Raw genomic sequence first — 45,115 nt, 5'->3', positions numbered from 1 at the left:
TATTCCACTGTTTGGCGTTTATATTCTGCATCGTATTGTTTTGTCTTTCTCATGATGGAGACACCTCGATTGTAAGATCATTTTTTATTATACAGGATAGGTGAAATGCAACAAACCCGGCGGCCGCCTACGGCTTCCCCTCGTTCGCCTTCCCTTCGGTCAGGCTCTCTTCGGAGTTACGGTCCTTTTCCACCATTAACGGGAACTACAAGAGGAGCTGTCCTATCCATTTACTGATCTCAAAAATCTGTGTCCACTATTTAGTCTACCATCATATTTCCCACCTACTAAGCTCGTTTTGTATTTGAGATAATCTCCTCAAGATACTAGATGAGGAGGATTTTTTCTATCTTGAAAATATCTCAAAAACATTGTTAAAAAAGACAATACTAAACTAACCCGGTAATTCCTTGTTTTTAAAAAATGGCGGCATTCCATGATGTTTAGCAATTATTACACTGCGGACTCAACGGTAACCTTGTAACCAAGGGATTACAGCTTTTTAATGGATTGTTTAATGACGGTATCTCGTTTCCGTTCCTCGTAATAGGATGCACCAAGTTCGATATATGGTTGTTTACGCATTAAAATATGGAAGACAATCTTTAGTATACTATGGGCAACGGCAACCGCTGCGCGATTCGTACCACGCCTTGCTGCAATTCGACGATATTGACTTGAGAGGTACGTATCCTTCGTTCTTGCTGCCGCTCGGGCAGCTTCGACAAGGGCACTTCGCAGTTCCAGTTTCGGATAGAATTTACTCTGCCGTGCGCCGGCCGACTCCGGGAATGGTATCCAACAGCTCCAGGTCTTCCTCAATAAGGAGCATGCGTGCCTTCACTTCCGCATCCAGTTTTTCGATCTCCTCATCCTGAAAGTCAATGTGGCGTAATTGTGTTTTCAACATGGCTTCTGATGAACACAACCGAAGGTTTTTGCAAGAAGTTGTTCTTGCTCTTGAGTTGGGTACAGACGAAACGTATAGGCTTTGTTTGCCATATCGAATCCCCTCATTTCATCCCTTGATTTTCTATATAGTTTCTTATCTCTTCAATAGGCGAACCGCCTGTTGTAAGTAAGCAGAAACTTCTTGACCAAAAATATTCTTTCCAAAGTTTCCCTTTCACTTGTGGGAAATTCTTTTTGATAAGTCGAGAACTTGCGCTTTTATAAGCATTGATGAACTTTGATAGTTCACTATTCGGTTGCGCTTTGAACAAAATATGTACATGATCAATGTCGTGATTCCATTCGACTAAGGAAATGTTGTAATTTTCACCTAATCGAACAAACATATCTTTTGCATAATCAGATATAGGGTCATCCATCACTTTTTTGCGATATTTCACGACGAGCACAAGATGGTAATACAGTAAGAATACTGAATGATTATTACTATCTAATTTCATTTATATAACACCCTCTCATTTATCTAATACTGATTATATCACGACATAAGAGAAGGAACAATGTTAGGCTGCGTCTAACCGAAATTCATCTCCCACTTTCACTGGTGCTATCGCACCTTCACGTTTAGAAATGGGAGACTTCTTTTGGAAAAATGTTAAAGGGTAAAATACCAGGTGTCAGAAGTATTTTTTTCATGCCCATAAAGTGAAGATGCTTGAAGGGACTGAGAGTCTTTGGTATGAGTACTTGGATTATTATTATCTCATGTGCAAGAAGCAAGAGATGGGGGAAAATTGTTCTATAAGGAATTGCAAAATGATCCCCGTTCCACTGACGAATACATATTTTGAACGATTCAATATTGGGATCGATTGCGTGAATTTGAAGAGATGGAGGTAGTGATGTACATTGACCGTGCTATTAAAGCTGGAAGGCGAAATGATTACTCAGCAATAACAATACTTGGGCAGCATCGGAAGACAAAGCAATGCTAGGTAATTGACGGAAATGTGTATAAGTTGCTTCCTGATGATTTTTTTCAACAGGTTATCAAAAAGTTACTATATATAGTTGTGTCCGCGTTTGGCGGATGTTTCATCCGTATTGATTTTCGTCACGTATGATAAATCCTGCATTGCGATTGCATTGTCCACGTAGTAGTGAAGAATTCGCCATAATCGGGTGTCGTGCTCTCCGACAAACCGGCTAACCGCATTCATCGGCATATCTTTAGACAAAAGCATGATCAGCGCGTCAAAGTGAAGCGTAAAATAATGCTTCGGTTTATTCAATGCCCATGGCACATGCACCCGCATGATTCGGTTGCATGAGTCGCAGTTCGTACGCGGAAGCTCGGCATGGATGTAGCAGGGGTATTCAAAAAAGTTAAGATGCCGCCACTTCCGATCTTTATCTGCGATATCTTTCATTTCGCTGCAAACATATGAAAACACCGTCCTCTACTGGTTCTCTTTATTTCCAGTATTGACGGTTATTTGCTTCCTTAATCATTCATAACAGCGAAGAAACACTAATCCAAACACAACTCCAGCAATGGATTGCAAGTTTACTCAGCTATATCAAGGATTACCTGCCTAATTTGTGCTGCGAAAGTTGAGTTGAGTAATTTATAAAATAATTATTTTTTGTCAGTTTTTCTAACAACATCGGGGACATTGTCTACCAGTTGGCTTATTATTCTTATAAGTCAAACATTGAATACATACGAGGTGAAGAAGGATGGCGGTTGGAAATCACCTATCCATTGTCAATGCTACTAAATTCTATAAGAAGTTCAAAGCCGTTGATGATGTCAATTTAACAGTCGACAAGGGGGAATTTCTGACGATCTTGGGTCCAAGTGGTTCGGGTAAAACGTCCTTGCTGAAATTGATTGCTGGTTTTGAGGAGCTAAGCAGTGGATCAATTCTATTAAACCAGCAGGATATCACGAAAAAGAAAGCTTATGAGCGCGAGATCGGGATGCTGTTTCAAAACTATGCACTGTTTCCACACATGACGGTATTCGAAAATGTCGCCTATCCGCTCCATCTTCGGAAGGTGCCTAAATCCGAAATCGCACACAAGGTGAAGGAGATTTTGAAGTTGGTGCATCTTGAGGATTATGGCTCGAGATACCCGAAACAGTTGAGCGGCGGTCAGCAGCAACGAGTGGCATTAGCTCGAGCGATTGTGTTTAATCCTCCTCTCTTACTGCTTGATGAACCGTTAGGGGCATTGGACAAAAATTTACGTCAGCAGATGCAATTAGAGATTAAACATATTCAAGAAACAGTTGGAATTACAACCATTAGCGTCACGCATGATCAGGAAGAAGCTTTGACGATGTCAGATCGGATTTGTGTTATGAATCACGGTCGAATCGAACAGGTGGATTCGCCAACCAATCTCTATCAACATCCCAAAAATCGATTTGTAGCCGAATTTATCGGGGAAATCAACCTCATTCCTATTCAATATGTGACCGTAGAAAATCAGAAAGCCATCGTCAAGATCCTTCAGGATCAGATGGCCACGGTCGTGGTGCAAGGATGGGAAAAAGAGAAGAAGGTAACATCGTTGCTCCTTGCTCTGCGTCCTGAAAATCTCCAAGTGGCGGGTGAACAAGCTGAATTTGAAAACACCATTCATGCCCAAGTCTATGAAACTATCTATGTCGGTGAGGCCATCAAGGCGAAAGCAAAAACGATGACGGGGCAAGTTATCACCGTCAAAATTCCCGCAACCCAAGCCGACACGGTGTACTGTGGCAAGGAACTACTCCTAGGCTGGAACAGCAAAGACGCCACCTTGATTCCGGAGGAAGTCAGCGCATAACCGTATTTTCCATACCAAAGTATGGTTTGAAATCAATACATAAAACGGGGAGATTAACATGTTAAAAAAACTAGGTATCGCATCTACCAACTTGCTTCTCGCTTTAAGTCTGACGGCTTGTGGAGGAAGTGTCAACAGCGGTGGTGGTGACAAAGCTGCACCAGCATCGAGTTCCAATGCAAAAACTAGCGCTCAAGCAAAAGAACTGGTCATTGTGGATTGGGGCGGAGCCATCACAGATGCTCATAAAAAGGCCATTTTCGAGCCCTTTGAAAAACAAAATAATGTCAAGATTACGGTCGTTTCTCCAACGGACTATGGGAAGTTTAAAGCGATGGTACAGAGTGGAAATGTGGACTGGGATATTGTGGACGTGGACAGCGATTTCGTCATACGTGGTGGAAAAGATGGATTATTAGAAAAACTGGACTACAATGTAATCAACAAAGATGGCGTCCGTCCTGAGCTTGTCCATGAGTATGGAATTGGTGCAGAGCTGTTCTCCACGGCTATTTCTTATAATACAGACACGTTCTCCGGGGATAATCATCCTAAGAATTGGAAAGATTTTTGGGATACGCAGAAGTTCCCTGGGGCCCGATCCCTTTGGAAATATCCAACTGGTACGCTTGAAGCCGCTTTGCTGGCTGATGGGGTAGATCCTCAGAAGCTATATCCGCTAGATGTGGATCGTGCCTTTAAGAGTCTGGATAAGATCAAAAAAGATGTGAAGGTGTGGTGGAATGCGGGCGCCCAACCTCCGCAGCTGCTGGCAAATGGGGAAGTCAAGCTGGCCGAAGCATGGAATGGACGGGTGTCCGCAGCAAAAGCGAAAGGCGCTCCGGAGGATGTGGAATTTAACCAAGGGCTGATTATGGGGGATTCTTGGGTTGTTCCAAAAGGGGCACCGCATAAAGATTTAGCAATGAAGTTTATCGCCTTTGCCGTCGAAGCGAAACAGCAAGCGGCTTTCTCTTCTTACATCGACTACGCACCTACCAACACGAAAGCCCTAGCGTTGATGTCGGATGACGTGAAGAAACGTTTAGGTCAATCGGAAGACAGGGCCAAGGGACAAGTGTTTGTGAATATCAATTGGTGGGTGGATAATTTTGATAAAGTCAATGAGCGTTTTGAGAAGTGGCTACTGCAGTAAACAAGGAGGAAGGGTATGACCGAAGTTAAAAAGGAATCCTGGGTGCCTGTGAAAAGGGTACCCAGTGTTTACCAATTGGTTGGTTTACCAGGACTCAAATGGATGTTGCTTGTTGTTCCATTAGCGTATGTGTTGATCCTCATGGTCTTTTCGATGCTCGATCTATTCAAACTGAGTATTTGGGATAAGCACGGCTTTACCTTGGAATATCTGACGCGCATCTTTTCTACGCCGGTTTATCTGCAGGTCTTGTGGCTGACGCTAAAGATCGCCTTTCTAGTGACGGTCGCCTCGATGGTTCTGGCCTACCCGATCTCGTATTTACTCGTGAAAATCGAATCGAAAACATGGAAAAGCATCATTTTGGGTGCGGTGCTCATCCCCTTTTGGATCAGCCTGCTCGTTCGTACCTTCGCCTGGACCATCCTGCTGCAGGATGAAGGGGTCATTAATAAATTCCTGTTAGCCATCGGGCTAACTCATAAACCGCTGCCTCTTTTATATAACACCACGGGTGTTGTGATCGGGATGACCCATGTTCTTCTCCCTTATATGGTGCTTAGTCTGTACTCCGTGATGGAAGGAATCGATCAGCGACTTGTGCAAGCGGCTCAGGGGATGGGGGCACGTCCATGGAAAGCGTTTTGCCAGGTCTTTCTTCCGCTCTCGGTTCCAGGCGTGCTATCTGGATCCTTACTCGTGTTTGTGCTTGGTCTTGGTTATTTTATCACCCCAGCTTTACTTGGAGGATCAAATAATATGATGGTTTCTATGCTGATTCAAGACAATGTCACTACCACACTGAATTGGAATCTCGCATCGGCCATCGCCTTGGTGCTGTTTATTGTAACGCTATTGTTGCTGTTTCTCGCGTTTTTGCTGACCCGAAATAATCCGATGCTGAAGGGGGACATGTAGGATGTGGCTGAAGATGGTTGTTGCAATCATTCTCGTTGTATTAGTGGCCCCGATACTTGTCGTCATCCCACTGTCCTTCACTTCTGCTAGCTTTTTTGACTTTCCACCTCCCGGTTATTCCATAACGTGGTATGTTAGCTTTTTGGAAAACCAGGATTGGATCGATGGATTGTTTCGCAGTCTGAACGTGGCGATGTGGACGGCCGTGGTTTCCACCCTGCTTGGTACGATGGCATCTGTGACCGCTACACGATTACATTTCTGGGGGAAAAGGGTATTCATGTCCTTAATGGTGGCCCCGATGATTATTCCGGTGATCATTGTTGGTATCGCGCTTTATCACTCCTTTTCTAAGATGCACTTAAACAATAGCTTACTAGGTTTAGTGCTGGCTCATTCGATTCTAGCTATACCTATTGTTTTTGTTACCGTAACGGCTAGCTTAAAAGGGGTTGACCGAAACCTCGAGATGGCAGCGATGAGTCTAGGTTCCACACCGCTTGGAGCCTTTTTTAAAGTGACCTTGCCCTTGATCAAGGCCGCAGTCCTATCTGGATGTCTGTTTGCGTTTATTACCTCACTCGATGAAGTCGTTGTGACCCTCTTTTTAGCCGGAGCGACCAGCAAGACCCTACCCATTGTGATGTGGGAGAATCTGCGCACGCAAGTTGATCCGACCATCGCAGCTGTAGCTACTATCATCATCGTTGGTACCATCGCCTTGTTTTTACTGCAGGCGTGGGCTACCTCCCGTGCTTCCCGTCTAAAGGAGAATCTTTGAGTTTTCAAATTCAACTTCTTGGCTTCGGACAAGGACAGGCTTTTGCCTGTTCAATTGTCCGACGATATGCTAATCTACAAGTAAGAATCTTGTGCGTGTTCTTTGACAATCAAACATATGGGGTGGTGGCAAATCATGTGTTGCCATGTAAAATGTTTGCACCGTCACTTTGGTCATAGGCGAAATCCAAGCTTACTATGACCATTCCAACGTACAAACGATTTCTACTAACCGTTGGAACAACGGGGTTAGCTCAATCAATTTATCTGCGTTGGCAGATATTACTTGAGAAGCCCTCACTTCAAGCGTTAGCTAAGTGGGGGGGAGTTCACTTAGAACACTCATACGGTTCCCCCCTTAATACAAAATACTTTATCCATTCCTAAAACCTCCTTTTCGTTATACAACACTTATTGTAAAGATTAACGCAACGTAAAGGTCAACAATGAATATTAGATTGGAACCGCGTAAACAATATGAAACAGTTTATTTACTTGGCGGTGTTTGGTGATGTACTGGTTTTGTTCAAACCAATCAAGTATATTAGTTAAAATAGCAGGGTGTCCGTTCTCGATAAGTTCAATGGTAGTTGATTGCCCATTACTTTTTAAATTTTCTGCGTACTCTGCTTGCTTTTGTTTATTTTCAAACATGATATCCGTAATACATATCCTCCCGTGAGGCTTTAACACCCTGCGCATTTCTCCTAACGCCAATAACTTCTGCTCATCGGTTAAATAGTGAAAAGCAAAGCTTGTAACTACAAAATCAAATGAACTATCAGCATAAGGAATCGACAAAAAGTTTGAGTGGTTTTGTTTTAGAAGCTGAATCATCCGGTCAGTTGTTTCAATAACTTGTTTCAGTATAAAAACGAATAGCCCGTGGTGATATTTTTAACTTGTTTGCGACTTCCCTGATTTTTATTAGATCCTCTCTTCCTTCCTCTATATTCTAAACATTAATGTAACGCAAAAGTACGGTCTGGTCTTCCTTAACCATTAATGGCATGTTTCTAAAATAACCAAGTAATTATTTTAAGTTATCGACAATAAAAAAAATGTTGTAAAAAAACTATATCTCGTTTATTATATACCTACCGGGGTATAAACCTGATATTTTTTTAACCGTTTAAATACGTATGGGGGTATATGTTGCTCGACACAATACCTTGCCTATATGAAGATTGTAAAACGGTTAGGGAAAGGGGTCTTAAACATGACGAATCAAAAGCAACATGGAGAGGGGTTTTGCAACGTATGAAAACAATTACCGTCGATAAAGTTGTTGATGCAAAAGGTCTTTCCTGCCCTATGCCCATTGTAAGAACCAAAAAAGCCATGGGAGAACTACAGCCGGGGCAAGTAATGGAATTACAGGCAACGGATAAAGGTTCTGTAGCGGATATTCAAGGATGGGCGAAGACTACTGGACATCAATATCTAGGAACAAGAGAAGAAGGAGATGTTTTTAAACATTATTTGCGAAAGGCCAGTACTGAAGAAACAAAAGAAGAAATCAAGTATCCGTATACAATTACAACGGAAGAGCTACAAAAACGAATCGAACATAGAGAAAAAATAACGGTGGTAGATGTCCGTGAGCCAGCGGAATATGCTTTTGGTCGAATCCCCGGTGCAAAGTCTATTCCGTTAGGGGAATTGGAGTCACGTTTTAATGAATTGAATCCGGAAGATGAAATATATGTAGTGTGTAGGACAGGAAATCGTAGTGATTATGCCGCTCGTACGTTGAATGAGAAGGGATTTAAGAACGTAAATAATGTAATAGCTGGAATGGCTGAATGGAAAGGCGAAATTGAAAAAGATTAATTTTTATTTAAGGAGGAATCGCCCATGGCAAACAAAGTAGCCATTATTGCAAGTAACGGAGGCTTGTTCGACGCATATAAAGTGTTTAATATCGCAACTGCTGCGGTAGCGATCGATGCCGAAGTTGCCATTTTCTTCACTTTTGAAGGTTTGCATCTTATTCATAAGCAAGCATATCAACAACTTCCAATGCCTGCCGGAAAAGAATATTTCGCTGAAGGTTTCAAAGCCGCAAATGTACCGTCTATTCCTGATTTGGTGAAAATGGCACAAGAAATGGGTGTAAAAATCATTGCGTGCCAGATGACAATGGATGTCATGAACCTTAAAAAAGAGGATTTTATTGATGGAATAGATGTCGGTGGAGCTGTTACTTTTTTAGACTTTGCAAAAGATGCAAATATTACTTTAACCTTCTAAAGAAAGGAGTGGAGGGAGATGGAAGCTAACGTTCAAACTCATCTGAAACCTATGACATCCGAAGAGGTTACGCAAATTGTAAAAAATAAAGAACCTTTGTTTATCCTTGACGTTCGGAATCAACGTGAATTTGAGGATTGGAAAATAGAAGGAAAAAGTATTGAAATCACCAATATCCCTTACTTTGACTTGTTAGATGGTGTTGACCTTGCTTTAGAAAGAATCTCTCAGGATAAACAACTTTTGGTGGTTTGTGCGAAAGAGGGATCATCCAAATTTGTGGCACAGCAAATTGTAGAAGCTGGTAAAAGCAATGTTTATTACCTGCAAGGTGGAATGAAAGCGTGGAGCGATCATTTACACCAAGTTAAAGTATATGAAGATTCAAAAATGAAAGTGTACCAATTCATCCGTGTAGGTAAAGGATGTTTATCTTATATGATTATTTCCGGAAAAGAAGCATTGGTCGTTGATCCGGCTCGTATGATTGATGCCTACCAACAAGTTGCCCAACAAGAAGGAGTCACCATTACTCATGTGGTGGATTCTCATCTTCATGCGGATCATATTTCTGGCGGAAAAAAACTTGCTGATCAAACTGGTGCGAAGTACTATCTGATGAAAAGTGAAGGTGCCGTGTTTGAACACGAGCCTTTTGAAGAACATGAGCAAATTGTTTTTGAACAGGTTCACCTACAGGTAGTAGCCTTAAAAACACCGGGGCACACACCCGGCAGTGTATCATTTTTCGTTAATGAAAAATTACTTTTCTCTGGTGATACCATCTTTGTTGGTGGGTTAGGCCGTCCGGATTTAGGGGGGAAAGTTCGTGAATGGGCAAAAGACCTGTACGAAACGGTATATGGTAAAGTGGCAAATATAGCTGATGAGGTGATCGTGTTCCCGGCCCATTATGCTGATTTTAATAAAGAAATGAGTCAAGGAGGATATATCGGGGCGACATTAGGTGAAATCCGTAAAAATAATGAAATGATGCACAACAAGCAAGAGCAGGATTTCATTGAAGCCATGGTTCAATCCGCAAATGCTGAAACGCCACCAAACTTTGAAGAAATCGTGGCCATTAACAAAGGCATCCAGGAAGCCGTCGATGAACGCCAACAAGAACTGGAAATCGGGCCGAATCGTTGCGCTATTCATCATACAGCATAAAATAAGGCTGATGACGTAACACCCCATTATTGGGGTGTTCGTTTTATCACTTGTAAACAACACGAACTTCAAGATGGTAATTCGTTTCTTCCGTATAGTGACCGTTTGGGCAAGTCTTAATCAAGCATAGACTATCATTAATACATTTTAATGTATGTTGACTTCAGGTCATTTTTGATCTGCAAATAACTTTTTCAAAAGTGGAATCATACACAACACCTCTTATATCCGATGCGTGACTTAGAATTATTATATCCCATTGTATTTGTTTAGAATATGTGAATTATCATTTTTTATACTCATAAAAAGTACCGTAGAAGGAGGGGAACTAATGGGTTTTTCACTTCTGGTAGTGATGTTTCTAATTGGCTTCATTGGATCATTTTTTTCAGGGTTATTAGGTATAGGTGGGGCAATCATCAATTTTCCTCTTTTATTATATGTTCCTGAGTGGGTTGGTGTTGGTCAATTTACTCCTAAAGAAGTTTCATCTATAAGCATGTTTCAAGTCTTTTTTGCGTCTTTAGCGGGTGTTCTTTCATTCCGTAAACAAAGTAAGATTGGCAAAACAGTTGTCCATAAAGGACTAGTCACCATAATGGGTGTCAGCATCTTAAGCGGAAGTTTAATTGGGGGATTGGGTTCTAAATTTTTACCGAGTGATACGATCAACATTGTTTATGGTGTTTTAGCAGTCCTTGCGGTCATTATGATGCTTATTCCAAGCGGTGGAACTAAAGAAGACATCGATGTTAAACAAGTGGCTTTTAGCAAATCGATAGCCGGAATTTCGGCATTTTTGGTAGGAATTATTTCAGGTATCGTAGGAGCTGGGGGAGCTTTTATTTTGATTCCAATCATGTTAACGGTTCTTAAAATTCCTACACGAATTACGATAGCTTCTTCGTTGGCCATCGTGTTTGCTTCTGCAATGGGAGGAATTATTGGAAAACTGGCTGCCGGACATATTCCGTTTTGGCCAACGGTTTTTACCGTGGTCGGGAGTTTAATTGGTGCAGCGTTAGGTTCTCGTGTAAGCGGTTTGTTAAATGTAAAATTTTTGCGTTTCAGTCTGGCAATTTTAATATCGTTGACTGCGATCAAAATATGGATCAGTATTCTTGGATAAATAATAAATGAAGAGACAACTGATAACATCCGTTATAGTAAACAGCAGAAGCATAAAAAACGCCGTTTTGATTTGAATTTAGCCCAAATCGGCGTTTTTTCTTTTTGGGAAATAACGTGAAAATCACTGTTTACCCCGCCAACATATCCTACGGAACGGCTTGATTAGAAAATAAGGATATGGAAAAAAATAGTGGAAAGGCAGCAGAACGAAAACAGACAACTTGAATTAATGAAAAACGCAGGTATAGACGAACAGGGTATCTTTATCAACAGGCAGATGAGACCTAGATATATACTAGGTTTCATCTTTTTATCCATAATCTTCTGATTAGATATAAAAAAGGAAAATAAAGAGTGATTCAACATAGAACTGTTATTGGTTAGCAAAGATTTCCTACTGGCTGGATTCCTTAATGGTTACCTTGTCTTTCATTGCAGTTTCCATATAATTTTTACCCCATTCATACATAGAATCCAGGACAGGCATCAGGCTTCTTCCGTGCTCTGTCAATGAATATTCCACTTTTGGCGGGACAACAGGGTATACTTCACGGTGGACAATCTGATCTTCTTCCAGTTCCCGCAGGTGATTAACCAGCATTTTGTGTGTAATGTCTGGGATAAGGGCTTTCAATTCGCTGAAACGCTTGGTTCCACTTTTTCCTAAATGCCACAAAATAATCATCTTCCACTTTCCACCGATGATGGAAAGTGTTAATTCTTTTTCACAGTTAAACGTCTTATTAGGAACACGTGCCATTTGTTTCACCTCCATATCCATTGCAACACTTGGTATCATTTATGATGCTATGTGTTTTTTTTATCACTATATGATAATTAAGTGTATACTTACAAAATGATATTATACACGGTATAGTAGTATCTGTACATGCAAAGGGCAACATTAAGAGACATTGCTAGCTGTACAAGTAAAAAAAGGAATCGAACATTTTTCTTCTAGGAGAATGTTTTAAAAAAGGGAGGAATCAAAAGTGGATCCAATGACCTTTGTCTTGTTTGGGGCGACAGGGGATTTAGCAAAAAAGGAAAATTTTCCCTGCTATATATAATTTGTTTCTTGATCAAAAAATGCCTCATTCATTTTCAATTATTGGGATAGGCAGAAGAGAAATGTCTGATGCTGAATTTCAAACCTATGTGGAACAATCATTAAGAACGTTTTCCAGGCGTTCAACAAATGACAGCTATAAAATGGGACAGTTTTTGCACGCGTTTCGGTACCGCTCTTTAGATGTAACGGATACCGAAGGATACAAAAATGCCCTTCAACTGGTCCAACAAAGGGAAAAGGAGCTGAATCTTCCTGAAAATCGGATGTTTTATTTATCCGTTGGGCCAGAGTTTTTTGATGTGATTACGTCGAATATCAAGGAGAGTGGATTAGGCTTTACAAAAGGGTGGAAACGTCTGATTATTGAAAAGCCGTTCGGGCATGATTTGAGGTCAAAAGACCAAAATAAATGAGATGATATTAGCAGTAATAATTTTAATTGAAAAGGGAGATGTTGTATGACGGTTTCTTTTGATTATTCGAATGCATTATCTTTTGTGGAACAGAGTGAAGTCGATTATTTGAGTGAGTTTGTGAAAGTCGCTCACAGTATGCTTCATGAAAAACAGGGACCAGGCTCTGATTTTCTTGGCTGGGTTGATTTACCGCTTTGCTATGATAAAGACGAATTTATGCGAATTAAACAAGCTGCTGAGAGAATCAGGAACAGTTCAGATGCGTTGATTGTTATTGGAATTGGCGGCTCCTATTTAGGTGCACGGGCGGCGATCGAAGCCTTATCCCATACCTTCCATAACCAAATGAACAATACAACACAAATCTATTTTGCTGGCCAGAATATCAGTTCCACCTATATATCCCATTTGTTAGAAGTGATAAAAGACAAAGATATTTCTCTTAATGTCATTTCTAAATCTGGAACAACGACGGAGCCTGCGGTTGCTTTCCGTATTTTCCGTGACTATATGGATAAGAAATATGGAAAAGAGGAAGCGAAAAAGCGTATTTATGTTACCACTGACCAGGCAAAGGGAGCGTTAAAAAAGTTGGCCGATGAAGAAGGATATGAATCCTTTGTGATTCCGGATGACGTGGGCGGAAGATATTCTGTATTGACGGCCGTTGGCCTTTTGCCAATTGCGGCTGCCGGACTTGATATTGACCGGATGATGGAAGGAGCGGCAGAGGCTTGTCGCAAATACAACAACCCGGATCTGTTGAATAATGAATGCTATCAGTATGCTGCGGTACGAAATGCGCTTTACCGTAAAGGGAAGGCCATTGAATTACTTGTTAACTACGAACCGTCGCTTCATTATGTATCCGAATGGTGGAAGCAACTGTTTGGAGAAAGTGAGGGGAAGAACCAGAAGGGTCTTTTCCCTGCATCCGTTGATTTTACAACGGATCTGCATTCCATGGGACAATACGTACAGGAAGGCCGCCGAAATCTTATTGAAACGGTGCTGCAGGTAAAGAAACCTAAAGTTAAGTTGACGATTCAAGAAGATCCGGAAAATATCGATGGATTGAACTTCTTGGCTGGTAAGACGATGGATGAGGTGAACAAGAAAGCCTTTCAAGGTACTCTTTTGGCCCATGTGGATGGGGGAGTCCCTAACTTGCTTGTTGAATTGGATGAAATGAATGAATACACGTTTGGTGAAATGGTGTACTTCTTCGAAAAGGCGTGCGGTATCAGCGGCCATCTGCTTGGCGTCAATCCGTTCGATCAGCCAGGAGTAGAAGCGTATAAGAAGAATATGTTTGCCTTACTTGGCAAGCCAGGCTTTGAAAAAGAAAAAGATGAACTTGAGAAACGTTTATCCAAATAAGCTAGTTAAATTAAATAAGAGGTGATTACAAATGGCACAACAACAAATTGGTGTAATTGGTTTGGCGGTGATGGGGAAAAATCTTGCTCTGAATATTGAAAGCCGGGGCTATTCTGTTTCTGTTTACAACCGTTCATTCGAAAAAACCGAAGAGTTTTTAAAGACGGAAGCGGAAGGGAAAAATTTTGTCGGCACCTCTACGATTGAAGAATTTGTAAATTCACTGGAAAAGCCGCGTAAAATTTTGTTAATGGTAAAAGCGGGCGCGCCAACGGATGCAACGATTGATTCGTTAAAACCTTACCTTGAAAAAGGAGACATTCTTATCGATGGTGGAAATACATTTTTCCAGGACACAATAAGACGCAACAAAGAATTAGAAGCCGCGGGTATTCATTTTATTGGTACAGGTGTTTCAGGCGGCGAAGAAGGTGCATTAAAAGGTCCTTCTATTATGCCGGGCGGTCAAAAAGAAGCGTATGAGCTTGTAGAACCGATTTTAAAGGCGATTTCAGCGAAAGTAAATGGAGACCCTTGCTGTACATATATTGGGCCGAACGGTGCGGGGCATTATGTAAAAATGGTTCATAACGGCATTGAATATGGGGACATGCAGCTCATTTCGGAAGCTTATTTTATTATGAAGCATGTTCTTGGCTTAGGCGCCGGAGAACTTCATGAAGTGTTCGAAGAATGGAATAAAGGTGAATTAGATAGCTATTTGATTGAAATTACAGCAGACATTTTTACAAAGGTAGACGAAGAAACAGGGAAACCGCTCGTTGACGTGATTTTAGACACAGCAGGTCAAAAAGGGACAGGGAAGTGGACCAGCCAAAGTGCGTTGGATTTAGGCGTTCCCCTTCCGATTATTACGGAATCTGTGTTTGCCCGATTTATCTCTGCTATGAAAGAAGAACGTGTAAAAGCAAGCAAGCTTTTAAAGGGACCAGAAAACAAAGCGTTTGAAGGCAATAGAGAAGAGGTAATAGAAGCTGTCCGTAAGGCTTTATATATGAGTAAAATTTGCTCGTATGCCCAGGGTTTCGCACAAATGCGTGCCGCTTCTGAAGAATATAATTGGAATCTGCGTTACGGGGATATCGCCATGATTTTCCGCGGCGGTTGTATCATCCGCGCGCAATTCCTGCAAAAAATTAAGGAGGCTTATGATCGTGATCCTGATTTAGCTAACTTATTGCTAGACCCTTATTTTAAAGAAATCGTGGAGAGTTATCAATCCGCACTACGTGAGGTTGTAGGTCTCGCTATTCAGCGTGGTATTCCAGTGCCATCCTTCTCTAGCGCTCTAGCTTACTATGACAGCTACCGTACAGAAACGTTACCGGCCAATTTGCTGCAGGCGCAGCGAGATTATTTTGGTGCGCACACATACCAACGTGTAGATAAGGAAGGCGTTTTTCATACAGACTGGCTCCGAAAATAAGGTTTTGTTACATGTGAAAATTATTTATAAGGCCCTGTACTTACGGTGCAGGGTTTTCAGTTTATATGCCCGGCATGGAGGAATATATCCTCTACCCACATTACATCTAATGGTATATTTTTTGATACTATATAACTTTTTCATCACTATATGATAATAAAGTGCATACTTACAAAGTGAAATGATACATATTATACTAACAACTGTGTTGGAAATAACAAACACGGGGAATGGTCATACTAATGGCGCTTGAGAAAAAACCAACTTGTCATTAGTGCCAATCCGTTACAGATGGTATTTACATTTTTGGTAGGAGTGGATGAATGTATGGAACTTCAATTAGCGTTAGACCTTGTAAACATCCCAGAAGCGAAGAAGGTGGTAAAAGAGGTTGAAGAATATATTGACATTGTAGAAATTGGTACGCCGGTTGTTATTAATGAAGGTCTTAGGGCAGTAAAAGAGATTAAAGAAGAATTCCCTAATTTAAAAGTGCTGGCAGACCTGAAAATTATGGACGCAGCCGGATATGAAGTGATGAAGGCATCCGAAGCTGGCGCTGATATTATCACGATATTAGGGGCCGCGGAAGACGAGTCAATCAAAGGTGCAGTGGAAGAAGCGAGAAAACAAGGTAAAAAAATCCTGGTTGACATGATTGCTATAAAGGATCTTGAAGGACGGGCGAAAGAGTTGGACGCGCTCGGTGTAGATTATATTTGTGTACACACCGGGTACGACCTTCAGGCGGTCGGGCAAAACTCATTCGAAGATCTTCGGACGATTAAGCGTGCCGTGAAAAATGCAAAAACAGCGATTGCAGGTGGTATTAAATTAGAGACACTGCCAGAAGTGATTAAAGCCAATCCTGACCTTGTCATTGTAGGGGGCGGGATTACCGGACAAGAAGATAAACAAGCGGTAGCTGCCCAAATGCAAAAAATGATTAAACAAGGGTAATGAAAACATGCAGACAACGGGATACTTTACTGAAATTATAAATGAATTACATCGGACCGCCGGTTTGCTAATAAATGAAGAAGCTGAAAAATTGGTCGATGCGATACTCCAGGCAAAGAAAATCTTTGTTGCTGGTGCAGGTCGATCTGAATTAATGTCCAAGGCTTTTGCCATGTGAATGATGCAGATGAGCTTCGATGCGTATAGGGAAAAAAGCAACCATCGTTATTGGGGGTCAATCCATTAGAAAATCGGGTTACCTTGATAAAATCCAGTCCTATTTGCACAAGGCTGGCATAGAAACTCAACTTATTGAAGGTGTTGAAAACGATCCGTCTATCCAAACCGCTCAAAAGGGCGGCAAATCGATTCATTAACCGATTTGCTTCGCCGCTTAAATAAAACGTTGAACCTGCCATTAACGCTCCAGGAATTTGGTGTCAATGAAGCCCAGTTCGAAAAACATTTGGATCAGATGGCAGCAGGAGCGGTCGAGGACCCTTGTACTCCATCCAATCCACGAGAAGTGTCCGTGGAGGAAATGAAACAAATTTACATTGCTGCATTTAAAGGCGAGAAAGCAAACTTTTAGCACATTATTATTACATTATTGAATGAGGGGTTATATTTATGAGTAAAAAAGTACTAATTGTAACAGGAGACGCAGTTGAGGCCCTTGAAGTTTTCTATCCTTATTACCGTTGTTTAGAAGAGGGGTTTGATGTATCTATCGCATCCCCTTCTGTTAAAAAGCTACACACAGTTAGTCATGACTTTATCGAGGGAATGGAGACGTTTGTGGAAAAACCAGCATACGATCTTGAATCTCATGTAGCTTTCGCTGATGTTAATCCTGAACAATATGATGGATTGATTATTCCGGGAGGCCGGGCACCCGAATACATCCGTATGTATGAAGCAGTACCGAAGATTGTCAGCCACTTCTTTGAGAAGAATAAGCCAGTTGGAGCGATTTGTCATGCTGCACAGCTGCTTACGGTGATTCCAGATTTGATGAAGGGCCGAGAGTACACAGCTTATCCTTCTTGTGAGCCAGATGTAAGAGCCTGTGGAGCTACGTATATCAACAAAAACATTCACACCCATCAAAATCTTGTTTCAGGTCAAGCATGGCCGGATTTGCCAGGATTCATGCGTGAATTTATTAACTTACTCAAATAATGGTGAGGTGTCATTACATCCTCTCGTAAATGAAAGCAGCATCCAGATTTCTATTCTGGGCAGCCCGATCCTCTTCAATTGGAGAATCGTAGAGTACAAAAGATTTTACATTTTGATGATTTGATTTTAATTGAACCAAGTGTTCTTTAAAAGCGTGTGTTTTGCTATTGGTTGTTGCATGAATAAAAGTAACCTGACGTTGTGGCTGCTTGTCTACGATGGTATTTAACATGCTGAGTAAAGGGGTAATTCCAATTCCCCCGCTAATGAGTACGACAGGTAAAAGTTATGTAAAAAAGGACACGATTGAAACCATCTGAATCGTGTCCTTTTTGGTTTTCTCCTGGTTTTTATTCGGATTATCTGAAAGGAGTTTCCCTTGTTTCCATAATCTAGCTTTTAATAGAGCCATTTTTGAGAATGAATTTTTATTAATGAAATCATGGCATTCATTGAGGAAGAAAGCCATTTATCTTTGTGATAAGTAATGAAGGTGGAGATTGCAGGCTGATTTGAATCAATGACTTCTCCTTTTAATTTTTTACTCTCGATCTCTTCTTTCACTGAAAAGTAAGGCATCATGGAAATGCCTAATCCACTTACCACGCATTGTTTGATGGCTTCGATGCTCCCAAAATCCAGGCTTTCTTTAACCTCCATTTGTTTGTCTTTTATATACTCAACAAATACATTTTTATAACTACAGTTCCCCTCGGTGTAGAGAACTGTTTTTTTATTTCCGTCGCCTTCTATCGGACTTATTAGAACCATTTTTTCCTTTTTTACTTTTTCACAGTGAAGTTCCGGTAAGGACCAGTCATCTTTTTCTAATACCAATGCTAAATCGATGTCTCCATTTTGGAGACTTGATGCAAGATTAACGTGGTCAAGGGATTTAAGCGACAGATTAACCTTAGGGTAATTCTTTTTATAATCGAGAAGAATGGAAGGAATCCGGCATACAGTTAAAGATTCTGATGCCCCGATAATTAAATCACCTGTAGGTTCATCCTCTGTATTCAGCGTATATTTTGCTTCGGAGTAAAGTTCAATAATCTTGATAGCGTAAGGGAAAAATTGTTGTCCGGAATCAGTAAGAATTACTTTCTTACCTAGTCGATCAAACAAAGGTTTTCCTAATTCCTCTTCTAATTCTTTGATATGAGTCGTCACGGAAGATTGGGCATAACCAAGATGTTCAGCGGCTTTTCTAAAACCACCTCGCTCCACAATGGTCTTGAAAGTGATAAGATGTCGAAGCTCCATACTCTATGTGTGTCTCCTTGCGTTCGATTTTAATGAACGAATCATTCATATCTATCTATTTTACTAATAATAATTAGCGAATTACAATGATTAAAGAGAAGAATAATAATTCTAAAGAAAGTTCGGTGTAATGGAAGGGTAAGTGCAGGTGTAGGCACATGAATGTGGGTTGAAAAATAATTTCGATACATTACAAGTATCGGTATGAAAACAATACAGGAGGGCATGTAAATATGTCAGTAAAGATAAAGGTTTATTCAGACTACGTTTGTCCTTTTTGTTTCTTAGCAGAAAAACCGCTTGAAGAAGCCATAAAAGGAAAAGATATAGAAGTTGAATGGATGCCTTACGAGTTACGCCCCTATCCTAATGAAACTTTGCGTCCTGAAGGCGATTACTTACAAAGTACGTGGAAACAATCGGTAGGGAATGACCTGCGGAATTGACGGCTGCTAAGTAAAATTTATGTACTGACAAATTAAACATAACATGAAATGTTTTTAGAAAGGATGTAATTTTTAATATGACGGGCACAAAACTTTTGTTTGAAAAAATAAAGTTAGGTAACATTACGTTAGACAATCGGGTAGGTGTTGCTCCAATGACACGCACAAGTGCAACACCTGAGGGTTTAGCAACGGATCAAATGGTAGCATACTACACAAAATTTGCTCGTGGTGGATTTGGACTCATTATTACGGAAGGTGTTTATCCGGATGATAAATATAGTCAAGGGTATTTGAACCAACCAGGGATTATTAATAATGAACAAGTGGCAGCATGGAGAAAAGTGACGGATTCAGTTCACAAAGAAGGCGGTAAAATCTTTGTTCAGTTAATGCATGCAGGTGCCCTTTCACAAGGAAATCGTTTTACTGAGCAGACACTCGGGCCTTCTGCTGTTCAACCAAAAGGGGAACAATTGGAGATTTACGGTGGAAAAGGTTTCTTTCCCGTTCCAAAGGAAGCGACAAAAGAGGATATTACAGGAATAATCCAAGGTTTTGTTGATGCAGCAAAACGAGCAAAAGAGGCAGGATTTGACGGAGTTGAAATTCATGGTGCCAATGGATACATACTGGATCAATTCCTAACCGATTATATGAATCGACGAACAGATGAATATGGTGGTTCCACCGAAAATCGTGTCCGTTTGTTAGTAGAAGTATGTATAGCTGTTCGTGAGGCTGTTGGTAATAAATTTACAGTCGGCATACGTATTTCGCAAGGAAAGGTAAATGATCACCATCATAAATGGGCAGGCAAAGAAAAAGATGCAGAGATTATCTTCGGACAATTAGGAAAGGCCGGGGTTGATTTTATTCATGTAACAGAATACCAGGTCTGGCAGCCTGCTTTCTCAGAAAATGAGGGGACAAGGGCCTTAGACCCTGCTTTTGGTGACCATGGTGCTACTCTTGCCGCACTAGCTAAAAAGTATGGAAATGTACCGGTTATTGCAAATGGATATCTCCATGATCCAGAAAGAGCGAGAGAAATCATCGAAAAGGGCGATGCCGATGTAATTACGATCGGCCGTGGAGCCCTTGCAAACGAGGATTGGGTCAATAAAGTAAAAAATGATGAACCACTGGAAGAGTTTGATCCGGAAAAAGTATTAAGTCCTACTGCAGCTATCAAAGATTTTGAAGTGTGAAGCAAGACGGCAAGGAGGACAAGATTACTGAAGGATCAATGAAAGAGTAGGTATAGGTAGAGGTCATTACCGGTGTAACCTTGGAATATTCAAGGAGAAACTAAACATAGACAAGCAATCAGTAGGATGGAAAGGAAGAGGCCAAATGAACGCAAAATGGAACAAGCAATTTATTGGTGGTCAATGGAGAGAGGGAAACAGCGAAAGAGTCTACGCAGATAAAAATCCATATAATGATGACATTCTTGCTGAAATTCGGTTAGCGAATGAAAAGGACATCGATGAAGCGTACCGGTCGGCGAAATCGGAATTTATGTGATTGGGTTTAAAATTGTTCTCGATCACCTGAATGAGCCAATCGACTTAATTGTTTATTGTTTAAGTTATAGTCTTGGTATTTTGATTGGAGTTCAAATTGAAGAGCGTCTTTCTTTAGGACATGTGACGGTGCAAGCCGTAACGAAAGAACATGGTCCGTTTCTAGTTCAGCGATTGCGCGGAAAGGGATACATGTATCCCTGAAAAAACAAACGGTCGGGGCCCTTCCTACTACCAATCATTCTCAGTCCGGGAAAGGGAAAGATGGAAAAAGAAATCCAAAATTCAATCGAAAGAAAAAAGTTGATTCCTGTCCCGGCGCAAAAAAGCAACCCCATCTATTTGCAGAGTGGGGTTGTTATCTAAAAGGTATTGTTTTTTTAATGGTTTGAATAAACAGTGTTTTCATGTTAGAGATTTGCCAACTCCTTGATTGCCAATACGAGAACGCCACCGATCGCAAAAATTCCATAGACCATACCGAAAGCAAAATTTTTAACATATTTCATTCCAATCACTCCTGTATTTTTTATAATTGATACTATTATAACAGTAAAAAATTAATTTTCAATTAAAAAATTAAACAATTCTAAATAGTTATTTAGGTTCGAAAAAACGTATTTTCATTTCGACAGCACGTTTTTTCAAAGAGAAAGTGTACATATAATATTATGGTTATATTCCGAAAAATGGAATAAAGCCAAAAATCGTTTGCCAATCGCTTTTTAACATGGGATCCGCCCATAAGACGGGCTTTTCTACATTTTGTATTATTCTTACTATTTTGTTTGTTACTACTTTTAAAAGTATTGTATAATTAGACTTAAACTGCATACTGAAGAGTATGCGGAGCGGACGGAAAGTGTAACTATCCGAAAAGCGCGGTTTCTGGACTGGGGAAAAAAGCCGTCCTTGTTATTGCGTGGAATCAGTTAAAACAGGCAATAGAATAGAGCGAGAGGAGATGCGTGTTCCCGTTATGAGCAAGTATGTGAAAGCGCTGCTTATTAAACTTCTCAGGTTTACAGTTAACTTTTCACTGTTTATTGGTCTTGTTTATAATGAACCGTTCAGCCACGTACTAATTCTGATTGTTATTCTGGCACCAGCAACTTATCTGATTGGGGATTTGTTTATTTTACCTAGATTTGGCGGTACAGTAGCCTTGCTTATCGACGCACCTCTTATCTTTTCAGGAGTCTGGGCGGTGCATGTATGGCTCGGCGTTTCTTTGGGTTACGGCCATTATTTTCTCTTCAGCCTGATTACGATTGCTCTTTGCGTAGAAGAATTCATCTACCATATTTATATGGAAAGAAACGTATTTGGCATGGATCGCCCCACTCTGACAGAGATGATTAACAGGCTGTAATACAAGTCGATAGGGGGCTATACCAGGAAACGCATGTTTCCTGGTATAGCCCTCTTTACTTTTTTACGGTTGTTCATAATGTAATGACACGTATCTTTCGAAAAGGGAATACTGGGCGATTTCCGCCCATCCGCATGGGCAAAGCATCATAAAAAACGGTGCGTATCAAGGGAAAATGTTAGGGGAACTCTGGGAGAAGCATCGGAAGGTATTTAGAAATGAATCAGGAGACAAGTTTAGAAATTGCACGTACGACTTTTATAATGATTACGGGCTGTTTTTTTATTGTGTGCCCGGCAAGCCGTATAAAATAGATATTTAACTAGGACAAGAAGCTTTGCTGTGTCATACAGTATAGAAAAAAGTTTTAATAAGGAGGAAACCAACAATGTCCAATCTTCGGCAGACGTTGACTGAAAGTGTTGGGAAATGGACGATGATTAACACAAAGTACGGCGCGTATTATGGAAAGATTGAAAAGGTTGATAACCAGGGAGTAACGGTTTTGTTTCCTGACTTTTACAGTGTCAATTCCGCCCTTAAAGTAATTGGCCAAAACATCAAAACTCAAAGCGAAGATGTACAAATAGCCCAATTCTTTTTTAGACGTCCTTTTTTCTTTAGACGCCCTTTCTTTTTCAATCGATTTTTTATTCCGTTCCCCTTTTTCTCTCCATTCTTCTCTCCCTTTTTTATTTAATAAAAGGTGTCGTTCTTTCCACGGATTTATTCAAAATCCGTGGAAAGAAACTTTTATTTTCCCTCTTCAGCAAAACGTTGAATTCTTTCTTCAATTTCATCCCGTACACGTTGAAAGAAAGCCCATTTTTCTTCTTCAGTACCAGTAGCTTTAGCCGGGTCATCAAATCCCCAATGATCGCGCTTTACATGTGGAGGTGTCACTGGGCATTTATCGTTGGCATCTCCGCACAGAGTAACAACGTAGTCAGCTTTATTCAATAATTCTGGATCGATCATATCGGAAGTTTGGTTTGAAATATCGATTTCCTTTTCCGCCATTGCTTTTACCGCATTCGGGTTGAGTCCGTGTGCTTCAATGCCTGCACTGTATACATCATATTCGTCGCCCAAATATCTTTTACCGAATCCTTCTGCCATTTGACTCCGGCAGGAATTCCCTGTGCAAAGAAAATAGATAATTTTTCTGTTATCTGCCATGATAATACCTCCCAGGCGTTCCACTAATGAGATTTATATGAGATTTATGAAACTGTGTTGAGCCAGAGATACAGCCCAACGAGTGTGACAAACAGCGTTGGAATGGTTAATAAAATTCCTATTTTAAAATAGTAGCCCCAGGTGATTTTTACACCTTTTCGCGAGAGAACATGAAGCCACAGCAGTGTCGCGAGTGATCCGATGGGTGTGATTTTTGGTCCTAAATCACAGCCAATCACATTTGCATATACCAAAGCTTCCCGAATGATTCCCTGTGTTTGTGTCACTTTAACTGCTAAAGCATCAATCATGACAGTTGGCATGTTGTTCATAATGGATGAGAGAATCGCAGCAATAAAGCCCATTCCTATGGTTGTTGCAAGCAATCCTTTGTCAGCCGTTGTTTGAATGAGTTGTCCAAGCATGTTAGTTAAGCCAGCGTTTTTTAATCCATATACAACAACGTACATACCAATCGAGAAAATAACGACGGCCCATGGTGCATCTTTTACTACTTTCGCCGTTTGAATAACATGACTTCTACGTGCTGCCAGAATAAAAATGATGGCAACAACTCCAGCAATCACGGATACAGGAATACCGAAGGACTCACTGAACAAGTAACCAGCCAGAAGAATACTTAATACGATCCAAGATAAACGGAACATTCCTTGATCTTTGATCGCTTCTTGCGGCTTCTTTAGCTGTGATACATTATAGTCTGCCGGAATACTCTTACGGAAGAACAGATACAGTACCAACAGGCTTGCTGCTAACGAGAAGAAGTCGACGACGATCATCCGGCTTGCATACTTGATAAATCCAATATCAAAGTAATCGGCTGATACAATGTTAACCAGATTGCTTACTACCAGAGGGAGGGATGTAGTATCAGCAATAAATCCACTTGCCATAATGAATGGGAGTACCATCCGCTCATCAAATTTTAGGGCACGAACTTGTGCGAGCACGATCGGCGTAATGATAAGGGCTGCTCCATCATTGGCAAAGAACGCAGCTACAGCAGCTCCTAATAGGACAACGTAAACAAACATCCGTCTGCCGTTTCCTTTCGCCAGCCGTGCCATATGCAGAGCAGACCATTCAAAGAATCCAATTTCGTCAAGAATTAATGAGATAAGAATAATGGCTACAAATGCCAGAGTAGCATTCCAAACGATATGTGCAACCGTCACAACATCGCCAAATGTTACTACTCCGAACAATAAAGCTAAAATCGCACCGGCAGTCGCTGACCACGCGATATTTAACCCCCTGGGCTGCCAAATCACAAACACTAAGGTGATGGCAAAAATAATAAAAGCACTCCAAGCATGCATGTGTTCTTCTCCACTTCTATTTGTTTTCTACTTCAACATCACAGCAGTTGTTTTGCACGGATGCCTCGTAATCTTTCAAACGATCCGTTTGTGAAGGGATAGCTTCAATAATTTGGGCAAGATAAGGTTCAAGTTCTGTATTTATTCGAAAATATGCCCATGTCCCTTCTCTTCGCTCATGGATGATACCAGCTGCCCGCAGCTTTTTTAAATGTTGGCTAATACCAGGTTGTGACATACTTAATAAGTTAACCAGGTCGCATACACACAGTTCTTTCTCCTTCAAATAACCAAGAATCGTAAGACGTGTCTTATTTCCCACTACCTTAAGCAGAGAAGACAGCTTTTCGATTGTATCTTCCATATATCTGCCTCCATTTATATAACTCAATGATTATATTATTATCTGATTATATAAAAACACAATATCTTTTTTTATTTTGATGGCTATAAATCAATGAAGAGATAAAAAAGAGTTGCATTGGGTGAGAAATTTCACTTGAAAAACTAATCATATTAGTTATAATACTAATATGATTAGTTTTATCTTTGCTCCGGGGCATACCCCTGGTTCGATGGCGTTTTTAGATGAGAGAAACCGGGCATTAATTGCCGGAGATGCATTTCAGACATACGGTGGTATAGCCGTTGCCGGAAAAGTGAAACCATTATTTCCATTCCCGGCTTTTGGAACATGGAATAAGGAAGTGGCATTGGCAAGTGCGCGAAGATTGAAAGATCTTAATCCGTCCATACTGGCTGTAGGCCATGGAGCTATGATAACCGACCCATCTGAGGTGATGAGCAGGGCAATAAAAGACGCGGAGAAATCATGGGGAAGAGGGGAAAATCATGCGGCGAGGTCTTGATAAAATGACGGTTCTTAAGGCGGCAGCCGAACTTGCCGATCGTGAAGGGTTTGACAAAATCACACTCGCCTCGGTGGCCAAAAAATTACAGATACGGCTTCCTTCGTTGTACAATCATGTGGAAGGGCTGGCTGGCCTAAAAAAAGAACTTGCTTTGTATTCGATTCGAAAATTAAAGAATCAACTGGCGGAAGCGGCGATTGGTAAATCCGGCGCAGAAGCTCTGTATTCCATCGGGATTGCTTATGTTTCATTTGTTCGCCGGCATCCGGGACTTTATGAAGCGATGATGGGAGCGCCGGATTTTTTAAATCCGGATATTCAAGCGGCCGGAAATGAAATTGTTGCTCTTTTATTACATGTTTTAGAAGCATTTGAACTCGATCCGATAAACGCGATCCATACGGTACGTGGTCTTCGAAGTATCGTCCATGGATTTGCTTCCCTCGAATTAAGAAAAGGATTCAATATGGATGTAAATACGGATGAAAGTTTGATTCATATTTTACACACGTATGTAGCCGGATTGACGTGTAAGGAATAAATAAATGAGATACAGAAATGTAAAGTTTTCCACGGATTTATTCAAATCCAAGGATATAACCTACGCTCGAGTTGTACATTAAAATATTTTTTTCGAGAAGTACTTGCATTTTTTCATAGGTGAGAGGTCGGGGGTTCATCGCCCCCTCCTACTCGATTATCAGGCTTTTATTCTCTGAGCAGAGCATCCGCCAACAGTTCATAAGAGCGAAGTCGGGTCTCGTAATCGTGGGTAATCGTGACAAACATCCATTCATCTGCCTGATACGCCTCCTGTAGTTCTTTTATTTGCTTCTTGATCTGCCCTGGCGTGCCGATTAACATGCGTCGATGTCTCTTTCGGATTAACTCTTGCTCCGCTTCACTGTAGGGATAGGCGAGTGCTTCAGCTACGGACGGAATGCCGCCGGAAGCTGTCCCGCTGTCCGTCTGTACAGCCCACAGATCAAGGCTTGCAGCCAGCCGGTTTGCTTCCTCTTCTGTTTCAGCACAAATAGCGGATGCGGTCACAATCGTTTTTGGCTGCTGCTGCATGCGGGAAGGCTGAAAGTTTTGCCGGTAGTCTTGCAGGATAGCCGTTCCATCGATCTCGCTCATAAAATGGCCAAAGGCAAACGATGTACCCAGTTCAGCGGCATAGGCCGCACTTTTTCCGCTCGTGCCAAGCAGCCATAATTCCGGCGCAACAGGTGGCTGAGGGCGGGCGTGAATGCCGACAAACGGGTGATCAGGCGGTAGTTCGTCCTGAAGGTACCCGATTAAATCCGAGAGCAGGGAAGGTAGGCGAAAGACGTTTTGCAGGTAATTTTCCCGTAGGGCTAATGTCTCATGGGCGGACCCGCCTGGCGCCCGTCCGATGCCGAGGTCAATTCTTCCTGGATACAGGGTAGCCAACAGGTTGAAGTTTTCAGCTACTTTATAAGGGCTGTAGTGCGGCAGCAGCACCGCACCCGAACCAATGCGGATGGTAGAGGTAAGGGCCCCAAGCTGACCGAGCAGCACTTCAGGCGAGGGATTAGCCAGGGAGTCCATTCCGTGGTGCTCGGCTACCCAGTAGCGCGTATAGCCCAGCTGCTCAGCCCGCTGGATCAGCCGGGCGGTCTCAGCCAGTGCTTCTGCGGCACTCTTTCCGTGCGAAATGGGTGATTGGTCGAGTATACTTATCTTCATTTCGATTCGTTTTCCTCCCATTCATTGTATTTCCCTTTTGATGGTAACAAGAAGACTACCGAAACGCAATCAAGGGAGAGTGGCAGCAGGAAGATCGGATGCGAAAGGAGAAGTAGTTTAACATGAATCAACATGATTGGAAAGGAGTAAGTGTAGTGGAACTTAACAATTTTGTGAAGCAGTTTGAACATGCGCGGGGAGGGACATTGCGGGTGCTTGATTCTATTCCGGCGGGCATGGCGGATGTTATGCCTCCCGGTTTTCGTAACACAATCCGCTGGAATGCGGGCCATATTCTCGTGGTAGCAGAACAGTTTTTATTTGGTCTGTTGGCGGAACAGATGCAGATGCCAAAAGAATATAAAGACCTGTTTGGCAACGGCACGAAGCCTGCTGACTGGACGGGCGATATTCCATCGCTTGAAGTGCTGGTTGGCCAGCTAAAAGAGCAGGGAGAGAGGGCTAAAGATATTTTAGCCGGACGATCCGGCAGGAAGCTTGCCAAACCCTATCCCTTAGGATCCGGCAGAACGCTTGAGACAAGCGATGACGTGTTTAATCTGGCGCTTTATCATGAGGCCAATCATACCGGATATATACAAGCGCTAAAGCGGACGATTGAAGGGCAATAATATAGAGGAAAGGGTGAGAGAGACCCGATGTTTACACATGATTTGTTTGTGCGTTTCAGTGAATGTGATTCACTGGGCCATGTCAATAATGCCATGTATTTAACCTATTTTGAGGAAGCGAGAAAGGAATTATTCCGCATCTTTAATCCTGATTTGAATATTTCCTCTTGGAATCTAATACTCGCTTCTACTAGCTGCGATTTTCTCCAGGAAGTCGTTTACGCGCAGAAACTCACCGTCTATGGCTGGATCAGCCAACTGGGCACGTCCAGTTTTCAAGTCGAGCATGCGATTGAGGATGAGCAGGGAAATTGGATTGCGCGGGGAAAGGCTACGCTTTTGCAGTATGATTTTACGCTGAAAAAGGCTGTCCCGTTGTCGGCTGAAGTACGACGTGCACTTTTAGAGCATAGTGAAGGTCCGGCCGGCGTGCCAGCCTTACGATCGTAGTCGTATTCGGCCTAGTAGAGTTGAGAAATAAATCGGGCAGTTTGCACGGTTGGTAAACGAATGCATGCATCTTTTCATTAAAAAAAGAGCCAAAAATCCCTGCTTCACGCCCATGTTCAGCAGGGGTTTTTTGTGCATAGAAGCAATGCGAATTACACTTTTAGGCGAACGATTCGTTCGGTTGTATTTGACAACAATTCATAGGCGTTCGTCATCGCCTCATCCATTGTCATCGGTTTGTCTACCATCGAAAAGACGCTTTGGACTCCGTGTTGATAAAGGACATCTGCACCACGGCCAATCGACCCGGCAATCAGCACAACCGGAACCCCTTCACGTTGTGCGGTTCTGGCTACCCCAAACGGTGTTTTTCCTCTTTCCGTCTGAAAATCGCATTGCCCTTCGCCGGATATTACGAGGTCGGCCCCTTCCAAGTGGCGTTCTAATCCTGTCGCTTCGATGACAATGTCAATCCCTCTTTTAAGAGCGGCACCGAGAAAAGCGAGCATTCCCGCTCCCAATCCACCGGCGGCACCGGAACCCGGAATATTTTTCACGTCGACCCCAAGGTCTTTTGCAATGACTGCCGCGTGATGTTTCAGGTTTTTATCCAATTGAATAACCATCTCCGGGGTAGCTCCTTTTTGCGGACCGAATACATGACTGGCACCATTCGGTCCACAGAGGGGATTATCTACATCACAGGCGACCGTAAACGTGCAGGTTTTTAGTCTGGAATCCATTCCTGACATATCAATCCGGTCTAATAACGCCAGGCTGCCTCCCCCAAAACCAAGTTCCGTGCCTTGCTTGTCCAGAAACTTTACTCCGAGTGCCTGAAGCATTCCCATGCCGCCATCATTCGTGGCACTTCCCCCGATTCCTAAAATAAAGGTACGGCATCCTTGATCGAGAGCTGCCAGAATTAATTCACCGGTTCCATAAGTCGTTGTCATCAGCGGATTCCGCCGTTCCACAGGTACCAGATATAATCCCGATGCTTCCGCCATCTCAATCACGGCGGTCATTCCATCCCCAAGAATTCCATATTTCACCATAATCTTCTCGCCAATTGGATCGGTCACATTATGTTGAAGGATTTGTCCGCCGGTCGCATCCACCAGGCTCTGGACCGTTCCTTCTCCTCCATCTGCCATCGGAATTTTCACAACCTCCGCTTCCGGGAGAACTTTGCGGATCCCTTTCTCCATCGCGTCGCAAGCTTGTTTCGCTGTGAGGCTGCCTTTATACGAGTCAGGCGCCAGTACAATTTTCATCTATAACATCCTCCTTAAGGTAAGTTTCTAATAGAAAGAATAGTCTTATTTATTCTAACAATTTTTTGATGGGATGAGTAGAAACTTCTTCTACCCCAGCTTATTATGTTACTGTCCACGACGTCGGACGAGTTTAATACAATTGGTAATGTAAAGCCCCATCAGGATAGTGTGAGACCAAAAAGAATTCCCCTCATTACTTGCCATCGAGGGGAGTTCTTTTATGTATAGATGAGAAAATCTCGTAAAACCAATGGCCGTGGTTTTTAAAAATAGGCACGATTGATTTTTTAAATGCTGCGAACTCATTGGATCTTCTTTTTCACCGGGTTAGAACTTATTTAGTATCATTCAAACGTGCATGCTGTAGGCTCAACCTGAATAAAACTTTGAATGATTGGCTGTCTCAATGTGTGGTTACTCGTCCACTCCATGAATTGAATTTTCACGGTTATTTCTGGGATAAGCCAAACAGCATCTTTAAACCTGGCATGGTTCTCTAGAAAGGGCCGGTTTCCAGTAACTAACGGCTTGATTAAATGAGTAAACTCCCGACATTCATCTTTAGTCAGTCTGCCTGTTCCCGAGTGTCCGATATATCTCAGTTGACCGGCGTCATCATAGAGGCCAAGCAGTACAGCATTAACTATACCCCCGCTAAGCGTTACACCTGCAACTACAGCATTTATATCCTTGTAAAATTTTTTCTTTTTCCAATGCACATTTTTTGTGTTGATAAAGTATTTGCTGTTTAAATCCTTTATTACGATTCCTTCCATTTGCTGTTGTTTTATAACGTCAAACAACGTCTCCGCATCGTGATGAACGGTAACCAACTGAATCGAATCATTAGGAAGTATGGTATTAGATAATATTTCTATTCTTTCCTTTAAAGGTCGATTATCTATCCACTGTCCATTGTAGAAAACTACATCAAAAATCATATAAGTAATCGGTACACGCATCAAAACATCTTTAACTTTTTCCATTCTGCGGATCCCATCCCTGCGCATCACTTCATGAAAGGATGGTTTGCCATCTACACCTAATGCAATAACCTCACCATCAAGTATGACGGAATCAGCGTTACAGTATGAACGAATATCGCATAACTCCGGGTAATGTAAAGTCCGTTCATTTCGTTTGCGATTAAAAAGCTTAACATCCTTGCCGTCAAAGTAGGTCAAAACTCTTACACCATCCCACTTTATCTGGGAAATCCAATTTTCCCCCTCAGGGATTGAATTTGTTAAAACAGGTTCAAACGGAACAATTGGCATAAGCTGCATAAAACCCCCTCCATTTCTTGCTGTAAACCCAGCCAAAGGCGGACACGTAAAACATCTTTGTTCCATTAGATTTTTATAGTCTGAGCTAAATGAGTTGTTTTATAAGCTTTGTTTTGAGTATCTGAAACATGAGTGCCGTCCACTTCGCAGCCTGCATTATTGGGAACGTAATGAATCTCGGAAACTTTTTTCCCTGTTCTTCTAGAATAGGAATGGGCCGGTGATATGCAGCCGATTGAGACTGGTCACATGAGTTCATAAAATGCTTTAGAGAATTTAGCGATTCCCTCCTGAATCTTATCCTCATAAGCTCGGCCAAAAGTAAATCTAACAAATCCTTATTTTTGTACATAAAGAACTTCCAGGTGTAAAAACAACTCCATTCTCCGAGCATGGTTAAATCAAATGCAGTTAAAGCTTTTTTTAACGAAGAATGCTGGCTTTCCGTTTCAATCATGTAAGAAATATACTTTTCAGGTAAAAAATCGAATTAAACAAACTGTGATTATGTATTTTCACAATTAGCAAGGTAATTTTTTACTTCTAAGAGGAATATGTGGTAACGTGTAGTTAAGAGATTTTTAAAAAGGAGTTCGTTATGTTAATCTCGAATATGTTAAGATACTTACCTTCACTATTGTTTTTTCATTCAATGCTGATTAAAGGTATTTTAATTGTGATCAAAGGAGTGTAATCTTTCATGGATCAACTGGTAAAAGCTCTCGTTCTCGACAACACGGACGGCAAACAGCAAGCATCTATTAAGGAACTAAGAAAGTCAGATTTTCCTGAAGGGGAAGTGGATGTTCAGATCCTTTATTCCAGCCTTAATTACAAAGACGGACTGGCGATTACGGGAAAGGGGAAAATTGTACGCAGCTTCCCGTTCGTACCGGGAATTGATTTCGTAGGGGTGGTCGAAGATTCCCGCTCTCCCCGCTATAAGAAGGGGGATAAGGTCATTCTAACCGGCTGGGGCGTTGGAGAGCGGTACTGGGGCGGCTATTCGCAATTTGCGCGCGTAAAAGCAGAGTGGCTGGTTCCACTGCCCGAGTCGCTTTCGCCAGAGTGGGCCATGAGTATTGGTACGGCGGGTTTAACCGCTATCCTCAGTGTTCTGGCACTGGAGAAGCACGGCGTACAACCTAACGGACGGGAAGTCGTCGTTACGGGTGCCTCAGGCGGGGTAGGCAGTATGGCTGTAGCTATTCTTGCCAAGCGCGGATACAAAGTGGTCGCTTCGACTGGCCGCACGGAAACACATGATTACCTTCGATCTCTCGGAGCAAGTGATATCATCGACCGCCAGGTGCTGGCTTCCCCAGGCAAACCGTTAGAGTCTGAGCGCTGGGGCGGGGCCATTGATACCGTGGGAGGCACAACGTTGGCCGGTGTGCTCCGCAGTACGGCTTACGGTGGAAGTGTGGCCGCATGCGGCCTGGCTGGCGGAAATGAGCTTCCCACCACCGTCTTTCCATTCATTCTGCGCGGTGTAAATTTACTGGGCATTGATTCTGTTAACAGTCCTTTTGAAATGAGACAAGAGGTGTGGAAACTGGCAGCAGAGCTCCCCGCTGAGATTTATGAACAGGTAACCCGTATTGTACCCCTGCAGGCACTTTTCTCGCTCAGTGAAGAAATTCTAAAAGGACAGGTGCGCGGGCGAATCGTGGTGGATGTTAACGCTTAATTATGATTTATCATGTAACATACCTGTCAGATGGATTGAAGGTGAAAGGGTACCTCAGTCTGCCGAATCGTTTTGAACTCGATATTTCGGAATTGAGAGGGATGGTCAACCGATTTTACGGTGCTTCCCAACTCCCGATAACGGAAATAACGAATGCGATGAATCGGGAAAAAAAGGATATTCGAATGTTCAAGTTACCTGCTCTCATTTACTGTCGGGGCGGCATAGGAAAAGTCGGCAGGGTGAAAACTGATTGGCTTGAACAATTTTCCAATTGTGGACATGTTATTTTTGCCCCCAGCTATCGGGGAAATGAAGGAGGAGAAGGACGCGATGAATTTGGCGGGAAGGATAGGGAAGATGTTCTTTCCGCTTATCGTCTCCTGCGAAGCTTTCCGTTTGTGAGTCCAGAACGAATTTCCGTTATGGGCTTTTCGCGCGGCGCTATTAATGCCACGCTGACGGCTGTGGAAACAACGGAGGTACATAAATTAATCCTGTGGAGCGGAGTATCGGACCTGGCCCACACTTATGAAGAGCGGATAGATTTGCGAAGAATGCTCAAACGTGTAATCGGGGGGTCACCTGCTAAAATTCCTGGCTCTTACGAAATGCGTTCCCCCCTACTCATGGCAGATCGCTTGAAATGTCCGGTCCTCATCATTCATGGGACGCAGGACACTCAAGTCGATTTCACTCATGGAATAAACATGTATACAAAGTTGAAAGAACTTGGGGCTAACGTCGACATCCACCGCTATCAAGGGTACGGGCATCATTTTCCACCCGCGATTCATCAAGTGGCGGTTGAACGAATGTTTCATTGGATAGAATGATTTCTGAAAATCAGGCCCTTTTTGCCAGTTGAATAGAAAGCTTTTTATAACTGACCGCTTCTTCTTTCATTCCTTTTTCATGATATAGTTTACTTAACCAGCGTATCGGATCAAGTGAAGTTGGATTTAACTCCATCTCCCAGGTGAAACATTCAATGGCTTGTTCCAGCAGTCCAAATTGATAATACAATTCCCCCAATTTCATAAGCTGGTCCAGATCATCAGATAGAGACTCCAGTTGATCCACTTCTTGCAATACGCAAAGATCTGGACTGCTTTCTCTTATCGGTTCAACCCATACCTTCACCTGGGAAGGAGTATATTGTTTAAGCAACGAGATGACTAAACGGCGTACGAGGGCTTCTTTTTTTTCGGCTTCGGCAGGATACAGGGGACTAATAACTCGATTGATATGTTTCACATTTAAAAGGGAAGGAGTATCTACATTTTCTAAGATCATTTCGATGATCCCGGAATAAGTCGAAGACGGCTGGGGAATCTGATTGACGATGAAAGACAAAGCTTCGGAATATCGTTTTAAACGGATTTGTTCTTGAAGCAGATGTTCAATTAATGGGGGATAGGCGAGTGAACATTCACATAAAAATGTCAAAACCGCATATTGGTCTTCAGGCTTTAGTTCATGCTGCAACAAATGGATAAACTCATTATAATCATAAAAGTCATGTTTCATTTCAAAGAGGTTCATAAATAAGATCAGCCGTTCAAGGGGACGTGATTGCTGCTTTAGCAGCTGGTGGAGATGAATTTCATATTTCCGTTCTTTACGGTTTTGATAATAGAATTGTTCCATAAGCAGGGGGGGGTGTTCGAGAAGGGTTTCTGGACTCGTGTCCTCTAATTTCCGGTACTTTTCAAATGCTGAGGTTCGAATGATTTCCTGTATGGCTTTAATGTCCGGTGAGAAAAGAAGAAGTATTTTTGCTGTTTGATACGCTTTAGAAAACTGGCCATTTCGTTTAAAATGATCAAAAATCTGACGGATAATGCCAACAAGTTGTTGGTGCTCAATAAAATTATCCATAAAAGTGGCTGCCAATGCAATCTCTGAAAGTGAAAGGTGATTCTGTAATCGAGTAAACACATCGTTCATATGAGGAATATGGGCATTTCGATTCTTAGGGAGCAACACGGAAAAAAGAGGGTGGGAAGGGAGTAAAGTGATTCCTTGTTCAAACACTTTATACAGAAAGGTCTCCTGTTTTATTTCATCTAATTTCCCCCCGCCAAGTAAGATGTTTTTGAAGTAGACCAAATAAAAAACCGAGTGATTCGAATCGATAATCTCCAATGCTTTACTTTGCAGATATATCGCTATTCGATGAACTCGGCCTTGAAAGGTTTCATGTGACGGTGTATAGCTGCATTTCATTGTATGGGAATCATTCATGTCGATACCTCCCTTTTTTACAATTATACCATACTCTATTTTTTTAAAGCAAACATGTACAGATAATGGGTTGTTTTATGTAGAGTATCCCGGTCGTACCTCAATCACTACATTTATTGTAACTTTATGTCATGATATAACCAAAAAAAGGATAACGATGTATAGTTACCATTGTAGCAATATATACATTTACAAGAGTACCCATAACAAAGAAACATTTTTATAGCTATCATAGGAAAGATAAAATAGATCGGTTACTACTAGCTCATATTTTTGGTGATAATTTTGTTATATGCTATGGATAAAGTACCGTGTAAAATAGGGAAAGGCCATTTCTGTTGCTGCTTCTGTAAAAGAATGCAAATCTGCATAAATAAAAGATGAAGCAAAACCTTGAAATTTTAAGATTTTAAATAGTAAAAGCCCTTTCTTGCTAGTTACCTTTCGAAAAACGAATTGCTTCTCTGCCGGCATCGCAGTATACTGAATGAATTCAATGGAAGAATGGTAGGGAAGTTACATATGGTATCTGCTTATTTGTTTCTCCTGATCCCCGTCACCATATGGGGAAGCAATTTCGTTGTCGGTAGTTGGTTAGTCGGGCAATTCCATCCCCTTGTATTGGCGACGATCCGAATTTTATTTACTTCTTCATTTTTGCTCGGCTTTGCATTTTTCACACATCGGTTGGTTCGTATCAAAAAACGTGAATGGACCTACCTGCTCCTAATTGGCTTTGTAGGAACATTGCTGAATCAGACATTTTTCTTTCAGGCTTTAAGCTATACAAGCGCAACCGAGGCCGCTTTGATCATGTCCCTAGCTCCTATTGTAACAAGTATTCTGGCATATTTCTTTCTCCGCGAGCCATTAAGCATTCGCATGATTATCGGTTCCATGATTGCCGTGTCTGGCGTATATATGCTGGTTGCCTTTGGTAAGCAACAAGCCGCAATCGGATTGGGCGACTTGTTGGCAGGAGGAGCGATGCTCACGTTTGCGATCAGCTTGATATTGATTCGTAAACTTACACAGACACTAGAATCGATTCCAACCACCGTGTATTCAACCGTTTTTGGTGCCTGCATGTTCATTCCTGTTGCATATGTAAGCGATCAGCACCCTGTGATCGCCCATTCTGTTTGGCCATGGATTCTTGCTGCCTTATCCGGTGTTTTATCGCAGGGATTGGGCGGTTTGCTGTGGAATCAGGGAATTACCAAAGTAGGCGCCTCTAAAGCATCGATTTTCCTCAACTTTCAACCGTTCGTAGCCATGATTGTAGGATATATCGCACTGGGACTACCGATCACGCGAGCACAATTGGTCGGCAGTACGCTTATCGTTTTTGGTGTCATTCTCGCAACCTTGCGGATTCAGGCAATGAAACAGACGAAAATAGAGCCGCCGAACCCTGTTAGGAAATTTGTGCAATGATATAGAAGTTGTGACATACTGTACAGTAACCGAAAACATGAAATACGTTAAATGCAATGAGGAGTTGAAACGAATGGCAAAAGGATTGGCAGGTAAGCGCATTGTGATCGCCGGATCTCGTAAAACTGAAGAAATGAGCACGTTAATTGAAAAACAGGGAGGTATCCCTATTCATCGCCCTTTGCAGGGTACGGTATTTCTGGCAGAGAAGGAAATTGAATCGGAACTCCGCCATTTTGTGGAAGATGGAGCTGATTGGTCGATTTTCACAACCGGAATCGGTATTGAAACGCTTTTGGATTTCGCGGAAAAACTGGGGATTCGTACATCGTTTATGAACGTTATTCAGCAGGCAAAGGTGGCGGCGAGAGGATACAAAACGCATGCAGCTTTAAAAAAACTTGGCATTGCACCGGTTGCGGTCGATGATGACGGGACGACCCGGGGATTGACCCGTGCTTTGCAATCCTTTGATTTTGCAGGGCAGCGGGTGATGGTACAGCTTCATGGTGAAACAGCTCCTGCTTTGGTGCGTTTCCTTGAAGAAAGGGGAGCGTCCATTACACTGCTGCTACCTTATCGGCATATCGCTCCTGAAACGGAAGTTGTAGAAACATTATGTCATGAGCTGGCCGAAGGTTCGGTGGATGCCGTTTGTTTTACTACCGCAGTTCAGGTTCGATCCCTTTTTAATCATGCAAAAGAATCCGGTTATTTGGCCCGAGTCAAGACTGCTTTTGAGCAGAACGTCCTGGCGGTCTCGGTCGGAAAAGTCACCAGTGAAGCACTTAAGGAAGAGGGAATTGAACGTGTACTCTCCCCTGAAAACGAACGAATGGGTGCAATGATTATCGAATTATCCCACTATTATGAAGGCTAAAACCAATGTATATACCCAATTGATAGAAGCCCGGATGCGGAAGCAGAAAGGCTTTTTGGGTTTTTACCCTAACTGTGCAGGCCATGAAAAGCCATTTCTTTCAAATTGCAGTACCTACAGCAAACCCAACGCCGGCGGCTAATGATAATTCCAATCCGAATAGCAGTACGCTTTCAGGACGGGTAACGGCCATCCTGCTAAATCAAACGCGTGATGAAAAGTTAGCAGAAGACAACTCCAATGGAATTACACAGGATCAATTGTCGACATCTTCATCCGCACTGAATAGTAGGAATCAACCAGTCGGTTATCAGAACAATCCGGCAAAATGGGAATGTCCATTTAGCAGAGCCAATTTGTATAGAAGGAGGACGAAAGAATGTCCAAAGAAAATTCCGCCAATTCGAATACGAAACGACTGAGTGACATTCCATTGTCGGTCCTTGATCTTTCTCCGGTGGTGGTCGGTGGTACGCCCGCCGATTCTTTGCGAAACAGCCTGGATCTTGCCCGGCATGTCGAGAAGTGGGGATTTAAACGCTACTGGTTGGCTGAACACCATAATATGCCCGGCATCGCCAGTTCGGCTACATCAGTCGTGATTGGTTACGTGGCAGCGGGTACTTCAACCATCCGCATAGGTTCTGGCGGGATTATGCTGCCCAATCATGCTCCCCTCGTAATCGCCGAGCAGTTTGGTACTCTGGAGTCCCTGTATCCAGGCCGGATTGATCTTGGCCTGGGACGCGCGCCGGGAACTGATCAAGTTACCGCCCGCGCACTTCGCCGTGATCTCAGGAACCATGGTGAGGACTTCCCTGAACAATTAGATGAACTGCGTTCCTATTTTAATCCGTCTCTAGTTTTCGGCAAGATGCAAGTGAGGGCGATTCCGGGTGAGGGCCTAAACATTCCAATCTGGTTGCTAGGTTCCAGCGGGTTTAGCGCTCAGCTGGCCGGCCGACTTGGCCTTCCATTTGCCTTTGCCAGCCATTTCTCGCCAGATAATACGCTGCCGGCTCTGAAACTGTACCGCAGCAATTTTCGTCCTTCGGAAGTGCTTGATGAGCCTTACGCAATGGTTGGTGTCAATGTGATTGCAGCCGATACTGATGAAAAAGCCCGCTGGCTGGCTACCTCACATCAACAGCAATTCCTCCACCTGGTGCGTGGTCGTCCAAGTCCACTGGATCCACCAGTAGAAAGCATGGAGGGTCTCTGGAACGATTTTGAAAAGTCGGCGATCGAACAGCAGCTTCGCTCTTCCATTGTTGGCAGCCCGGAGGTCGTAAAGGAGAAACTGCAGGCGTTCCTCGATGAAACCCAGGCTGACGAGATGATGATCAATGCTCAAATTTATGACCATCAGGCAAGGCTTAGATCCTACGAAATTCTCGCCCAAATTGCTATGGAAGAACAAGCGGACATAAATGGTTGATTGAACGAAGGCTATATAAAAAAACGTGTATGGATAAGGAACTATTTGAAAACTGGCAGAAACTATGGAGGGAATTATGCAAAGAATTCGTTTAGATGAGCGTGTGGAGTTTTCTCGAATTATTCACGGTCTTTGGCGGGCAGCGGAATGGAAATTGACCGACCAAGAACTTTTGCATATTATTGAAGAGTGTTTAGAGATGGGAGTTACGACGTTTGATCATGCTGATATATACGGTGATTACTCCTGTCAAAAGATATTTGGCCGGGCTTTACAATTAAAACCTTCCCTTAGAGAAAAAATGGAGATCATTACAAAATGCGGCATTAAACTCATATCTCCTAAGCACCCGGAACATAAAATTAAATACTACGATACCAGTAAGGAACATATTTTAAGAAGTGTAGACAATTCTTTACAAGAACTCGGAACGGATTATATTGATGTTCTATTAATTCACCGGCCCGATCCATTTATGGATCCGGAAGAAGTCGCAGAAACTTTTTCTCAATTAAAAGCTCAAGGCAAAGTGTTAAGTTTTGGTGTGTCTAACTTTTCTTCATCTCAATATGAGATGCTTCAATCATATGTAGACGTTCCTTTAGTAACGAATCAAATTGAAATTTCCGTCATGCACGTCGATCCTTTTGTGGATGGCAGCATTGACCACTGTCAGATGAAGAAAATCCCGCCGCTTGCCTGGTCACCACTTGCCGGCGGAAAGATTTTTAAATCAGAAGATGAAAAAGCTGTCCGCATTCAAAACGTTCTAAAAGAGATAGCGGGGGAACTAGATATAGATTCGATTGATGTGGTCATGTATGCCTGGCTGTTCGTTCATCCATCTACGATTATTCCTATTGTTGGATCTGGAAAATTAGAAAGAATCCGAAATGCGGTTACTGCTTTATCTGTTTCTCTCACAAGACAGCAGTGGTTTGAGATTTGGCAGGCTTCAACCGGGAGACAAGTACCATAAAAATAAAGGACCAGCTACATTTTTTGTTTCTTTATTTTAACGGTATCTCCTCGTTAGTACAGATTTTCAAATAATTAATCACGACGGAAGCGGGTAGAATATATCCAATCATTGCCTCAATCATAGCAACTCCTTTTGCCCAACCAAATGGAGTAATGTCGCCATACCCTACAGAAAGCAGGGTAATGGTGCTAAAATAAAGGGAACGTGTAAGTAAGTCAATGGATTGTGCCTGATGGGTGTCGGAAGCAAAATGATCCACTTTGTTACACTATATGTATGGGTTGTCTTATCTAGAATTTTAAAAGGGGGATGAGAAGTGGAGTATATTCAAACCAAGTCCGCCGCACATAAAAAATTGTCAAAGGTCAAATTGATTCGAAGAGCTTTATTTATTTTGATCGGAGCAAGCTTAGTTTCCGTGGGATTGGAAATTTTCTTAGTTCCTAACAACATTATTGATGGGGGGATTACAGGAATTTCAATTATCTTATCCCATGTAAGTGGTTTTAATTTAGGCATTTTTTTGTTCTTATTAAATCTTCCCTTCCTGCTCGTCGGGTATAAACAAATCGGAAAAACGTTTGCTTTATCTACGTTTTTTGGTGTCATTGTGATGTCGGTCGGAACCGCGTTCTTAAAACCCGTACCCGGGCTTACATATGACCCATTATTGGCAGCGGTATTTGGGGGAATCATACTTGGCATCGGGGTAGGAATGGTAATCCGCTATGGCGGATCGCTGGATGGAACCGAAATTATCGCGATTTTATTTAACAAAAAGATTCCTTTATCTGTTGGCGAAACCGTCATGGTTTTCAATATCTTTATTCTAGGCAGCGCCGGGTTTGTTTTTGGCTGGAACAATGCCATGTATTCGTTGATTGCTTATTATATTGCTTTTAAAATGATCGATGTTACCATTGGAGGATTTAATGAATCCAAATCCGTCTGGATCATCAGTGACCAACCCGAAGAAATCGGGGAGGCCATTCTTGCTCGTTTAGGTCGTGGCGTGACGTATCTAAATGGCGAAGGAGCCTATACAGGGGATGATAAAAAGGTGATTTTTTGTGTCATTACAAGGTTAGAAGAAGCGAAGCTAAGGTCCATAATTGAGGAAATTGACGAAAATGCGTTTCTGGCTGTCGGGTCGATCAACGATGTGAAGGGTGGAAACTTTAAGAAAAAGAGTATCCATTAACGGAATAATATGTTTAAAAGAAATGCATTGTAGCCCATCTGTAAAAAAACAGAACGGGTTCAAGGTGTTTTTTTGTTTTCACTAGCAGTACTCATTGTCAAGGAGGAACAGAAATTGTACCATACACGAATAAAATTAGCTCGTGAATTGATAATAGTAGGAGTTTGGCGGAATAAGGCTCGTGAGATAGGTATTGTAGTTCCAAAGCTCAGAAATCGTTTTATCTCCTATCCAATTATTAGGAAGTAATTCTTTTGGCAGCATAGGATCACGCAAACTTAATTCGGTGATAATCTCACCCAACTGTAAAAAGTGGAGAAAAATATCCAAAGGATCTGGAACGTTCATTAATTTTTGTTCAATGTCCGGTAAGAATTGTTTTTTAAAATAATTCCACTTTTCTACATATATTTGTTTGATTTGATCAAGATGCCAGATTTCAGCTGCCTTTTCAGGCGTAACTTCATTATGTAAAAGTACTCCTTTCACTAACGTGACATGCTTTTGTATTTGATAATGCTTAGCCAGCTCAATGATTCGCCTTGAATAGTCCCAGGGAGAAATATATACGCCTTTATATAAGGGGCCAAAACCTTGTTGAAGCAAATCATTTCTGAATTGATCCCTTTTTTTACGGTCACCTTCCGGAATTTCTACCATGACAATATACCAGGTTTTATCCCATGTAGTTTGGTATTGGCTTGGTTTTCGGTTGATCGACTGAACAAAGGATCTCCCTTGCTCAGTGATGGAGTAGGATGAACGGGCAGGCGAGCTGACGTATCCCCCTTTCTTTAATTGGGACAGTGTATTTCGAATATATTGGGACGAGTATCCGCGTGCTTTATAAATTTTCACCAGTTCTTGGACCTCTATGCGTGCAATTCGGGTTAGGATATAAAGAATTTGCTTTTCGATCGATAGCATATATAAACCTCCAAAAATTCAATCGGACTACTGATTGACAAGGAAAAGATACAGAAATATAATCAACTTTAAATCGAAAGACATATTTCGTATTATAAAAAATAAAGATAAAGTTATTAAAAGTAAATGATTTGTGATCACCAAGTGGTAAATTTTATTATAATACAAATCTTAACTTTTAACAAAAATAAAATTATAAATTGACAAAGCAAAAAATGGATAGATAATAAAGTTATCGTCACAAGTTAATGAAAATATTATAGTCCAGTCCTTTAATGGAATAGCCCATATAATATTAAATTGCAAACGCCAAAAAAAGAGGTTGTCATTCAGGGAAACATGGAAAACTCTAAATTTATGATTCCTTTTAAAAACTAAGTAGTGTTGCTAAACGCATAATCCTTTCTACTTCCGTATAAGGGGGGATTCATAATGAAAACGAGGTTTGAAGAAATTGTGGATGTGAAAGCCATTGGTGGCGAAAATACGAAAAAAATGAATGAGTTATTAGATCTTGCAGCCTCTGAAAATTTAAATCTTTCTACTGCCGATCACGAAAGGATATTATTAATTGGAATTGATTTCCAAAATGATTTTATGGAAGGCGGAGAACTAGCTGTTCCAAACTCACATAAGGACATAGAGAATATAACAAGATTTATTTACAACAATATAGAGAAAATTACAACGATAGCCGTTTCTCTAGATACCCACCAACCACAGCAAATCTTCCATCCTAGTTGGTGGATTGATAAAAATCAAAACCATCCGGCCCCTTTTACTATCATAACGGCCAAAGATGTTGAAGATGGGAAATGGATGGCAGTTGAAAAGCAAGAGGAAAGTTTAGAGTACGTTCAAAATCTGGAGAAGTTAGGAAAAAAACAGCTGTGTATTTGGACATACCATTGTATTGAAGGAACAAGTGGTGCTGCGTTGGAAGGCCAATTTTCAAATATGATTCACTTTTACTCTGTCGCTCGAAAATCGACTTTACAGAAAGTAGTGAAAGGGAAAGATCCATTAAGTGAAATGTATGGCATTATTAAACCTGAGTACGACAGAGAAGGCTATCACAATAAAACCTTTCTAGAAAAACTAAAGTCTTATGACAAAATTATCGTTGCGGGAGAAGCTAAATCACATTGTGTATTAGAATCGGTTAGGCAAATCACCGAATATTATTCTGATGATAAAAATATGACTTCGAAAATTTATATTCTAGAAGACTGTATGAGTTCAATCCCGGGGTTTGAAGAGGTAACAGCAGCAACATTTGCTCACTTCCAAAAGAAATATGGGATTACCATCATAAAATCAACTGAGCTTATATTATGATCCTTTTTTATGCCATAGGTGGCAGACTAAAAAATTAACTGGGACAAAACGGATAATAAAGCTATCGGATAAGTTGAAACAAGCAGGGAATCGCATACAATAAAGACAATAGCATATCGACGCCTAAGCCTGCCAATCTGATGATTTTTTTAAACACCGGTAGGCTTTTTGTTTCTTAAATAGGAATAGGGGATGAACAAGGATTTTTTGCACATTAATTAATCATGCAGAGCAATCGACTATGTAAAAACGTTAGTAACGAAGAAAATAGAACTTGATGAACGGGTAATCAAAGAAATTCATTATTTAATGAATTTCTTTCACCATCTAAAAAAACCCCGTTTTTGGGCAAAATCACACAAATTCACCCAAAATCGGGTTTTTACCTTTCAAGTCATTGAGAAAGTATCTATTTACCTAAAAATTAATCTTCCTTAGTTCCTTTAAGATTTTTAATAATATCAAACTGTTTGGTTTTTAAAGCTACATCGATTAGTAACTTATTCACTTCACTTGAATAATCTAGTGAAGTATCCGAGTCGGATAGGGGTTTAATATCGTTTGCTACAACCCAAAATTCTTTTTTTAAAGCAGGAACACGGATCAAATATTGGTAAGCAATATCAATCCGACGGTTGTGACCTATAATGTACGCTTCTTTCCCCACAGGCAACCCTAGATTTAATAAATCGGATATAATCTTAACTCTAGTCATAAGCTGAAGCATTTCATCACCTCTATATGATTTAATACTATAACCAAACAATAAAGGTCAAGGGGAAAATGAGTCTTTATGCTTTTTTTCTTAAGAGATTGGGCGATATAGATATTTTTTTATTCTAGCATTAAAATAGAGTAGGGAACGGTTTTGCTAGCAAGAGGTGATTGATGTGAATATCCGAGAGCATGGGATTACCCTGTTGCATTTAGATGAAACATTAGTGAAGCAAAGACTGTTATTGGATTTTCCTCATGAGTGGATCGATTGTAGTGATATTGGGCACAGTCAAGGATATTGTGAAACCTGTTCACTAAATAGAATTAGGAAAAGATTAGCAAAGCGGCATTATAAAAAGGTTACGTTGATTGGAAATGGGAATTATCATTATATTTCATTTCTATTAATGTCGGAAGTGGAAGAACCATTTTCCTTAGTCCTCTTTGATCATCATGCAGACATGTTGGAAAGTAACAATGCCCCAATGATAACGTGCGGGTCCTGGGTGTCTTACTCCCTTCAAAAACTGCCCCTACTCAAAAAGGTTTTAATCATAGGGGTGAATGATGTAGATCCTGCTTTTTCGCACAAAAACGTTCCTTCCAATGTATCCTTTATTACCGAAAAAGATATTCGTTCATTATCGATAAAGACTATCGAAAAGAGGATGAATGCCTTTTTAGATGGTGACCCTATATATTTAAGTATCGATAAAGATGTTTTGTATCGGGAAGATGCTTTTACAAATTGGGACCAGGGGAGCATGTCACTCCTTCAACTTATTTTTTTGCTTAGACAAATAAACCAAAAGAAAAAAGTCATTGGATTGGATGTCTGTGGCGAATTGCCAATTTCACCTGTGGAACTTTTTTCATTGAATCAAGCTGCCCAAATAAAAAAGAATGAAATTGCTAATCGTGCCATTTTAGACATATTGAATTCATAAAGTATTGCCCCTTCTATTATTCCGCTTTGCTTTGATACACAAAAAATCCTGCCGTCACAAAGATAGCAGGATAATGAATATTACTTATATTTCGTTTTTGGTAGGAGGAGCCATAAACTCGGGGCCTACCGGATCCTTAATAACTTTTTCTAGAATACGATTAATCGTAGCTTTATCTTCATCTAACAGTTTCCAGCCCATAATATCGCTTGTAGCTTCCACTTGGTCAGGACGACGTACAATGAACCCATAAGGTGAGACACAAGGAGGCGATAAATAAGTTATACTGAGGACATGGAGAAACGAAATCGATATACGGCAGAATTTAAGA

At 41.5% G+C, this 45,115-nt stretch carries 49 protein-coding genes and 7 pseudogenes; 37 read left to right on the top strand and 19 right to left on the bottom strand.

Annotated features, from left to right (window positions below; all coding sequences use genetic code 11):
• Positions 1-492: 492 nt before the first annotated feature.
• The 4 genes and pseudogenes from H525_RS26195 to H525_RS0109510 all read right to left on the bottom strand — a co-directional run.
• Positions 493-910 (bottom strand): annotated as a pseudogene (locus H525_RS26195) (IS110 family transposase); the annotation flags it as partial.
• Entirely contained in the window at positions 904-1,002 is a 99-nt protein-coding gene (locus H525_RS26190) for a helix-turn-helix domain-containing protein (protein ID WP_425387671.1), read from the bottom strand. The gene H525_RS26190 and the pseudogene H525_RS26195, both read right to left, overlap by 7 nt.
• 11 nt (positions 1,003-1,013) lie before the next feature.
• A complete protein-coding gene (tnpA, locus tag H525_RS0109515; RefSeq protein WP_027416016.1) occupies positions 1,014-1,412 on the bottom strand; it encodes an IS200/IS605 family transposase in 399 nt (132 codons plus the stop codon).
• A 564-nt stretch (positions 1,413-1,976) separates the two neighbouring features.
• Positions 1,977-2,342 (bottom strand): annotated as a pseudogene (locus H525_RS0109510) (helix-turn-helix domain-containing protein); the annotation flags it as partial.
• A gap of 310 nt (positions 2,343-2,652) precedes the next feature.
• On the opposite strand from H525_RS0109510, the gene H525_RS0109505 reads away from it, so the two are divergent.
• Genes H525_RS0109505 through H525_RS0109490 form a run of 4 tightly spaced genes read left to right on the top strand, consistent with a single transcriptional unit; the run spans position 2,653 to position 6,605 of the window.
• Complete coding sequence (locus tag H525_RS0109505; RefSeq protein ID WP_027416014.1) at positions 2,653-3,750, top strand: ABC transporter ATP-binding protein; 1,098 nt, start codon at positions 2,653-2,655, stop codon at positions 3,748-3,750.
• A 58-nt stretch (positions 3,751-3,808) separates the two neighbouring features.
• Entirely contained in the window at positions 3,809-4,906 is a 1,098-nt protein-coding gene (locus tag H525_RS0109500) for an ABC transporter substrate-binding protein (protein ID WP_027416013.1), read from the top strand.
• Positions 4,907-4,921: 15 nt separating this feature from the next.
• Positions 4,922-5,824 carry an ABC transporter permease gene (locus tag H525_RS0109495; RefSeq protein WP_027416012.1) on the top strand — a complete coding sequence of 301 codons (903 nt, stop codon included), beginning with the start codon at positions 4,922-4,924 and terminating at the stop codon, positions 5,822-5,824.
• Between the two features lies 1 nt (position 5,825).
• Complete coding sequence (locus tag H525_RS0109490) at positions 5,826-6,605, top strand: ABC transporter permease (protein ID WP_027416011.1); 780 nt, start codon at positions 5,826-5,828, stop codon at positions 6,603-6,605.
• Positions 6,606-7,057: 452 nt separating this feature from the next.
• On the opposite strand, the gene H525_RS26180 is transcribed toward H525_RS0109490, so the two are convergent.
• Entirely contained in the window at positions 7,058-7,441 is a 384-nt protein-coding gene (locus tag H525_RS26180; RefSeq protein WP_081413323.1) for a class I SAM-dependent methyltransferase, read from the bottom strand.
• Positions 7,442-7,864: 423 nt separating this feature from the next.
• On the opposite strand from H525_RS26180, the gene H525_RS0109480 reads away from it, so the two are divergent.
• From H525_RS0109480 to H525_RS0109465, 4 genes are all read left to right on the top strand, one after another.
• On the top strand, positions 7,865-8,437 hold the full coding sequence (locus H525_RS0109480) for a sulfurtransferase TusA family protein (protein ID WP_035100520.1): 573 nt from the start codon (positions 7,865-7,867) through the stop codon (positions 8,435-8,437).
• A 24-nt stretch (positions 8,438-8,461) separates the two neighbouring features.
• Positions 8,462-8,857 carry a DsrE/DsrF/DrsH-like family protein gene (locus H525_RS0109475; RefSeq protein WP_027416008.1) on the top strand — a complete coding sequence of 132 codons (396 nt, stop codon included), beginning with the start codon at positions 8,462-8,464 and terminating at the stop codon, positions 8,855-8,857.
• Positions 8,858-8,875: 18 nt separating this feature from the next.
• Complete coding sequence (locus tag H525_RS0109470; RefSeq protein ID WP_051330929.1) at positions 8,876-10,030, top strand: MBL fold metallo-hydrolase; 1,155 nt, start codon at positions 8,876-8,878, stop codon at positions 10,028-10,030.
• Positions 10,031-10,361: 331 nt separating this feature from the next.
• Positions 10,362-11,159 carry a sulfite exporter TauE/SafE family protein gene (locus H525_RS0109465; RefSeq protein ID WP_027416006.1) on the top strand — a complete coding sequence of 266 codons (798 nt, stop codon included), beginning with the start codon at positions 10,362-10,364 and terminating at the stop codon, positions 11,157-11,159.
• 396 nt (positions 11,160-11,555) lie between these two features.
• Here H525_RS0109465 and hxlR read toward each other — a convergent pair whose 3' ends face one another.
• Positions 11,556-11,921: a transcriptional activator HxlR gene (hxlR, locus tag H525_RS0109460; protein ID WP_027416005.1), complete on the bottom strand. Its 366-nt coding sequence runs from the start codon at positions 11,919-11,921 to the stop codon at positions 11,556-11,558.
• A gap of 232 nt (positions 11,922-12,153) precedes the next feature.
• On the opposite strand from hxlR, the pseudogene H525_RS0109455 reads away from it, so the two are divergent.
• The 8 genes and pseudogenes from H525_RS0109455 to H525_RS0109420 all read left to right on the top strand — a co-directional run.
• Positions 12,154-12,634 (top strand): annotated as a pseudogene (locus H525_RS0109455) (glucose-6-phosphate dehydrogenase); the annotation flags it as partial.
• Between the two features lie 57 nt (positions 12,635-12,691).
• Positions 12,692-14,029 (top strand): glucose-6-phosphate isomerase, encoded by a 1,338-nt coding sequence (locus tag H525_RS0109450; protein ID WP_027416003.1) that lies wholly within the window; start codon positions 12,692-12,694, stop codon positions 14,027-14,029.
• A gap of 31 nt (positions 14,030-14,060) precedes the next feature.
• Positions 14,061-15,476: an NADP-dependent phosphogluconate dehydrogenase gene (gndA, locus tag H525_RS0109445; protein ID WP_027416002.1), complete on the top strand. Its 1,416-nt coding sequence runs from the start codon at positions 14,061-14,063 to the stop codon at positions 15,474-15,476.
• Positions 15,477-15,803: 327 nt separating this feature from the next.
• The gene (hxlA, locus tag H525_RS0109440; protein WP_027416001.1) at positions 15,804-16,436 is read left to right on the top strand and encodes a 3-hexulose-6-phosphate synthase; all 633 of its coding nucleotides are present in this window, start codon (positions 15,804-15,806) and stop codon (positions 16,434-16,436) included.
• A gap of 7 nt (positions 16,437-16,443) precedes the next feature.
• Entirely contained in the window at positions 16,444-16,614 is a 171-nt protein-coding gene (locus H525_RS26175; protein WP_211236994.1) for a phosphoheptose isomerase family protein, read from the top strand.
• A 19-nt stretch (positions 16,615-16,633) separates the two neighbouring features.
• Entirely contained in the window at positions 16,634-16,813 is a 180-nt protein-coding gene (locus H525_RS25500; RefSeq protein ID WP_027416000.1) for an iron-containing alcohol dehydrogenase, read from the top strand.
• 5 nt (positions 16,814-16,818) lie between these two features.
• The gene (locus tag H525_RS0109425; RefSeq protein WP_027415999.1) at positions 16,819-17,028 is read left to right on the top strand and encodes an iron-containing alcohol dehydrogenase; all 210 of its coding nucleotides are present in this window, start codon (positions 16,819-16,821) and stop codon (positions 17,026-17,028) included.
• A gap of 38 nt (positions 17,029-17,066) precedes the next feature.
• Positions 17,067-17,618, top strand: coding sequence for a DJ-1/PfpI family protein (locus H525_RS0109420; protein WP_027415998.1), 552 nt, complete (start codon positions 17,067-17,069; stop codon positions 17,616-17,618).
• 13 nt (positions 17,619-17,631) lie between these two features.
• Here the strand turns inward: H525_RS0109420 and H525_RS0109415 are convergent, their stop codons facing one another.
• Positions 17,632-17,886 carry a hypothetical protein gene (locus H525_RS0109415; RefSeq protein ID WP_281172598.1) on the bottom strand — a complete coding sequence of 85 codons (255 nt, stop codon included), beginning with the start codon at positions 17,884-17,886 and terminating at the stop codon, positions 17,632-17,634.
• 131 nt (positions 17,887-18,017) lie between these two features.
• Positions 18,018-18,884, bottom strand: coding sequence for a LysR family transcriptional regulator (locus tag H525_RS0109410; RefSeq protein WP_027415996.1), 867 nt, complete (start codon positions 18,882-18,884; stop codon positions 18,018-18,020).
• 233 nt (positions 18,885-19,117) lie between these two features.
• Here H525_RS0109410 and H525_RS0109405 point away from each other — a divergent pair.
• The 7 genes and pseudogenes from H525_RS0109405 to H525_RS0109370 form a co-directional block, all read left to right on the top strand.
• Positions 19,118-19,309 (top strand): annotated as a pseudogene (locus H525_RS0109405) (DsbA family protein); the annotation flags it as partial.
• A gap of 98 nt (positions 19,310-19,407) precedes the next feature.
• Positions 19,408-20,541: an NADH:flavin oxidoreductase gene (locus H525_RS0109400; protein ID WP_027415994.1), complete on the top strand. Its 1,134-nt coding sequence runs from the start codon at positions 19,408-19,410 to the stop codon at positions 20,539-20,541.
• A 145-nt stretch (positions 20,542-20,686) separates the two neighbouring features.
• A complete protein-coding gene (locus H525_RS27230; RefSeq protein WP_245590442.1) occupies positions 20,687-20,860 on the top strand; it encodes a hypothetical protein in 174 nt (57 codons plus the stop codon).
• Complete coding sequence (locus H525_RS29440) at positions 20,857-21,063, top strand: hypothetical protein (RefSeq protein ID WP_051330928.1); 207 nt, start codon at positions 20,857-20,859, stop codon at positions 21,061-21,063. The genes H525_RS27230 and H525_RS29440 overlap by 4 nt, the downstream gene beginning before the upstream one ends.
• Positions 21,064-21,781: 718 nt before the next feature.
• Positions 21,782-22,231: a DUF2512 family protein gene (locus tag H525_RS25495; RefSeq protein WP_155837215.1), complete on the top strand. Its 450-nt coding sequence runs from the start codon at positions 21,782-21,784 to the stop codon at positions 22,229-22,231.
• A gap of 106 nt (positions 22,232-22,337) precedes the next feature.
• Positions 22,338-22,469 (top strand): annotated as a pseudogene (locus H525_RS28505) (type I phosphomannose isomerase catalytic subunit); the annotation flags it as partial.
• A 150-nt stretch (positions 22,470-22,619) separates the two neighbouring features.
• Positions 22,620-22,931 (top strand): hypothetical protein, encoded by a 312-nt coding sequence (locus H525_RS0109370; protein ID WP_027415993.1) that lies wholly within the window; start codon positions 22,620-22,622, stop codon positions 22,929-22,931.
• A 53-nt stretch (positions 22,932-22,984) separates the two neighbouring features.
• Here H525_RS0109370 and arsC read toward each other — a convergent pair whose 3' ends face one another.
• The 3 genes from arsC to H525_RS0109355 are packed head-to-tail and all read right to left on the bottom strand — an operon-like array spanning position 22,985 to position 25,114.
• Complete coding sequence (gene arsC / locus H525_RS0109365; RefSeq protein WP_035100516.1) at positions 22,985-23,410, bottom strand: arsenate reductase (thioredoxin); 426 nt, start codon at positions 23,408-23,410, stop codon at positions 22,985-22,987.
• Positions 23,411-23,454: 44 nt separating this feature from the next.
• On the bottom strand, positions 23,455-24,750 hold the full coding sequence (locus H525_RS0109360; RefSeq protein WP_027415991.1) for an arsenic transporter: 1,296 nt from the start codon (positions 24,748-24,750) through the stop codon (positions 23,455-23,457).
• A gap of 16 nt (positions 24,751-24,766) precedes the next feature.
• Positions 24,767-25,114 carry an ArsR/SmtB family transcription factor gene (locus tag H525_RS0109355; protein ID WP_027415990.1) on the bottom strand — a complete coding sequence of 116 codons (348 nt, stop codon included), beginning with the start codon at positions 25,112-25,114 and terminating at the stop codon, positions 24,767-24,769.
• A 181-nt stretch (positions 25,115-25,295) separates the two neighbouring features.
• On the opposite strand from H525_RS0109355, the pseudogene H525_RS23460 reads away from it, so the two are divergent.
• A pseudogene (locus H525_RS23460) lies at positions 25,296-25,619 on the top strand (MBL fold metallo-hydrolase); the annotation flags it as partial.
• Positions 25,603-26,163 (top strand): TetR/AcrR family transcriptional regulator, encoded by a 561-nt coding sequence (locus tag H525_RS0109345; protein WP_027415989.1) that lies wholly within the window; start codon positions 25,603-25,605, stop codon positions 26,161-26,163. The pseudogene H525_RS23460 and the gene H525_RS0109345, both read left to right, overlap by 17 nt.
• A 167-nt stretch (positions 26,164-26,330) precedes the next feature.
• On the opposite strand, the gene H525_RS0109335 is transcribed toward H525_RS0109345, so the two are convergent.
• Entirely contained in the window at positions 26,331-27,332 is a 1,002-nt protein-coding gene (locus H525_RS0109335; protein WP_027415988.1) for an LLM class flavin-dependent oxidoreductase, read from the bottom strand.
• Positions 27,333-27,454: 122 nt separating this feature from the next.
• Between H525_RS0109335 and H525_RS0109330 the strand changes: the two genes are divergently transcribed.
• On the top strand, positions 27,455-27,964 hold the full coding sequence (locus H525_RS0109330) for a DinB family protein (protein WP_027415987.1): 510 nt from the start codon (positions 27,455-27,457) through the stop codon (positions 27,962-27,964).
• Between the two features lie 27 nt (positions 27,965-27,991).
• Positions 27,992-28,414 (top strand): acyl-CoA thioesterase, encoded by a 423-nt coding sequence (locus H525_RS0109325; protein ID WP_027415986.1) that lies wholly within the window; start codon positions 27,992-27,994, stop codon positions 28,412-28,414.
• A gap of 152 nt (positions 28,415-28,566) precedes the next feature.
• Here the strand turns inward: H525_RS0109325 and H525_RS0109320 are convergent, their stop codons facing one another.
• The gene (locus H525_RS0109320) at positions 28,567-29,691 is read right to left on the bottom strand and encodes a glycerate kinase (protein ID WP_027415985.1); all 1,125 of its coding nucleotides are present in this window, start codon (positions 29,689-29,691) and stop codon (positions 28,567-28,569) included.
• A gap of 347 nt (positions 29,692-30,038) precedes the next feature.
• Positions 30,039-30,980 (bottom strand): ATP-dependent DNA ligase, encoded by a 942-nt coding sequence (locus tag H525_RS0109315; RefSeq protein WP_027415984.1) that lies wholly within the window; start codon positions 30,978-30,980, stop codon positions 30,039-30,041.
• Between the two features lie 700 nt (positions 30,981-31,680).
• Between H525_RS0109315 and acuI the strand changes: the two genes are divergently transcribed.
• Together acuI and H525_RS0109300 are read left to right on the top strand one after the other, a co-directional pair.
• On the top strand, positions 31,681-32,670 hold the full coding sequence (gene acuI, locus H525_RS0109305) for an acrylyl-CoA reductase (NADPH) (protein WP_155837213.1): 990 nt from the start codon (positions 31,681-31,683) through the stop codon (positions 32,668-32,670).
• A gap of 2 nt (positions 32,671-32,672) precedes the next feature.
• Complete coding sequence (locus H525_RS0109300; RefSeq protein ID WP_027415981.1) at positions 32,673-33,506, top strand: alpha/beta hydrolase family protein; 834 nt, start codon at positions 32,673-32,675, stop codon at positions 33,504-33,506.
• A gap of 10 nt (positions 33,507-33,516) precedes the next feature.
• On the opposite strand, the gene H525_RS0109295 is transcribed toward H525_RS0109300, so the two are convergent.
• Positions 33,517-34,917, bottom strand: a complete 1,401-nt coding sequence (locus H525_RS0109295) for a hypothetical protein (RefSeq protein WP_027415980.1) — start codon at positions 34,915-34,917, stop codon at positions 33,517-33,519.
• Between the two features lie 504 nt (positions 34,918-35,421).
• On the opposite strand from H525_RS0109295, the gene H525_RS0109290 reads away from it, so the two are divergent.
• The 5 genes from H525_RS0109290 (at position 35,422) to H525_RS0109275 (ending at position 39,651) form a co-directional block, all read left to right on the top strand.
• Positions 35,422-36,354 (top strand): DMT family transporter, encoded by a 933-nt coding sequence (locus tag H525_RS0109290; RefSeq protein ID WP_081413321.1) that lies wholly within the window; start codon positions 35,422-35,424, stop codon positions 36,352-36,354.
• A gap of 73 nt (positions 36,355-36,427) precedes the next feature.
• A complete protein-coding gene (locus H525_RS0109285; RefSeq protein WP_027415978.1) occupies positions 36,428-37,234 on the top strand; it encodes a uroporphyrinogen-III synthase in 807 nt (268 codons plus the stop codon).
• Positions 37,235-37,308: 74 nt separating this feature from the next.
• Positions 37,309-37,656 (top strand): hypothetical protein, encoded by a 348-nt coding sequence (locus H525_RS27220; protein ID WP_155837212.1) that lies wholly within the window; start codon positions 37,309-37,311, stop codon positions 37,654-37,656.
• Complete coding sequence (locus H525_RS0109280) at positions 37,614-38,672, top strand: LLM class flavin-dependent oxidoreductase (protein ID WP_027415977.1); 1,059 nt, start codon at positions 37,614-37,616, stop codon at positions 38,670-38,672. Before H525_RS27220 ends, H525_RS0109280 begins: the two co-directional genes overlap by 43 nt.
• A 76-nt stretch (positions 38,673-38,748) precedes the next feature.
• Complete coding sequence (locus tag H525_RS0109275) at positions 38,749-39,651, top strand: aldo/keto reductase (RefSeq protein ID WP_027415976.1); 903 nt, start codon at positions 38,749-38,751, stop codon at positions 39,649-39,651.
• Between the two features lie 31 nt (positions 39,652-39,682).
• Here the strand turns inward: H525_RS0109275 and H525_RS26170 are convergent, their stop codons facing one another.
• Positions 39,683-39,913, bottom strand: coding sequence for an ion channel (locus tag H525_RS26170; protein WP_081413320.1), 231 nt, complete (start codon positions 39,911-39,913; stop codon positions 39,683-39,685).
• Positions 39,914-39,979: 66 nt separating this feature from the next.
• On the opposite strand from H525_RS26170, the gene H525_RS0109270 reads away from it, so the two are divergent.
• Entirely contained in the window at positions 39,980-40,855 is an 876-nt protein-coding gene (locus H525_RS0109270) for a YitT family protein (protein WP_425387672.1), read from the top strand.
• 135 nt (positions 40,856-40,990) lie between these two features.
• Here H525_RS0109270 and H525_RS0109265 read toward each other — a convergent pair whose 3' ends face one another.
• On the bottom strand, positions 40,991-41,782 hold the full coding sequence (locus H525_RS0109265; protein ID WP_027415974.1) for a PaaX family transcriptional regulator C-terminal domain-containing protein: 792 nt from the start codon (positions 41,780-41,782) through the stop codon (positions 40,991-40,993).
• A gap of 432 nt (positions 41,783-42,214) precedes the next feature.
• Between H525_RS0109265 and H525_RS0109260 the strand changes: the two genes are divergently transcribed.
• Positions 42,215-43,120, top strand: coding sequence for a cysteine hydrolase family protein (locus tag H525_RS0109260; protein WP_027415973.1), 906 nt, complete (start codon positions 42,215-42,217; stop codon positions 43,118-43,120).
• 424 nt (positions 43,121-43,544) lie between these two features.
• On the opposite strand, the gene H525_RS25490 is transcribed toward H525_RS0109260, so the two are convergent.
• Complete coding sequence (locus H525_RS25490) at positions 43,545-43,886, bottom strand: hypothetical protein (RefSeq protein ID WP_211236993.1); 342 nt, start codon at positions 43,884-43,886, stop codon at positions 43,545-43,547.
• 115 nt (positions 43,887-44,001) lie between these two features.
• Here H525_RS25490 and H525_RS0109250 point away from each other — a divergent pair, with 115 nt between their 5' ends.
• Positions 44,002-44,784, top strand: a complete 783-nt coding sequence (locus H525_RS0109250; RefSeq protein ID WP_081413319.1) for an arginase family protein — start codon at positions 44,002-44,004, stop codon at positions 44,782-44,784.
• A gap of 84 nt (positions 44,785-44,868) precedes the next feature.
• Here H525_RS0109250 and H525_RS28125 read toward each other — a convergent pair.
• A pseudogene (locus tag H525_RS28125) lies at positions 44,869-45,115 on the bottom strand (general stress protein); the annotation flags it as partial.

Source organism: Aneurinibacillus terranovensis DSM 18919 (genome assembly GCF_000430625.1).
GTDB lineage: Bacteria > Bacillota > Bacilli > Aneurinibacillales > Aneurinibacillaceae > Aneurinibacillus_B > Aneurinibacillus_B terranovensis.
This window is presented reverse-complemented; position numbering and strand designations above follow the sequence as displayed.

Excerpts from the sequence above, each read along its gene's own strand:
- H525_RS26190 (WP_425387671.1), bottom strand. The coding sequence starts at position 1,002 with ATGGCAAACAAAGCCTATACGTTTCGTCTGTACCCAACTCAAGAGCAA.
- tnpA (WP_027416016.1), bottom strand. The coding sequence starts at position 1,412 with ATGAAATTAGATAGTAATAATCATTCAGTATTCTTACTGTATTACCAT.
- H525_RS0109505 (WP_027416014.1), top strand. The coding sequence starts at position 2,653 with ATGGCGGTTGGAAATCACCTATCCATTGTCAATGCTACTAAATTCTAT.
- H525_RS0109500 (WP_027416013.1), top strand. The coding sequence starts at position 3,809 with ATGTTAAAAAAACTAGGTATCGCATCTACCAACTTGCTTCTCGCTTTA.
- H525_RS0109495 (WP_027416012.1), top strand. The coding sequence starts at position 4,922 with ATGACCGAAGTTAAAAAGGAATCCTGGGTGCCTGTGAAAAGGGTACCC.
- H525_RS0109490 (WP_027416011.1), top strand. The coding sequence starts at position 5,826 with ATGTGGCTGAAGATGGTTGTTGCAATCATTCTCGTTGTATTAGTGGCC.
- H525_RS26180 (WP_081413323.1), bottom strand. The coding sequence starts at position 7,441 with ATGATTCAGCTTCTAAAACAAAACCACTCAAACTTTTTGTCGATTCCT.
- H525_RS0109480 (WP_035100520.1), top strand. The coding sequence starts at position 7,865 with ATGAAAACAATTACCGTCGATAAAGTTGTTGATGCAAAAGGTCTTTCC.
- H525_RS0109475 (WP_027416008.1), top strand. The coding sequence starts at position 8,462 with ATGGCAAACAAAGTAGCCATTATTGCAAGTAACGGAGGCTTGTTCGAC.
- H525_RS0109470 (WP_051330929.1), top strand. The coding sequence starts at position 8,876 with ATGGAAGCTAACGTTCAAACTCATCTGAAACCTATGACATCCGAAGAG.
- H525_RS0109465 (WP_027416006.1), top strand. The coding sequence starts at position 10,362 with ATGGGTTTTTCACTTCTGGTAGTGATGTTTCTAATTGGCTTCATTGGA.
- hxlR (WP_027416005.1), bottom strand. The coding sequence starts at position 11,921 with ATGGCACGTGTTCCTAATAAGACGTTTAACTGTGAAAAAGAATTAACA.
- H525_RS0109450 (WP_027416003.1), top strand. The coding sequence starts at position 12,692 with ATGACGGTTTCTTTTGATTATTCGAATGCATTATCTTTTGTGGAACAG.
- gndA (WP_027416002.1), top strand. The coding sequence starts at position 14,061 with ATGGCACAACAACAAATTGGTGTAATTGGTTTGGCGGTGATGGGGAAA.
- hxlA (WP_027416001.1), top strand. The coding sequence starts at position 15,804 with ATGGAACTTCAATTAGCGTTAGACCTTGTAAACATCCCAGAAGCGAAG.
- H525_RS26175 (WP_211236994.1), top strand. The coding sequence starts at position 16,444 with ATGCAGACAACGGGATACTTTACTGAAATTATAAATGAATTACATCGG.
- H525_RS25500 (WP_027416000.1), top strand. The coding sequence starts at position 16,634 with ATGCGTATAGGGAAAAAAGCAACCATCGTTATTGGGGGTCAATCCATT.
- H525_RS0109420 (WP_027415998.1), top strand. The coding sequence starts at position 17,067 with ATGAGTAAAAAAGTACTAATTGTAACAGGAGACGCAGTTGAGGCCCTT.
- H525_RS0109410 (WP_027415996.1), bottom strand. The coding sequence starts at position 18,884 with ATGGAGCTTCGACATCTTATCACTTTCAAGACCATTGTGGAGCGAGGT.
- H525_RS0109400 (WP_027415994.1), top strand. The coding sequence starts at position 19,408 with ATGACGGGCACAAAACTTTTGTTTGAAAAAATAAAGTTAGGTAACATT.
- H525_RS27230 (WP_245590442.1), top strand. The coding sequence starts at position 20,687 with ATGAACGCAAAATGGAACAAGCAATTTATTGGTGGTCAATGGAGAGAG.
- H525_RS0109370 (WP_027415993.1), top strand. The coding sequence starts at position 22,620 with ATGTCCAATCTTCGGCAGACGTTGACTGAAAGTGTTGGGAAATGGACG.
- arsC (WP_035100516.1), bottom strand. The coding sequence starts at position 23,410 with ATGGCAGATAACAGAAAAATTATCTATTTTCTTTGCACAGGGAATTCC.
- H525_RS0109360 (WP_027415991.1), bottom strand. The coding sequence starts at position 24,750 with ATGCATGCTTGGAGTGCTTTTATTATTTTTGCCATCACCTTAGTGTTT.
- H525_RS0109355 (WP_027415990.1), bottom strand. The coding sequence starts at position 25,114 with ATGGAAGATACAATCGAAAAGCTGTCTTCTCTGCTTAAGGTAGTGGGA.
- H525_RS0109345 (WP_027415989.1), top strand. The coding sequence starts at position 25,603 with ATGCGGCGAGGTCTTGATAAAATGACGGTTCTTAAGGCGGCAGCCGAA.
- H525_RS0109335 (WP_027415988.1), bottom strand. The coding sequence starts at position 27,332 with ATGAAGATAAGTATACTCGACCAATCACCCATTTCGCACGGAAAGAGT.
- H525_RS0109330 (WP_027415987.1), top strand. The coding sequence starts at position 27,455 with ATGAATCAACATGATTGGAAAGGAGTAAGTGTAGTGGAACTTAACAAT.
- H525_RS0109325 (WP_027415986.1), top strand. The coding sequence starts at position 27,992 with ATGTTTACACATGATTTGTTTGTGCGTTTCAGTGAATGTGATTCACTG.
- H525_RS0109320 (WP_027415985.1), bottom strand. The coding sequence starts at position 29,691 with ATGAAAATTGTACTGGCGCCTGACTCGTATAAAGGCAGCCTCACAGCG.
- H525_RS0109315 (WP_027415984.1), bottom strand. The coding sequence starts at position 30,980 with ATGCAGCTTATGCCAATTGTTCCGTTTGAACCTGTTTTAACAAATTCA.
- acuI (WP_155837213.1), top strand. The coding sequence starts at position 31,681 with ATGGATCAACTGGTAAAAGCTCTCGTTCTCGACAACACGGACGGCAAA.
- H525_RS0109300 (WP_027415981.1), top strand. The coding sequence starts at position 32,673 with ATGATTTATCATGTAACATACCTGTCAGATGGATTGAAGGTGAAAGGG.
- H525_RS0109295 (WP_027415980.1), bottom strand. The coding sequence starts at position 34,917 with ATGAATGATTCCCATACAATGAAATGCAGCTATACACCGTCACATGAA.
- H525_RS0109290 (WP_081413321.1), top strand. The coding sequence starts at position 35,422 with ATGGTAGGGAAGTTACATATGGTATCTGCTTATTTGTTTCTCCTGATC.
- H525_RS0109285 (WP_027415978.1), top strand. The coding sequence starts at position 36,428 with ATGGCAAAAGGATTGGCAGGTAAGCGCATTGTGATCGCCGGATCTCGT.
- H525_RS0109280 (WP_027415977.1), top strand. The coding sequence starts at position 37,614 with ATGTCCAAAGAAAATTCCGCCAATTCGAATACGAAACGACTGAGTGAC.
- H525_RS0109275 (WP_027415976.1), top strand. The coding sequence starts at position 38,749 with ATGCAAAGAATTCGTTTAGATGAGCGTGTGGAGTTTTCTCGAATTATT.
- H525_RS0109265 (WP_027415974.1), bottom strand. The coding sequence starts at position 41,782 with ATGCTATCGATCGAAAAGCAAATTCTTTATATCCTAACCCGAATTGCA.
- H525_RS0109260 (WP_027415973.1), top strand. The coding sequence starts at position 42,215 with ATGAAAACGAGGTTTGAAGAAATTGTGGATGTGAAAGCCATTGGTGGC.